The 57500-nt window shown below is 57.5% G+C and carries 51 protein-coding genes, 5 tRNA genes and 2 pseudogenes (1 of these 58 running past the window's edge); 31 read left to right on the top strand and 27 right to left on the bottom strand.

Annotated elements, in window-relative coordinates:
• A protein-coding gene (locus LG371_RS05735; RefSeq protein WP_225747978.1) for a LysR substrate-binding domain-containing protein crosses the window boundary here: on the bottom strand, window positions 1-408 show its 5' end (the start). It extends 498 nt beyond the left edge of the window; the window shows 408 of its 906 coding nt (coding positions 1-408); its start codon is at window positions 406-408; its stop codon lies beyond the left edge, outside the window.
• 171 nt (window positions 409-579) lie between these two features.
• On the opposite strand from LG371_RS05735, the gene LG371_RS05740 reads away from it, so the two are divergent.
• From LG371_RS05740 to LG371_RS05790, 11 genes and pseudogenes are all read left to right on the top strand, one after another.
• A complete protein-coding gene (locus LG371_RS05740; RefSeq protein WP_067590240.1) occupies window positions 580-861 on the top strand; it encodes a hypothetical protein in 282 nt (93 codons plus the stop codon).
• A gap of 276 nt (window positions 862-1137) precedes the next feature.
• Window positions 1138-1479 (top strand): carboxymuconolactone decarboxylase family protein, encoded by a 342-nt coding sequence (locus LG371_RS05745; RefSeq protein WP_067590243.1) that lies wholly within the window; start codon window positions 1138-1140, stop codon window positions 1477-1479.
• Between the two features lie 194 nt (window positions 1480-1673).
• Window positions 1674-2789, top strand: coding sequence for a tRNA guanosine(34) transglycosylase Tgt (tgt, locus tag LG371_RS05750; RefSeq protein ID WP_225747979.1), 1116 nt, complete (start codon window positions 1674-1676; stop codon window positions 2787-2789).
• A gap of 177 nt (window positions 2790-2966) precedes the next feature.
• Window positions 2967-3248, top strand: coding sequence for a hypothetical protein (locus LG371_RS05755; RefSeq protein WP_225747980.1), 282 nt, complete (start codon window positions 2967-2969; stop codon window positions 3246-3248).
• A 70-nt stretch (window positions 3249-3318) separates the two neighbouring features.
• A complete protein-coding gene (locus tag LG371_RS05760) occupies window positions 3319-3447 on the top strand; it encodes an immunity 26/phosphotriesterase HocA family protein (RefSeq protein WP_225747981.1) in 129 nt (42 codons plus the stop codon).
• A complete protein-coding gene (locus tag LG371_RS05765; RefSeq protein WP_225747982.1) occupies window positions 3425-3778 on the top strand; it encodes an immunity 26/phosphotriesterase HocA family protein in 354 nt (117 codons plus the stop codon). Before LG371_RS05760 ends, LG371_RS05765 begins: the two co-directional genes overlap by 23 nt.
• Before the next feature lie 69 nt (window positions 3779-3847).
• Window positions 3848-4243, top strand: coding sequence for a hypothetical protein (locus tag LG371_RS05770; RefSeq protein WP_225747983.1), 396 nt, complete (start codon window positions 3848-3850; stop codon window positions 4241-4243).
• Window position 4244: 1 nt separating this feature from the next.
• Window positions 4245-4829, top strand: a complete 585-nt coding sequence (gene orn / locus LG371_RS05775; protein ID WP_067590256.1) for an oligoribonuclease — start codon at window positions 4245-4247, stop codon at window positions 4827-4829.
• Between the two features lie 276 nt (window positions 4830-5105).
• Window positions 5106-5495, top strand: coding sequence for an energy transducer TonB (locus LG371_RS05780; RefSeq protein WP_067590258.1), 390 nt, complete (start codon window positions 5106-5108; stop codon window positions 5493-5495).
• Window positions 5496-5522: 27 nt separating this feature from the next.
• Window positions 5523-7148, top strand: a pseudogene (gene pgi / locus LG371_RS05785) (glucose-6-phosphate isomerase); the annotation flags it as partial.
• A 130-nt stretch (window positions 7149-7278) separates the two neighbouring features.
• On the top strand, window positions 7279-8508 hold the full coding sequence (locus LG371_RS05790; RefSeq protein ID WP_225747984.1) for a sugar MFS transporter: 1230 nt from the start codon (window positions 7279-7281) through the stop codon (window positions 8506-8508).
• Between the two features lie 79 nt (window positions 8509-8587).
• On the opposite strand, the gene LG371_RS05795 is transcribed toward LG371_RS05790, so the two are convergent.
• Window positions 8588-9394, bottom strand: coding sequence for an inner membrane protein YpjD (locus LG371_RS05795; protein WP_225748057.1), 807 nt, complete (start codon window positions 9392-9394; stop codon window positions 8588-8590).
• Between the two features lie 256 nt (window positions 9395-9650).
• Between LG371_RS05795 and ffh the strand changes: the two genes are divergently transcribed.
• The 10 genes from ffh (at window position 9651) to LG371_RS05845 (ending at window position 17576) form a co-directional block, all read left to right on the top strand.
• A complete protein-coding gene (gene ffh, locus LG371_RS05800; protein ID WP_225747985.1) occupies window positions 9651-11012 on the top strand; it encodes a signal recognition particle protein in 1362 nt (453 codons plus the stop codon).
• 177 nt (window positions 11013-11189) lie between these two features.
• On the top strand, window positions 11190-12008 hold the full coding sequence (locus LG371_RS05805; RefSeq protein WP_225747986.1) for an RsiV family protein: 819 nt from the start codon (window positions 11190-11192) through the stop codon (window positions 12006-12008).
• A complete protein-coding gene (locus tag LG371_RS05810) occupies window positions 11975-12166 on the top strand; it encodes a hypothetical protein (RefSeq protein ID WP_225747987.1) in 192 nt (63 codons plus the stop codon). Before LG371_RS05805 ends, LG371_RS05810 begins: the two co-directional genes overlap by 34 nt.
• A 78-nt stretch (window positions 12167-12244) precedes the next feature.
• Window positions 12245-12937, top strand: coding sequence for a DUF3108 domain-containing protein (locus tag LG371_RS05815; protein WP_067590274.1), 693 nt, complete (start codon window positions 12245-12247; stop codon window positions 12935-12937).
• A 127-nt stretch (window positions 12938-13064) separates the two neighbouring features.
• Window positions 13065-14327, top strand: a complete 1263-nt coding sequence (locus LG371_RS05820; RefSeq protein ID WP_067590277.1) for an RsmB/NOP family class I SAM-dependent RNA methyltransferase — start codon at window positions 13065-13067, stop codon at window positions 14325-14327.
• A gap of 109 nt (window positions 14328-14436) precedes the next feature.
• The gene (gene grxD / locus LG371_RS05825) at window positions 14437-14745 is read left to right on the top strand and encodes a Grx4 family monothiol glutaredoxin (RefSeq protein ID WP_225747988.1); all 309 of its coding nucleotides are present in this window, start codon (window positions 14437-14439) and stop codon (window positions 14743-14745) included.
• A gap of 141 nt (window positions 14746-14886) precedes the next feature.
• A complete protein-coding gene (locus tag LG371_RS05830) occupies window positions 14887-15180 on the top strand; it encodes an H-NS family nucleoid-associated regulatory protein (RefSeq protein WP_067590283.1) in 294 nt (97 codons plus the stop codon).
• Window positions 15181-15283: 103 nt separating this feature from the next.
• Window positions 15284-15517: a hypothetical protein gene (locus LG371_RS05835; RefSeq protein ID WP_225747989.1), complete on the top strand. Its 234-nt coding sequence runs from the start codon at window positions 15284-15286 to the stop codon at window positions 15515-15517.
• Between the two features lie 17 nt (window positions 15518-15534).
• Window positions 15535-15750: a hypothetical protein gene (locus tag LG371_RS05840; protein ID WP_225747990.1), complete on the top strand. Its 216-nt coding sequence runs from the start codon at window positions 15535-15537 to the stop codon at window positions 15748-15750.
• A gap of 92 nt (window positions 15751-15842) precedes the next feature.
• On the top strand, window positions 15843-17576 hold the full coding sequence (locus LG371_RS05845; protein WP_225747991.1) for a potassium/proton antiporter: 1734 nt from the start codon (window positions 15843-15845) through the stop codon (window positions 17574-17576).
• Window positions 17577-17882: 306 nt separating this feature from the next.
• Here the strand turns inward: LG371_RS05845 and LG371_RS05850 are convergent, their stop codons facing one another.
• Window positions 17883-18359, bottom strand: coding sequence for a DciA family protein (locus LG371_RS05850; RefSeq protein ID WP_067590292.1), 477 nt, complete (start codon window positions 18357-18359; stop codon window positions 17883-17885).
• 284 nt (window positions 18360-18643) lie between these two features.
• On the opposite strand from LG371_RS05850, the gene secA reads away from it, so the two are divergent.
• Together secA and LG371_RS05860 are read left to right on the top strand one after the other, a co-directional pair.
• Window positions 18644-21388 carry a preprotein translocase subunit SecA gene (gene secA, locus LG371_RS05855; RefSeq protein ID WP_225747992.1) on the top strand — a complete coding sequence of 915 codons (2745 nt, stop codon included), beginning with the start codon at window positions 18644-18646 and terminating at the stop codon, window positions 21386-21388.
• Window positions 21389-21719: 331 nt separating this feature from the next.
• Window positions 21720-22481, top strand: a complete 762-nt coding sequence (locus LG371_RS05860) for a class I SAM-dependent methyltransferase (protein WP_067590298.1) — start codon at window positions 21720-21722, stop codon at window positions 22479-22481.
• 314 nt (window positions 22482-22795) lie between these two features.
• Here the strand turns inward: LG371_RS05860 and LG371_RS05865 are convergent, their stop codons facing one another.
• The 18 genes and pseudogenes from LG371_RS05865 to LG371_RS05950 form a co-directional block, all read right to left on the bottom strand.
• The gene (locus LG371_RS05865; RefSeq protein ID WP_225747993.1) at window positions 22796-23626 is read right to left on the bottom strand and encodes a transposase; all 831 of its coding nucleotides are present in this window, start codon (window positions 23624-23626) and stop codon (window positions 22796-22798) included.
• An 8-nt stretch (window positions 23627-23634) separates the two neighbouring features.
• A complete protein-coding gene (locus tag LG371_RS05870) occupies window positions 23635-24585 on the bottom strand; it encodes a replication endonuclease (protein ID WP_225747994.1) in 951 nt (316 codons plus the stop codon).
• Window positions 24586-24976: 391 nt separating this feature from the next.
• Window positions 24977-29155, bottom strand: coding sequence for a DNA-directed RNA polymerase subunit beta' (gene rpoC / locus LG371_RS05875; RefSeq protein ID WP_225747995.1), 4179 nt, complete (start codon window positions 29153-29155; stop codon window positions 24977-24979).
• A gap of 186 nt (window positions 29156-29341) precedes the next feature.
• Window positions 29342-33523, bottom strand: coding sequence for a DNA-directed RNA polymerase subunit beta (gene rpoB / locus LG371_RS05880; RefSeq protein ID WP_225747996.1), 4182 nt, complete (start codon window positions 33521-33523; stop codon window positions 29342-29344).
• Between the two features lie 196 nt (window positions 33524-33719).
• Window positions 33720-34091, bottom strand: coding sequence for a 50S ribosomal protein L7/L12 (gene rplL / locus LG371_RS05885; RefSeq protein ID WP_067590307.1), 372 nt, complete (start codon window positions 34089-34091; stop codon window positions 33720-33722).
• 49 nt (window positions 34092-34140) lie between these two features.
• Window positions 34141-34644, bottom strand: coding sequence for a 50S ribosomal protein L10 (gene rplJ / locus LG371_RS05890; RefSeq protein WP_225747997.1), 504 nt, complete (start codon window positions 34642-34644; stop codon window positions 34141-34143).
• Between the two features lie 231 nt (window positions 34645-34875).
• Window positions 34876-35571, bottom strand: a complete 696-nt coding sequence (gene rplA / locus LG371_RS05895) for a 50S ribosomal protein L1 (RefSeq protein ID WP_067590312.1) — start codon at window positions 35569-35571, stop codon at window positions 34876-34878.
• Entirely contained in the window at window positions 35571-36002 is a 432-nt protein-coding gene (gene rplK / locus LG371_RS05900) for a 50S ribosomal protein L11 (RefSeq protein ID WP_064090314.1), read from the bottom strand. The genes rplA and rplK overlap by 1 nt, the downstream gene beginning before the upstream one ends.
• A 100-nt stretch (window positions 36003-36102) precedes the next feature.
• On the bottom strand, window positions 36103-36645 hold the full coding sequence (nusG, locus tag LG371_RS05905) for a transcription termination/antitermination protein NusG (protein ID WP_067590315.1): 543 nt from the start codon (window positions 36643-36645) through the stop codon (window positions 36103-36105).
• Between the two features lie 22 nt (window positions 36646-36667).
• A complete protein-coding gene (gene secE / locus LG371_RS05910) occupies window positions 36668-37123 on the bottom strand; it encodes a preprotein translocase subunit SecE (protein WP_082890678.1) in 456 nt (151 codons plus the stop codon).
• A 75-nt stretch (window positions 37124-37198) separates the two neighbouring features.
• Window positions 37199-37274: transfer RNA gene (locus LG371_RS05915), tRNA-Trp, on the bottom strand.
• Window positions 37275-37281: 7 nt separating this feature from the next.
• Window positions 37282-38466 carry an elongation factor Tu gene (tuf, locus tag LG371_RS05920; protein ID WP_067589334.1) on the bottom strand — a complete coding sequence of 395 codons (1185 nt, stop codon included), beginning with the start codon at window positions 38464-38466 and terminating at the stop codon, window positions 37282-37284.
• Window positions 38467-38517: 51 nt separating this feature from the next.
• A tRNA-Thr gene (locus LG371_RS05925) sits at window positions 38518-38592 on the bottom strand.
• A 13-nt stretch (window positions 38593-38605) separates the two neighbouring features.
• Window positions 38606-38679: transfer RNA gene (locus tag LG371_RS05930), tRNA-Gly, on the bottom strand.
• Window positions 38680-38701: 22 nt separating this feature from the next.
• Window positions 38702-38785, bottom strand: a tRNA-Tyr gene (locus LG371_RS05935).
• A 106-nt stretch (window positions 38786-38891) separates the two neighbouring features.
• Window positions 38892-39149 (bottom strand): YfhL family 4Fe-4S dicluster ferredoxin, encoded by a 258-nt coding sequence (locus tag LG371_RS05940; protein ID WP_067595242.1) that lies wholly within the window; start codon window positions 39147-39149, stop codon window positions 38892-38894.
• Between the two features lie 136 nt (window positions 39150-39285).
• Entirely contained in the window at window positions 39286-39855 is a 570-nt protein-coding gene (gene rsmD, locus LG371_RS05945) for a 16S rRNA (guanine(966)-N(2))-methyltransferase RsmD (RefSeq protein ID WP_225747998.1), read from the bottom strand.
• 19 nt (window positions 39856-39874) lie between these two features.
• A pseudogene (locus LG371_RS05950) lies at window positions 39875-39982 on the bottom strand (IS5/IS1182 family transposase); the annotation flags it as partial.
• A gap of 81 nt (window positions 39983-40063) precedes the next feature.
• Between LG371_RS05950 and LG371_RS05955 the strand changes: the two are divergent.
• On the top strand, window positions 40064-40300 hold the full coding sequence (locus LG371_RS05955) for a GlsB/YeaQ/YmgE family stress response membrane protein (RefSeq protein ID WP_067595236.1): 237 nt from the start codon (window positions 40064-40066) through the stop codon (window positions 40298-40300).
• Between the two features lie 238 nt (window positions 40301-40538).
• Here the strand turns inward: LG371_RS05955 and topA are convergent, their stop codons facing one another.
• From topA to dprA, 3 genes are all read right to left on the bottom strand, one after another.
• Window positions 40539-42839, bottom strand: a complete 2301-nt coding sequence (topA, locus tag LG371_RS05960) for a type I DNA topoisomerase (protein ID WP_225747999.1) — start codon at window positions 42837-42839, stop codon at window positions 40539-40541.
• A 204-nt stretch (window positions 42840-43043) separates the two neighbouring features.
• Window positions 43044-43517, bottom strand: a complete 474-nt coding sequence (locus LG371_RS05965) for a DUF494 family protein (RefSeq protein WP_370632657.1) — start codon at window positions 43515-43517, stop codon at window positions 43044-43046.
• Window positions 43514-44809: a DNA-processing protein DprA gene (gene dprA, locus LG371_RS05970; RefSeq protein WP_225748000.1), complete on the bottom strand. Its 1296-nt coding sequence runs from the start codon at window positions 44807-44809 to the stop codon at window positions 43514-43516. Before dprA ends, LG371_RS05965 begins: the two co-directional genes overlap by 4 nt.
• 333 nt (window positions 44810-45142) lie before the next feature.
• On the opposite strand from dprA, the gene LG371_RS05975 reads away from it, so the two are divergent.
• From LG371_RS05975 to LG371_RS05990, 4 genes are all read left to right on the top strand, one after another.
• Window positions 45143-45580: a type II toxin-antitoxin system RatA family toxin gene (locus LG371_RS05975; RefSeq protein WP_225748001.1), complete on the top strand. Its 438-nt coding sequence runs from the start codon at window positions 45143-45145 to the stop codon at window positions 45578-45580.
• Entirely contained in the window at window positions 45573-45878 is a 306-nt protein-coding gene (locus tag LG371_RS05980; RefSeq protein WP_225748002.1) for an RnfH family protein, read from the top strand. Before LG371_RS05975 ends, LG371_RS05980 begins: the two co-directional genes overlap by 8 nt.
• Window positions 45879-45906: 28 nt before the next feature.
• Window positions 45907-47931, top strand: a complete 2025-nt coding sequence (locus LG371_RS05985; protein WP_225748003.1) for a UvrD-helicase domain-containing protein — start codon at window positions 45907-45909, stop codon at window positions 47929-47931.
• A 371-nt stretch (window positions 47932-48302) separates the two neighbouring features.
• Entirely contained in the window at window positions 48303-49805 is a 1503-nt protein-coding gene (locus LG371_RS05990) for a DASS family sodium-coupled anion symporter (protein WP_225748004.1), read from the top strand.
• A gap of 700 nt (window positions 49806-50505) precedes the next feature.
• On the opposite strand, the gene metE is transcribed toward LG371_RS05990, so the two are convergent.
• Window positions 50506-52800 carry a 5-methyltetrahydropteroyltriglutamate--homocysteine S-methyltransferase gene (gene metE, locus LG371_RS05995; protein WP_225748005.1) on the bottom strand — a complete coding sequence of 765 codons (2295 nt, stop codon included), beginning with the start codon at window positions 52798-52800 and terminating at the stop codon, window positions 50506-50508.
• A gap of 477 nt (window positions 52801-53277) precedes the next feature.
• Here metE and LG371_RS06000 point away from each other — a divergent pair.
• Together LG371_RS06000 and LG371_RS06005 are read left to right on the top strand one after the other, a co-directional pair.
• A tRNA-Ser gene (locus tag LG371_RS06000) sits at window positions 53278-53366 on the top strand.
• A 36-nt stretch (window positions 53367-53402) separates the two neighbouring features.
• Window positions 53403-53804 (top strand): hypothetical protein, encoded by a 402-nt coding sequence (locus LG371_RS06005; protein ID WP_225748006.1) that lies wholly within the window; start codon window positions 53403-53405, stop codon window positions 53802-53804.
• A 96-nt stretch (window positions 53805-53900) separates the two neighbouring features.
• Here LG371_RS06005 and trpE read toward each other — a convergent pair whose 3' ends face one another.
• Window positions 53901-55379, bottom strand: coding sequence for an anthranilate synthase component I (gene trpE / locus LG371_RS06010; RefSeq protein ID WP_225748007.1), 1479 nt, complete (start codon window positions 55377-55379; stop codon window positions 53901-53903).
• A 122-nt stretch (window positions 55380-55501) separates the two neighbouring features.
• Entirely contained in the window at window positions 55502-56587 is a 1086-nt protein-coding gene (gene recA, locus LG371_RS06015) for a recombinase RecA (RefSeq protein ID WP_067595283.1), read from the bottom strand.
• A gap of 145 nt (window positions 56588-56732) precedes the next feature.
• Between recA and trmB the strand changes: the two genes are divergently transcribed.
• Complete coding sequence (trmB, locus tag LG371_RS06020) at window positions 56733-57425, top strand: tRNA (guanosine(46)-N7)-methyltransferase TrmB (protein ID WP_225748008.1); 693 nt, start codon at window positions 56733-56735, stop codon at window positions 57423-57425.
• Window positions 57426-57500 lie beyond the last annotated feature (75 nt).

Here is a 57500-nt window from a genome sequence, read left to right on the forward strand (position 1 = left end):
AAAATCGGTGTGGCGCGGGCTGGTGTTCAGGAACAAATCAATGTCGGGGCAGGCAGCCTGAAAACGCTCCAAGCGCGGCAGCAGCCATTTGGCGGCAAAGGCGGGGCTGGCGGTAACGGCCAGCCTGTGGTTGTGCTGCGCCTGCAATTTCTGCCAGCCCTGCGACAGCCGCCCGAAGCCCGCCTGAATATCGGGCAGCGCGTCCAATGCGCTGTCGGACGGCACCAGCCGCGTGCGCCCGCCGCTCTGCCGCGCAAACAGCGGCCTGCCCAAATAGTCTTCCAAACTTTTCACCAACTGCCCGACGGCGGCGGGGGTTACGTTCAGTTCCTGTGCCGCTGCGGAAAAACTGCGGTGGCGGCAGGCGGCTTCAAAGGCGCGCAGGGCGTTGAGAAAGGCGATTTTCATGGCAAGATTTTCTTTATGTCGGTTAAAGTTTTTATGCGTTGTTTCTGCGGGCAGCAAGTCTATAATACACTTTGTGCAAAGGGAAACGGCCTGCCGCTCATCCGATTGGGATTATAGCAGGAGAAAGTTTTCCTTTGCGTAAACCGTTCAACCCAACCTGAGGAGACCGACATGGTCTATCTGCAAATCACCTTGTTCATCAATCCCGAAAACCGCCCCGCCGCCGCTGCGGTGTACCAAAAATACAAAGCCCCGTTTTTGAAAGACATCGCGGGCGCGCAATCCAAAGAACTGCTGGTGCGCGACGAAGACGTGCAGGTGCTGCACGGTTTCGACACCGCCGCCAACGCCAAGGCGTATCTGGACACCGAGCTGTTTAAACAGGACGTGGTGCGCGAGCTCTCGCCGCTGTTTGCCGCCGCGCCCGACATCCGGATTTACGAAACGGCCTAAGCGCGGGTTTCAGGCAGCCTGAAAGCCGGTACGCACGGATTCGGTGCGGCGGATGCGGAGATCCGCACGGCTAGGGCAGCCTGAAAAACGGAAAAACCGCGTGCGTGCCTTGCAACACCCCACCGATGCGGGCTGCGCTTACTTTTAAAGAAGGCAGGATTTCTGCAAAGCCAAACCGGCGAAAAAACCCGCCACAGATATTTTCAGGTAGCCTCTGCAAGGGCAGGAAAGGCTACCTGAAAACCCGATACCCACCCTAAACAAGGAGAAGCCGCCATGTTCCAAGACTGGAAAACGCACAATGCCGATGTGAAGGCCGCCTTCGCCCAAATGGGCAAAAAGCATCCCAAAATGATTGCCGCCATCGGCGCGCTGGAACAAGCCATCGCCGCCGAAGCCCTCGACGCGAAAACCCGCGAGCTCATCGCCATCGCCGTGGCCGTGGTGAACCACTGCACCAGTTGCATCGCCATCCACGCCGAAGCCGCCGCCAAAGCGGGCGCAACCGAAAGCGAAATCGCCGGCGCGCTCGCCACCGCCGTCTATATGAACGCCGGCGCGGCCTATGCCTACTCGCTGCAAGCCTTGGAAGCCGGCGGCGCGTTCGGCATCGAATAAGTTGCCCACTTTTACTATAGATAAACCGCCTGCGAGGGCGGTTTTTATTTGGGCGGGATTTTTCAGGTAGCCTTTGCCGCAGCAGAGGCTACCTGAAATAATTGCCGCACCCCGTTTTCGCCCTTCCCACCGCAGCGCCCGGCAAATCCTTTATAATCCGCCGCCATTACCGTTTCATTCCCACCACGCTTCCCATGCTCAAATTCACCCTGCACAAAAAAGACGGCCACGCCCGGCGCGGCACGCTCGAACTCAACCACGGCAGCATCGAAACGCCCGTGTTCATGCCCGTGGGCACCTACGGCTCGGTCAAAGCCATGACCCCGCAAAATCTGCACGACATCAATGCCCAAATCATTTTGGGCAATACTTATCACCTGTGGCTGCGTCCCGGATTGGAAGTCATCGAACAATTCGGCGGCCTGCACCAATTTATCGGCTGGAACAAACCGATTCTCACCGACTCCGGCGGTTTCCAAGTATTTTCGCTGTCCGACATGCGCAAGCTCACCGAAGAAGGCTGTACCTTCAAAAGCCCGATTAACGGCGACAAACTCTTCCTCTCGCCCGAAATCTCCATGAAAATCCAAACCGTGCTCAACTCCGACATCGCCATGCAGCTCGACGAATGCACGCCCGGCGAAGCCACGCGCGAGCAAGCCGAAAAATCGCTGCAACTGAGCCTGCGCTGGGCGGAGCGCAGCAAAAAAGCCTTTGAAGATTTGAACAACCCGAATGCCCTGTTCGGCATCGTGCAGGGCGCAATGTACGAAGATCTGCGCGAACAGTCCCTGCGCGGGCTGGAACAGCTCGACTTCCCCGGCCTCGCCATCGGCGGCTTATCGGTGGGTGAACCCAAGCCCGAAATGTACCGTATGCTGCGCGCCGTCGGCCCCATGCTGCCCGAACACAAACCGCATTACCTGATGGGCATCGGCACACCGGAAGACTTGGTGTACGGCGTGGCGCACGGCATCGACATGTTCGACTGCGTCATGCCTACCCGCAACGCCCGCAACGGCTGGCTGTTCACCCGCTTCGGCGACATCAAAATCAAAAACGCCAAGCACAAACACGACACCCGACCGCTCGACGAAGCCTGCACCTGCTACGCCTGTACGCATTTCAGCCGCGCCTACCTGCACCACCTGCACCGCGCCGGCGAAATTTTGGGCGCGCAGTTGAACACCATCCACAACCTGCATTTCTACCAAACCATCATGGCCGAAATGCGCGAAGCCATCGAACAGGGCCAATTCGCCAACTGGCAGGCGCAGTTCCACGAACACCGCGCGCGGGGCACGGATTAAACGGCAAGAGGCTACCTGAAAATCCTTTTCCGCCTCCTGAAAGCATTTGCTTTAAGCTTCACCTCATCTTCAGGTAGCCTCATAAAAATCAGGTAGCCACCTAATCGGATACAGACAAGGCAATGGACAACGAACAAGCATATCTCGCCAAAATCAACGAACTTTGCCGGCTGCCTTATGCCGAACGCAAACAAAAAACACCGCGGCCTGTTTGAGCTGGCGGACGAACTGGAAGCGAACCCATCCTGCGACGAGCGCAACCGCCTGCTGGGCAGGATTTATGCGGAACTGGCTGATTATGAAACCGCTGCCGCCTATTTTTCCGCTATTACGACAAAAGCCGCAAAGACATCAAAAACCTGCTCACACAGCAGGAAGCCGCCAAACGCTTCGGCAGCAGCCATGCGGTGGCACGCAGTGCCGCCAAACGCCAAATTCAAGCCGTGCGGGATGCCATAGAAGAAAAGTTGGCGGCGGCGGTAACCGCTGCGGCAGAGCGGTGGTACAAAGATAAACTCTGAGGAAACCCATGCCCCAACCCCAAAAAATCCAATCCGGCGATATTTTCGCCGTTCCCTTGGCAGACGGACGTTTCGGTATCGCCCAAGTGGTATTTTCCCATTACAGCAGGCTGGTTGATGGGCGTGCTGGCGATTAGGCAAGACCAAACGCTACCTGAAAACACGCACTATTTGCTGCCGATGAATTGGGCGGAAACCATGCGCCAGCGCGTATTGTTCACCGGCAACCACCTGCTCAAAAACGGCACATGGCCGGTTATCGGGCACCGTCCGTTGAGTGATGACGCAAAGCGGAATTTTTATTTCGTCATCGCCAACACCCTGCACCGCTATCCTGACTGTATGCCGCCCCGCCGCAGCGTCCGCAAAATCAGCCACGAAGAACGCGGCAACTGGAACACGCAATACATCTGCTCGGTGTACGGCATTGCCGACTTCTTGGCAACGGGCGGGTATGATGCCGCCTAAGCCCATTCCGCATCCCGTTTACTGCCGCTTCGTTCAATCCCCGATTTTTCAGGTAGCCTCCCGCCCCGTGTGGCAAAATCCCCCCGCCGCCGATACAATGCCCCTCCTCCACTTGCCCACCCGCCCCGCCATGCTCGCACGTTCCGTTTCCCCGCCGCCCTGCTGCTCGCCGCCGCCCTCGCCGGCTGCGCCCCTGCCGACCCAGCCCAGCAATCCGCCGAGCAGGCGCAGCAAATCTCCGCCGCCCTCAAACCCCAGCTCGGCAGCGAACCGCAAGTGCTGGTGAACTCGCGCGACGGCGAAATGTCGCAAGTAATCGTCATCTTCGATCCCGAAGCCGTGCGCGGCAAAAGCGCCGCCCAAGTGCAGGGCATCATCCGCGCCACCGTGCAGCGGCAGCTCGGCCGCGAGCCCGCCGAACTCAACATCCTGCCCAACACCGCCTCACAACCACAAGGAAAATAACATGGCCAAACAGCCCAACCCGCTCAACCTCTGCTGGCTCGACATGGAAATGACCGGCCTCAACCCCGAGCACGACCGCATCATCGAAGCCGCCGTCGTCATCACCGATGCCGATTTAAACATCCTCGCCCAATCCGAATCCTACGCCATCCACCAAAGCGACGAGCTGCTAAACGGCATGGATGCCTGGAACACCGCCACCCACGAGCGCACCGGCCTCACCCAGCGCGTGAAAGCATCCGCCCTCAGCGAAGCCGAAGTGGAGCAGCGCCTGCTCGACTTCATCGCCCCCTGGGTGCCCCAAGGCGCCAGCCCCCTCTGCGGCAATACCGTGCACCAAGACCGCCGCTTCATGCTGCGCTACATGCCCCGCCTTGAAGCCTGGTTCCACTACCGCAACCTCGACGTATCCACCCTCAAAGAGCTCGCCCGCCGCTGGCACCCCGCCGCCTACCGCAGCTTCAGCAAAAAAGGCGCCCACCAAGCGCTCGACGACATCCTCGAAAGCATCGAAGAGCTGCGCCACTACCGCCAAACCTTCCTGCGCCTGCCCGAAGCCAACGAAACCAACCAAGAGGCTACCTGAAAAACACGAGGCTGCTTCAACACAGTTTCTGCGAAATCGAGGCGCCAGCTTCATGCAGCAAACAACCGGCTGAAATGCTGGTAAACCAGGATTCAGCCAACCGTAGCAGCGGATCTCACACCCGCTGCCCGCAACCAAGCCAACGGCAGATATGAAATCCGCCACTACGAAACAACAAAATATTGCCCGGGCTTCAGGCTACCTGAAAACGCAACGCAGCGGAGCTAAATTTTTTCAGGTAGCCTCTCCGCCCAACCAACCCGCCCAAGGAAACCCATGAACCGCAAACCCCTCGCCGCCCTCGCCTGCGCCGCCCTGCTGCTGGCCGGTTGTGCTGCCAAGCCTGCCAACCAACTCCCCACCCTTATTCATTCCGCCAATCCTGTTTACCCGCCGCAGTATGCAGAAGACGGCATCACCGGCAGCGCCACGGTGCAGATGCGTATCGACACCCAAGGCAATGTCCGAACCGTGCGGGTGCTCTCCGCCACCCACCCCTTGTTTGGCCGCTCCGCCGAACGTGCCGCCCGGCAATACAGCTTCACCCCCGCCAAACGCAACGGACAACCGGTGGAGGCCATGATTACCCAAACCATTAGATTTGCCCTTCCGGCAGCCAACACCGGCAATCAGAAAGCCGCCCAGCCCAACCAACCCAAACCCTAAACCCCGCTATGTCCCCACCACCCTCCCGCCTGGCAAGCCCTGGCCGAACACCAGCGCGCCACCGCCCACCTCCACCTGCGCGAGCGTTTCGCCGCCGAGCCCGACCGTTTCGAGCGCATGCACGCCGAGCTAAACGGCCTGCTGCTCGACTACAGCAAAAACCGCATCGGCGAAGACACCCTCGATCTGCTCTGCCGCCTGGCCGACGAATCCGGCGCCGCCGAACTGCGCCGCCAAATGTATGCCGGCGGCAAAATCAACCTCAGCGAACACCGCGCCGTGCTGCATACCGCCCTGAGGCTACCTGAAAACGCCCCGCCCGTATTCGTGGACGACATCAACATCGTGCCCCAAGTGCATGCCGAGCTCAACCGCGCCCTCGACTTTGCCGAGCGCCTGCAAAACGGCACGCACCTAGGCTGCACCGGCGCGCCCATCCGCGACGTAGTCAATATCGGCATCGGCGGCTCAGACTTGGGCCCGCGCATGGTGGCACAAGCCCTCGCGCCCTACCGGCAAAACCTCAACGTGCACTTCGCCGCCAATCTCGACAGCGCCGATTTGGATGCCATCCTGCGCCGCGTAGAGCCCAGCACCACGCTCTTCATCATCGCCAGCAAATCCTTCCGCACCCCCGAAACCCTGCTCAACGCCCAAGCCGCGCGCCGTTGGTTTCTGCAATCCGGGCGCAACGAAGCCGACATCGCGCAGCATTTCGCCGCCGTGTCGGCCAATGTGGAGGCCGCCGCCGCGTTCGGCATTGCCCCGCAAAACGTGTTTGCCATGTTTGACTGGGTGGGCGGGCGCTATTCCGTGTGGTCGGCCATCGGCCTACCCGTGATGTGCGCCGTCGGCCGCGAAAATTTCCACGAGTTTCTGCGCGGCGGCCACGCCATGGACGAACACTTCCTACACGCCCCGTGGCGGCACAACATCCCCGCCCTGCTCGCCCTCATCGGTATCTGGCAGCAAAACTTCTGCGGCAGCAGCAGCCACATCGTCATCCCCTACAGCCACAGCCTGCGCCTCCTTCCCGCCCACCTCCAGCAGCTCGACATGGAAAGCAACGGCAAAAACTGCCGCCGCGACGGCAGCCCCGCCGACTGCGCCACCGGCGCCGCCATCTGGGGCGAAGCCGGCGTCAACTGCCAGCACGCCTTCTTCCAGCTCATCCACCAAGGCACGCAGGTGATTCCCGTGGATTTCATCGTGCCCCTGCTCGGCGAAGGGACAGACGACGGCCGCCACCGCCAACTGGTGGCCAACGCCTTCGCCCAAGCCGAAGCCCTGATGCGCGGCAAAAGAGAGGCCGAAGCCCGCGCCGAGCTGGCACACCAAGGGCTACCTGAAAACCAACAAGCCGCCCTCGCCAGCCAGCGCAGCTTCAGCGGCAACCGCCCCAGCAACACCATCCTCGTGGAGCGCATCACGCCCTACACCCTCGGCATGATTCTCGCCATGTATGAGCACAAAGTATTTATGCAGGGCACCGTGTGGGGCATCAATTCCTTCGACCAATGGGGCGTGGAATACGGCAAAGTGCTGGCGCAAACCATCCTGCCCGAGCTGCAAGGCGCCCCCGCCGCCCGCCACGACGCCTCCACCGCCGCCCTGATCGAGCGCTACCGGCAGGCAGCGGCAAAACAGCCGTAAGCCCGCACGGCCAAATCAGGCTACCTGAAATACCGCCTGTCAAAGCAATCCGCATTTTCAGGTAGCCTTTTTCTCAAAAACCCCTATAATCCCCGCCGTTTGCTTACTCACCCTAATTCAAGAGAACCTTATGACCGCATCCACCCAACCCCGCACCCCCTCCGGCGGCAACACGCTCGCGCTTTCCGTGGTGGGCGCCCTGTTTTTCATGCTGGGCTTCATCACCTGCCTCAACGACGTCCTCATCCCGCACCTCAAAGCCATCTTCCAGCTCAACTACACTCAGGCCATGCTGGTGCAGTTTTGCTTCTTCACCGCCTATGCCGTGATGTCCTTCCCCATGAGCAAGCTGGTGGAAAAAATGGGCTATAAGGCCGGCATCATCGGCGGCTTCCTGATTGCCGCGCTCGGCTGCCTGCTGTTTTACCCCGCCGCCGCCAGCGCGTCTTACCCCATCTTCTTGGGTGCGCTGTTTATCCTCGCTTCCGGCATCGTGCTGCTGCAAGTGGCGGGCAACCCCTACGTTACCCTGCTCGCGCCCCAGGGCAAAGAATCGGTGATGCTCACGCTGATTCAGGCCTTCAATTCGCTGGCCACCACCGTGGCCCCGCCCATCGGTGCCGCGCTGATTTTTGTGGATGCCGCCGCCAGCCAGGCCGAACGCATTTCCTCCGTGCAAATACCCTACTTGGGCTTGGCCGGGTTTATGGTGCTGCTCTCCGTGCTGATCGGGCTGATCAAGCTGCCCGATGCGCGCCAAATCGCCGCCGAGCAAACCGAGGCCGCGCACGACGGCAAAACCAGCGTGTGGCAATACAAACACATGGTGCTGGGCGCCATCGGCATTTTCTGCTACGTGGGCGCCGAAGTGGCCATCGGCTCGCTGATGGTGAACGTGTTAGAACACACCGCCGGCCTCACCCACGACCAGGCCGCAGGCTATCTCTCCATCTATTGGGGCGGCGCCATGGTGGGCCGCTTCATCGGCGCCGGCCTGATGAACAAAATCGCGACCAACCGATACCTCGGCTTCAACGCCGCCATGGCCATCTTGCTGCTGCTGGCGGCGATTGCCGCAGGCGGCGGCGCGCTCACGCAGTGGTCGCTCTTGCTGGTGGGCTTCTTCAACTCCATCATGTTCCCCACCATTTTCTCCTTGGGCACCAAAGGCCTGGGCAAATTCACCGGCACCGCCTCCGGCATCATTTCCACCGCCATCGTGGGCGGCGCGCTGGTGCCCGTGGCGCAGGGCTACATCATCGACCACGTCGGCCTGATGATTTCCTACCTCGTGCCCGCCGCCTGCTATGTGTATATCCTGTTTTTCGCGCTCAAAGGCTATAAGGCAGACGAAGCCTAAGGCTTAGCCCGGCGGCAACGATAAAGGCTACCTGAAAATCCCCAACGGATTTTTCAGGTAGCCTTTTCCACAGCCAAGCTCACACCCGATGCAGCAACACCTGCAACACAAACTTGCTGCCCACATAAGCCAGCATCAGGCACACAAAGCCCACCAAGCTCCACAGCGCCGCCGTGCGCCCGCGCCAGCGGCGGGGGCGGTGCAGCAGCAGGATGGCCGCATACACCAGCCAAGAAAGCGCCCCAAACACACTCTTATGCGTGAGCGAAAGCGGCTTGCCGAAAATCTCCGGCGAAAACAGCAATCCCCCGCCCACCGACACCGTGAGCAGCACAAAACCCGCCAACATGCTCTGAAACATCAGCTTTTCCAAGCTCAGCAGCGGCGGCAGAAACGACACCAGCGGCGAAATACGGTGCGCGCGCAGGCGGCGGTTTAGCAGCAGAATCAGCAGCGAGAGCAATGCCGCCAAGCCAAACAAACTGTAGGAAAGCAGCGCCGAAGCCACATGCAGCGCAAACGCCGGATTGCCCACCGCATAGCCCGCCCCCGGCTGCGGCCACAGCGCCGCCGCCAGCATAGAAAGCGCCGCCGCCGGATAAAGCAGCAGTTGCAGCCCCTTGAGCGAATAGAAAAAACTGCCGCACCAATACAAAAGCAGCGTGAGCCAAGTGAGCAGGCTCAGCGCATAGCCGATGCCGCTGGGAAAACGCCCATCCAGCAGTGGCTGCCACACCGCCACCGCATGCGCCGGCAACGCCGCCGCCAACACCAGCAGCTCCGCCTTCAGCGGGTAATCCCCTCTCCCGCTTCGCCGCCCAAACCACCAGGCAAAGCCGCCCAGCCCGCCATACAGCAGCCCGAGCAACACAAACAATCCGGCCATTTTCATCCCGTCTCACGCGGCGGCGGCATTTGCCCAAACAGCAAAGCGCAAGCCGCGCACATAGTGTAAAATGCCGCGATTTTAGCAAACTTTGCGGCAGATAGCGGCTACCTGAAAAACACCGGCTGCAACGCAACGAAAGCAAGCAAAGCGAGTTTCTGTAAAACCAAACCCTGCCGCATCCCCAACCACCCCTCTTCTATCCGCCGGGCGGGCACACCAGCCAAGGCCGCGCCCGCCTGGCATAAGGAACCCTATGTTAGACAACCTATCCAGCCGCCTCAGCCAGTGGGCCAAGAAAATGCGCGGCCAAGCGCGCCTCTCCGAAGACAACATCAAAGAAGCCCTGCGCGAAGTGCGCATGGCGCTCTTGGAAGCCGACGTGGCGCTGCCCGTGGTGAAAAACTTCATGGCCGGCGTGAAAGAACGCGCCGTCGGCCACGAAGTCATCGGCAGCCTCACCCCCGGCCAGGCTTTTATCGGCGTGGTAAACCAAGCCCTCACCGAGCTGATGGGCACGCAAAACAGCAGCCTGAACCTGGCCGCCGTGCCGCCCGCCGTGGTGCTGATGGCCGGCCTGCAGGGCGCGGGTAAAACCACCACCGTGGGCAAGCTCGCCCGCCTGCTCAAAGAAGAGCAGCGCAAGAAAGTGCTGGTGGTGTCGGCTGACGTATACCGCCCCGCCGCCATCGAGCAGCTGCGCCTCTTGGCCGAACAAGTGGGCGTGGATTTATTCCCCTCCGACACTTCCCAGCAGCCCGTGGCCATCGCCCAGGCCGCGCTCGATTACGCCAAAAAGCATTTCTACGACGTGCTGATGGTCGATACCGCCGGCCGATTGGCGGTAGACGAAGCCATGATGGCCGAAATCCAGGCGCTGCATGAAGCCGTAAACCCGGTGGAAACCCTGTTTGTGGTCGATGCCATGCTCGGCCAAGATGCCGTCAACACCGCTCAGGCCTTCAACGAAGCCCTGCCGCTCACCGGCGTGGTGCTCACCAAAATGGACGGCGACGCGCGCGGCGGCGCGGCACTTTCCGTGCGCCACGTTACCGGCAAGCCGATTAAATTCATCGGCACCGGCGAGAAAGTGGGCGGCATCGAGCCCTTCCACCCCGACCGCATCGCCGGCCGCATCCTCGGCATGGGCGACGTGCTCACCCTGATTGAAGACGTGCAAAAAGGCATCGATCAGGAAGTGGCCGAGCGTATGGCCAAAAAGCTGCACAAAGGCAAAGGCTTCGACCTCAACGACTTCCGCGCCCAAATCCAGCAGATGCGCAATATGGGCGGCATCCAGTCGCTCATGTCCAAGCTGCCCGGCGAAATGGGGCAGCTCTCCGCGCAAATCCCCGAAGGCGAAGCCGAAAAAGCCATGGGCAAAGTGGAAGCCATCATCAATTCCATGACCCCGAAAGAGCGCGCCAACCCCGCCCTGCTCAAAGCCAGCCGCAAACGCCGCATTGCCGCCGGCTCGGGCACCAGCGTGCAGGAAGTGAACAAAATGCTCAAGCAGTTCGAGCAGTCGCAGAAAATGATGAAAATGTTCGGCGGCAAAGGCATGGGCAAACTCATGCGCATGGCGCAGGGCATGAAAGGCATGTTCCCCGGGCGCTAACACCCTTTAAGGAAGCAAAGAAAGGCTACCTGAAAATTTCAGGTAGCCTTTTCACGTCTCATCATCCCAATCAATGAAATATAGCCATAACCCCGCCTGCACCACTTTCAGACAGACTCCCTCCAGCCTATAATCAGGCTACCTGAAACCCTATCCGTTCATACAGAAAGAGCCATCATGCGCACCCGCCTGCTTCCCCTCGCCGTCCTGCTGCTCGCCGCCTGCGGCCAGCCCTCCGGCCAACCCGATGCTGCCTCCGGCGCATCCTCTCCTGCCAGCCTTGCCCAGCCCGCAGCCACCTCTCCCGCGCTTGCCACCACATCCCACGATTTCTTCCGCCAAAAACGCTGCGTGCAAAAAGACGACTACTGCGCCGAAACCAGCCTCACCCTGCCCGACACCGGCCAAGCCTGGCTCGACCAGCTTCTCAAGCAAAAACTATACTTACGCTACTCCACCGAAAACATACTCATCCAAAACGACGAAGAATTGCGCCAAGCCTACCAGCAAATCCAAAACGATTTGTATGAAGGAGTACAATTTTATGCCGAAGAAAAATCCGCGCTCGGCCAATACAACAACCACACCGACCAAGTCCACTTCCTCTACCAGCGCGGCCACACCGCCGTATTCGAGGTTTCCCACGATGATTATACCGGCGGCGCACACAGCCAATACCTCATGGTCGATTTGAGCAAACAACAAGCCCTCAGCCTGCAAGACATCATCCGCCCCGGCCAGCAAAGCAAGCTGCAAGAACGCCTGAAAGAAGCATACGACCAATACCAGCAGCAATGTAACTGCCTCACCGGCAAACCCGAGCTCACCGACAACTTCCTCTTCTCCGCCGACGGCATCGAATTCCGCTACCCGCCCTATGAAATTGCCGGCTTTGCCTACGGCGAAATCAATTTAGTGGTGTCTTGGAACTGGCTCGAAGACATCGTCAAACCCGAATACCTTTGGAAACCACCCCAGCCGTCTTCCAAACTGTAAGCCCGCAGCCGGCCGTTGCCGCCGCGCCGCTGCCGCACAAAGGCTACCTGAAACCAAAGTTTGATTTTTCAGGTAGCCCCCTCCCCGCCACAGGCTACCTGAAAAATCCCGTCAAACCATGTAACCGCCCGCCCCCGCCGCCGCACTTAGGGCTATAATGCCGCCCCAAAGCCGCCGCCGCGCAGCCTAACCGAAACACACCTTCCTTAGCCAACTGACTAACCAAAGGAAAGCCCATGACCACCCTCCGCCTCACCGCCGTAGCCGCCCTCTTCGCTGCCGCCTTCGCCGCCACCCCCGCCGTGGCCGACACCCCCTTCCCGCAAAACGCCGAGCTGCACTACGTCGGCCCCTACGGCGTGCCCGCCGTGATGAACTTCAGCCAAAACGGCGGCCGCTACAGCGTCAGCGCCGACATCAACGTGCCCCTCTACAAAATGCGCTTTTCGTCCAACGGCAGCATCACCGGCAAACGCCTCCAGCCCGCCCGCTACAGCGACACCCGCAAAGGCCGCCCCTACGCCGGCGCCACCTTCAACTACGGCGCCCAAACCATCACCTACGGCAAAACCGGCCAAACCGAAACCCAGCCCATCAGCGGCCCCACCTTCGACCTCTTCACCCTCGCCTGGCAGCTCGCCCTCAACAACGGCCAGCTCCCCGCCAACCTCCACATCACCAACGGCAAACGCGTCTATCCCGTGCGCGGCATGACCCGCCTACCCCCCGCCCGCTACAACATCAACGGCGCCAGCATTCCCGTCAACCGCTTCCGCGTGCAGCGCGGCGACGACACCATCGAATACGCCTTCGCCCCCGATTTTGCCAACATCCCCGCCCGCATCAAATACACCGACGACGGCAAAACCTACGAGCTCAAACTGCGCAGCGGCAAAATCGACGGCCAACCCATCCAGCCGGCCAAATAAAGCCGCACTCAGGCTGCCCAAAATTCAACAGACAAGCTGCACCGCAGCCTGTCTGTTTCTTATCCACAAATTTTCAGGTAGCCTTACCCGCATCCCAAAGGCTACCTGAAATCCCAAACCACACCAAATGACCCCCGCCCAACTCCTCCACACCAGCACCCTGCTCGGCCAAGTCCTCGGCTTCGAGCAGCCCGCCGACGCCCTCGTTTCCGCCTATTTCCGCAACCACAAAAAGCTCGGCCGCCAAGACCGGCACGAAATCGCCGAAACCGTATTCGCCGCCCTGCGCCACCTGCAAAAAATCCAAAGCGCCCTGCCCGAGCCCGTGCGCCAGTCCCGCCGTGCCGCACTTGCCGCCCTTGTGCTCGGCCGCGGCCTCAGCATCTCCGCCCTCGCCGGCTGCACCGATGAAGACGAAGCCCAATTCCTCGGCAGCCTGAAAGCCCGCAAAACCGAGTTTGCCGCGCAGCTCAACACCGCCGCCGAACTGCCCGAATGGCTCATCGCCCAACTGCAAGCTCAAGGCTGGGGCAGCGAACGCATCCTCGCCTTCGGCCGCAGCATCTCCACGCCCGCCCCGCTCGACTTGCGCGTGAACACCCTCAAAGCCAAGCGCGACAAAGTGCTCGCCCAACTGCAAGCCGAAGGCATCCGCTGCGAAGCCACACCTTATTCGCCGTGGGGCATCCGCCTGCACGACAAATCCGCCCTCATGCGCCACCCGCTCTTCCTCGACGGCAGCATCGAAGTGCAAGACGAAGGCAGCCAGCTGCTCGCCCGCCTCACCGGCGCGCGGCGCGGCGAAATCATCGTGGATTTCTGCGCCGGCGCCGGCGGCAAAACCCTCGCCCTGGGCGCCGCCATGAACAACAGCGGCCGCCTCTACGCCTTCGACATCGCCGAAAAACGCCTCGCCAAACTCAAACCGCGCATGGTGCGCGCCGGCCTCACCAACATCAGCCCGCAGCGCATCGGCAGCGAAACCGACCCCCGCCTCGACCGCCTCACCGGCAAAGCCGACCGCGTGCTGGTGGACGCACCCTGCTCCGGGCTGGGCACGCTGCGCCGCAATCCCGATTTGAAATACCGCCAATCGCCCGAGCGCATTGCCGAGCTGGAAAAACAGCAGGCCGCCATCCTCGAAGCCGCCGCCCGCCTGGTGCGCCCCGGCGGCCGCCTGGTGTATGCCACCTGCAGCGTGCTCGCCGCCGAAAACGAAAGGCAGGCCGAACGCTTCGGCGCCGCCCACCCCGATTGGCGCTTGGAAAACGCCGCCGAATTGCTGCCCGACTGCCCCGAACTGTTTTCAGGTAGCCCCTATCTCCAGCTCGATACCGCCGCCCACCGCACCGACGGCTTCTTCGCCGCCGTGTGGGCGCGCCCCGAATAAAGCTGATTAAGCCGCCGCAAATCCGCTATAATGCCCGCCGTTTCAACCGGCCGTTTGCAGTTCGGCATACACATTATTTTTATCCCGATTTAATCCCAAAAGGAAAACCATGAGCATTCAAGAAGAAATCAAACAAATCGTGAGCGGCAACCGCGTGGTGCTGTTTATGAAAGGCACCAAGCAATTCCCGCAATGCGGCTTCTCCTCCCGCGCCGTGCAAATCCTGCAAGCCGCCGGCTGCAACGACTTCCTCACCGTCAACGTATTGGAAAATCCCGAAATCCGCCAAGGCATCAAAGAATATGCCAATTGGCCCACCATTCCGCAGCTGTATGTAAACGGCGAATTCGTGGGCGGCTCCGACATCATGATGGAAATGTACGAAGCCGGCGAGCTGCAAGCCTTGCTGCAAGCCTAAGCGCCGTTTCCCGAAAACAAACCAGCCCGCCGCAGCGCATAAAAAAGCCGTGGCGGGCTGATTATTTTCTTCCATAAAAAAGCCATATTCCGTATAATCGGCCGCACATTTGTTCCAACAACCTTCAGCAAAGGAAAAATCATGGCAAGCCGTGAAACCCTCGACCAACTTTTAGAACAGAAAAAAGCCTTGGAAGACCGCATCCAGCGCCGCCTGGCTTCCGAGAAGAAGAAAAAGGTCAACCAAATCGTTTCCCTGATGCAAACCTTCGATATCAGCCTGAGCGATGTAGAAGCTGGCCTGAAAGAAAAGCAGAGCCGCCCGCAATACCGCAACCCGCAAACCGGCGCCACTTGGGGCGGCGTGGGCAAACGGCCGAAATGGATTGTGGAAGCCCAGGAAAAGGGCATCGACATCAAGAAATTCCTAGTGTAATCCGGAGCATCCTATCCGCAAAAGGCTACCTGAAAAATCAAAGCAATTATTTTCAGGTAGCCTTTTTCCAGCAATCTTCACCTCATCACCCCATCAAACACCTATGCTGAAACACACCATCGATTTCCCCCTTATCGGCCAATTAACCATGCAAGGGCAGCGCAAAATTTGGGAAGGCCGATGGGGGATACCCGAATTGGGGCAAGATGATTTTAATGTGATCATTTATGGCGAATTAAACGGCCCAACGGCAGCCCAGCAAAATGTGTTGCAGAATTTTTACCAAAACCGCAATGAAATGTCGGGCCGGATATGCGATGAATTGGCAGCTATTTGAACAGCGGCGAGTGGGATATGCCCGATTTGCCCGAAATCACTGCCGCAAACATATGGCAATTCCTCAACCCCGAAACCATCATGCTGGACAACCCAAACGATAAACGCAGCTATTACGGCAACGGCACCGATATGCTGCTGTCGATAGGCTGGCTGATCGGCGGCTTAGAAGATTGCGGCATTCAAATTTATTTAAAAAACGGCACCGAATTCGACGGCATCGGCAGCGAATAATTTTCAGGTAGCCTCTTTCCCGCCTGCTTTGGCAACAAAATTGCTGCCATTCGGCATTTCCCCCGCAACGTTTCACCCATAAGGATTCCCGCATGGAACAGTTCAACACCCTGTTTCTGATTATGGCTTCGCTGCTGTTTGTGAGCGTGGTGGCCACACGTATGTCGGCGCGGCTCGGCATGCCGCTGCTGCTGGTGTTCCTCGGCGTGGGCATGCTGGCGGGCGAGGAAGGCATCGGCGGCATCCGTTTCAACAACTACACCGCCGCCGCGCTGGTGGGGCAGCTGGCGCTGGCCATCATCCTGCTCGACGGTGGCCTGCGCACGCAGATGTCCACGGTGCGCATCGCGCTCAAGCCGGCGTCGGTGCTGGCCACAGCGGGCGTGGCGGGCAGCGTGCTGCTGCTGGGCTTGTTTGCCACCTTTTTCCTGGGCATTGATTGGAAGCTGGGCTTTCTGATGGCGGCCATCGTGGGCTCCACCGATGCGGCGGCGGTGTTTTCGCTGCTGCGCAACAGCGGCGTGCGGCTCAATTCGCGCGTGTCGGCCACGCTGGAGCTGGAAAGCGGCCTGAACGACCCGATGGCCATCCTGCTGGTTACGGCGTTTACCGGGCTGATTGCGCAGCCGGAACAGTCGGGGCTGTGGCAGGTGTTGATTATGCTGGTGCAGCAGCTTGGGCTGGGCGTGATATTCGGCCTGGCTGCGGGCAAACTCTTGGCCTTCATCCTCAAGCGCATCCGGCTGGCGGAAGGGCTGTATGCACTGATGATTGCCTCGGGCGGGCTGATGTTGTTTGCGGTGAGCAATATGTTCGGCGGCAGCGGCTTTCTGGCGGTGTATCTGGCCGGGCTGCTTATCGGCAACTCGCGCAACAATGCCACGGAGCACGTACTGAATGTGATGGACGGCCTGGCCTGGCTGGCGCAGGCGGCGCTGTTTTTGGTGTTGGGGCTGCTGGTGTCGCCCTCGCGGCTGCTGGACCACGGCTGGCAGGCGCTGGCCATCGGCGCGTTTCTGATGCTGGTGGCGCGGCCACTGGCAGTGTGGCTTTCCATCCGCTGGTTCCGCTACGCCAAACGCGAGCTGATCTACATCAGCTGGGTGGGGCTGCGCGGGGCGGTGCCGGTAACGCTGGCGCTGATGCCGCTGATGATGGGCGTGCAGGGCTCGATGCTGCTGTTCGACGTTACCTTCGCGGTGGTGATTTTGTCGCTCTTGGTGCAGGGCACCACCATTCCGGTGGCGGCACGTCGGCTGGACGTGGTCATCCCGCCCGCGCCCGAGCCGCAGGCCAGCCGCGAGCTGTGGCTCACACGCACGCTGCCGGTGCTGATGCAGTCGTTTGCCGTGGAAGCCGGTTCCGATGCGGAAAACAGCCACCCCTACGCCATGACGCGCAGTGCGGATTTTTCAGGTAGCCGCTTCTTCGCCCTGGTGCGCGACGGGGAAATGCTGCAAACCAATATGAGCACGCGCATGCAGGCGGGCGATGTGGTGTGGTATGTGCTGCCGGAAGACAAAGGCGAAGAGTTTGCCGAACAATTTGCCGGCAACGTGCCTGGCCGGCAGCAGTTTTACGGCGAATTCGTGGTGCGCCCCGATGCCCGCGCCGACGAGCTGGCGCAGGCCTACGGCTTGCAAACCAAGCCGGAAGAAGCCGGGCTGCAGCTGGTTTCCCTGTTCCGCCAGCGCTTTGGCGACGTGCCCGTGGCTGGCGACCGCATCAACATCGGCGGCATCGAAATCACCGTGAAAGAGCTCGACGAACACAGCCACATCAAATGGCTGGGCCTGAAGATTCCGCGCTCAGCGGAAGCGGGGTAAAACCTTTTTCAGGTAGCCCACCATTTTTCAGGTAGCCTCCAATTCAAAACAGCATGACTCATCATCATGCTGTTTTCTTTTTAGCAACAGGCTACCTGAAACCCCAAAAGGCTACCTGAAAATACAAACCAACTAAAAAAGGCTACCTGAAAAGATATCTTGACGCAGCCAAGGCAGCGCTTATAGTGGATTAACAAAAATCAGGACAAGGCGACGAAGCCGCAGACAGTACAAGTAGTACAGCAAGGCGAGGCAACGCCGTACTGGTTTTTGTTAATCCACAATATCCAAACCTAAGCACCCGCCTCAATCCTCCTCCACATCCTCATCCGCATGCCGCGCCAAACGCCGCAGCGCCTCAGCCAATTCCGGATGCCGCGCCAAGCCCTCCGCCATTTCGCGGCACTTTTCCGCCGCAGCCCGGCTCAAATGCGCCTGTTTCACCGGCTCCCGCTCCTGCTCCCTCGGGCTCACCTTCACCTGCACTTGCCGCGCCTCCGGGCACACCGCCTGCCAAGCCCCCAGCAAACTAGGCGAGAGCATCCGCAGCCGCGCCGCCGCCATATTGTTATCCGCATACCACACCAGCACCCCCTCGCGCACCCGCACCGCCCGGCAACAGCCGCGCAGCTTGGCCGGCAGCCGCGCCTCCAGCGCTTGCGCCGTATGCCGCCAGCTTTCCGCCCGCACAATCAAATCGTGCAGCACCGCATCACCGCGGCTCAAATTATCGCGGCCGTGGCGGCTGTGTCGCTCCAGATTAAGGCGGTCGAGTTCAGACATAAAAGGCTACCTGAAAAAAGAAAACAAACCATCAACGGCTCAACAAAAGCCCGGCCGAAACCAATCGCCAGGCCGTCCGGCCCGCTCCCGGCAAAAAACCCCGCCCGCCGCGCTTGAAATCCCGCCCAAGCAGGCCATATTACCAGCGCGAACGGGTTTGATTATGCTAAAATTGCCCGTTATGTTCATCCAAAATAAAACGGCGTAGCAAGGCTCTTTTTATTTTGTATGCCCACTATTCTACTACCGGCAACGGCAATACCGCTTAAGGGATTAAATATTTTATGATTACTTCACTGGCCAAAAAAGTGTTCGGCAGCCGCAACGACCGGCTTCTGAAACAATACCGCAAATCCGTGGCACGCATCAACGGCATGGAAGGCGCCATCCAAGCGCTCGACGATGCCGCACTGCAAGCCAAAACCGACGAATTCAAACAGCGGCTGGCCCAGGGCGAAACCCTCGACGGCATTTTGGAAGAAGCCTTTGCCGTGTGCCGCGAAGCCTCCCGCCGCACCCTCGGCATGCGCCATTTCGACGTACAGCTCATCGGCGGCATGGTGCTGCACCAAGGCAAAATCGCCGAAATGCGCACCGGCGAAGGCAAAACCCTGGTGGCCACGCTGGCCGTGTATCTCAACGCGCTCTCCGGCAAAGGCGTGCACGTGGTCACGGTAAACGACTACCTCGCCTCGCGCGATGCCGAAATCCTCAGCCCGCTCTACAACTTCCTTGGCATGAAAGTGGGCGTGATCGTGGCCAATATGGATCAAGACGCCAAGCACGAAGCCTACGGCGCCGACATCACCTACGGCACCAACAACGAATTCGGCTTCGACTACCTGCGCGACAACATGGTGCACCAGCTGGGCGACAAAGTGCAGCGCGAGCTGAACTTCGCCGTGGTGGACGAAGTGGACTCCATCCTCATCGACGAAGCCCGCACTCCGCTCATCATCTCCGGCCAGGCCGACGACAACACTGATCTCTATCTGATCATGAACAAAGTGCCCGCCCAGCTCACCCGCCAGGAAAAAGAAGACAGCGAAGGCGACTACTGGGTAGACGAGAAAAACCGCACCGTATTGCTCAGCGAAGCCGGCCACGAACACGCCGAACAAATCCTCACCCGCATGGGCCTGCTCAAAGAAGGCGAATCGCTGTATTCCGCCGCCAACATCGCGCTCATGCACCACCTGATGGCCGCCCTGCGCGCCCACAGCCTGTTTAACTTAGACGAACACTACGTGGTGCAAGACGGCGAAATCGTGATTGTGGACGAATTCACCGGCCGCCTGATGACCGGCCGCCGCTGGTCGGAAGGCCTGCATCAGGCCGTGGAAGCCAAAGAAGGCGTGGAAATCCGCAAAGAAAACCAAACCCTGGCCTCCATCACCTTCCAAAACTACTTCCGCCTCTACAGCAAACTCTCCGGCATGACCGGCACAGCCGACACCGAAGCCTACGAGTTCCAAAGCATCTACGGCCTCGAAACCGTGATCATCCCCACCAACCGGCCGATGATCCGCAAAGACCACAACGACCAAGTGTTCCGCACCGCCGAAGAAAAATACGAAGCCGTGGTGGCCGACATCAAAGAGCGCCATGCCAAAGGCCAGCCCATCCTCGTGGGCACCACCAGCATCGAAAACTCCGAGCTGGTGTCCAACCTGCTCTCCCGCGCCGGCTTGGCGCACAACGTGCTGAACGCCAAAGAACACGCCCGCGAAGCCGACATCGTGGCGCAGGCCGGCAAAACCGGCATGATTACCGTGGCCACCAATATGGCCGGCCGCGGCACCGACATCGTGCTCGGCGGCAACGTGAAACACCTCAGCCACATCATCCGCAACAACCCCGATTTGAGCGAAGAAGAAAAAGAACAGCGCATCAAAGCGCTGGAAGACGGCTGGCAGGAAGAGCACGACCGCGTGATTGCCGCCGGCGGCCTGCACATCGTCGGCACCGAGCGGCACGAAAGCCGCCGTATCGACAACCAGCTGCGCGGTCGCGCCGGCCGCCAGGGCGACATCGGCTCCAGCCGCTTCTACCTCTCGTTTGAAGACCCGCTGCTGCGCCTGTTCGCCCTCGACCGCCACGCTGCCCTGCTGGACAAGCTCGCCCCCGAACGCGGCATCCCGATCGAAGCCAACCTGCTCACCCGCCAGATTGAAAGCGCCCAGCGTAAAGTGGAAGGCCGCAACTTCGACATCCGCAAACAAGTGCTGGAATACGACGACGTGGCCAACGACCAGCGCAAAGTCATCTACAGCCGCCGCAACGAAGTGCTGGAAACCGAAGACAACTCCGAGCTGATGACCGAAATCCGCCGCGAAGCCGTAGACAACCTGGTCGATCTCTACATGCCCGCCGACAGCATCGAAGAACAATGGGACTTGCCCGCGCTGGAAAAACAATTGCGCGCCGAATTTCTCATCGACGCCCCCGTGTCCGAATGGCTCAAGCAAGACCCCACGCTCGACAACCAAGACGTAAAAGAGCGCGCCTGGCAGCTGGCCGACCTCGCCTACACCGCCAAAACCAACCTCGTTGGCCCCGAACTGATGCATCAATTCGAGCGCAACATCTTCCTGCAAGTGATGGACAGCCAATGGCGCGAACACCTCTCCGCCATGGATTATCTGCGCCAAGGCATCCACCTGCGCGGCTATGCCCAGAAAAATCCGAAACAGGAATACAAAATCGAATCCTTCGAAATGTTCCAAAACCTGTGGCAGAGCATCCGCGGCGAAACCGCCAAGCTCCTGTCGCAAGTGCGTTTCGAGCTGAACGAGCCCGCGGCGGAAGAAAGCGCCCCCATCCCGGTGGACTACCAGGAAACCCACGCCCCCGCGCCCGACGTTACCTTCCTAGCCGCCAACGGCAGCCCCGAAGCCGCCGCCGAATTTGCCAGCGACGACTTCAGCCCCGCCGCCCTTGCCGCCCGCGGCCAACTGGTACACCGCAACGACCCCTGCCCCTGCGGCAGCGGCCTGCGCTACAAACAATGCCACGGCAAGCTGGACTAAACTGCCCGGCCTAAGCTGAGCATCAAAGGCTACCTGAAAACCAAAACTCCGTTTTCAGGTAGCCTTTCCCTTACCCCAAACCAACGCGTATAGGCTACCTGAAAATATCCTCCTCCCAAAGCCACCTTTTTTCAGGTAGCCTCCAGCACCCGCTTGCCGCCCCCGCCCTTTTCCAGTATAAACGCCCATCAGCGCCGCCCTTTCGCACACTAATAATCATCCGGCGCTTCAAACCACTCTCCAAGCCTTCCCCGCTGCCGCAGCAAGCCGCCTGCGCCTATTTTCAGGTAGCCTCTCCGGCAACCCCGTCCACACCACACAGGAGAGCATCATGTCCAAAGACCAAACCGGCCACCACTTCCTCGCCCGCCTCGGCAAAACCCGCTTGCGCCCCGGCGGCCGCCGCGCCACCGACTGGCTCATCAGCCAAGCCCGCTTCACCCCCGACAGCCGCGTGCTCGAAGTAGCCTGCAACATGGGCACCACCACCGTCGGCCTCGCCCAACGCTTCGGCTGCCATATCACCGGCGTCGATTTAGACGAAAACGCCCTGGCCAAAGCCCGGCAGAACATCGCCGCCGCCGGCCTGGAGCAGCTCGTGCAAGTGCAGCACGCCAACGCCACCGCTCTGCCCTTCCCCGACAACAGCTTCGACATCGTCATCAACGAAGCCATGCTCACCATGCTCCCGCTCGCCAACAAACAAATGGCCGTGGCCGAATACTTCCGCGTGCTCAAACCCGGCGGCGTGCTGCTCACCCACGACGTCGTCGTCAGCACGCACGACACCGAAGCCGCCGTCCAGCGCCTGCGCGACACCATCCAAGTTAAAGTTACCCCGCTCACCGAAAGCGCCTGGACGGAGCTGTTCCGCCAAGGCGGCTTTGCCGACATCACCACCCTCAGCGGCGGCATGACCCTGCTCTCCCCCGCCGGCCTACTGCACGACGAAGGCTGGCGCCGCACCCTGCACATCCTCAAAAACGCACTCAAAGCCGAAAACCGCGCCACCTTCAAGTGCATGTACTGCACCTTCAACGACCCCGCGCAAAGCCTGGGCTTTATCGCCGTGTGCAGCCGCAAGCCCGCCTAAACGCCTGCCGGATTCCAAACAAAAGATACTGTTACATATCTTGTCAAATTTTCACTGTGTAAATGTTAGTTAAATAACCGCATCTCTATTGATTTTTCGGCGTATTTTACCCCTTGCGAAGCGACAACCATTTAGCTGCCGCGCTTCGCTTGGCGGCAACCTGCCTGCCTTTACCTCCTGCGGAGCTAAAGCCATTCAGGCTGCTTGTATTTGCGGGTCGTAGGGTCTGCCGCTCTTCAACACGGTAAAACAGTACACCAACAGCTTCCGCATTATTGCGCAAACAATCTGCTTGCCCGTCTTGCCGGAAGCCTTCAAACGATTAACAAACGGCTGCCATTCGGGCAAACTGAATGCGCGGACTGCCGGCAATATAACGCCGTTCGAATAGTCTTATCCCCTTGTTTCGAGATAGAGATAAACCTTGTTTTTCTTTCGCCGCTTTGTTTGATAATGGGGTTTAATCCAACGTACTTAATCGCAGCCTTTGCCGTGCTAAACGTCTTGAACCCGAACAGCGTTATCAGGTGGGGTATCGTCGCTGCACCGATGCCCCGAACCGACTTTAGCAGGTCGGCCTTGTCTTTGAGGTCTGGACTTTGCTTGATGTGCGTTTGAATTTGCTGCTCGACTTGCGCAATCTGCTGCCGAAGATGCGCTATTGTGTCGGCAATGATGGGAGTAGTGATGTCTTGGGCTACCTGAAAGCGGTTTTGATTGGCCACTACTATTTCTTTTAAATATTCAACTTGACGGGTTAGCGCCTTTAACTGCCGTTCAGATTTCGGCGGCGGTGCGTACAGCGTGGGTTGTGTCATCTGGCAATACTTGGCGATGGTCTTGGCATCTTGCTTGTCTGTTTTGACTGCCAGCAATTGCATCTCTGCAAATTTCTTAATACTTAACGGGTTGACGAGCGCTACGCTATGACCTTCATCATGCAGCCAATCGGCGATGTGTTCGCTATAAATGCCTGTCGCTTCCAAACAGGCGTAAACGGGTTTGTCCGTGTACTTCTTGAGCCAATCCCGCAGCTTCTCAAATCCGCTTTGGTCGTTCTTCAATACGCGATGTAGGTACTTATCCTCTACGATTAGGCAGCAATCTATTTTTTTCTTGCTTACATCTATTCCTAAATAGTTCATGGTGTATTTCACACAGGCGACAGGGTAGGGCATCGTAGAAATGGCTGTGTTTTGCGGTGCGTAGGCTGGGGCTGTCCACGGTTTGCCGTCCATGCTGGGGCGGAAATCTTCGGGTTTATCGATATGTAGTTTTGCGGTTCGCCCCGTGTTTTGCTTTCCTTCAGGGTTTTGTAGAAAAAGTAGCTGTCCCATTCTTGCGCCCACTTGGCGAGTTTCTGCCGCCATTGCTTCGACCCTTCGCTTACGAATTGAAAGCCACTTGTCGCAATCTTCCAGCGAAAGCCTTTGTCTTGGCTGGTTTGGCATAAGCGAACGCCTTTGTCTGCGCTTATCCGTGCGTTTATGTGCTTGCCTATGTATTTGGCAATGTAGTTTGCCAAGCCTTTGCTGTTGGTTTTGACGGGCATTAGTTCGCTTCTGCCGAAGCCGTATTTGCCCATTGCTTCGCGCAGGCGTGCCCAGTGACCGCGTATCGCGGCATTCGCGCTTTTGTAATTACGGGCGGCGATTTGGCGGAAGTTCAGACCGCGGCGGATGTTTTCCTTGCAGGCTACTAGCAGGTGGTAATGTATGCGGCCTGTTTTGGTGCGTTCGACTACGCGGATGTATTGGGGGTAATGTTTTTTGAGAAAGTGGGTTCGTAGGCTGTTGAAGCGACGCTGTGCTTCTTTCGGACATTTGACTTCGTCGGCAAAAGTCAGCGTTAAAAATCCAACGCGGTCGATGCCGTGGCGGTCTATAAAAGACTTGACGTTGAGTTGCAGCACATAGGCTGATTTGCGGTGGGCGGTCGTGAACTCATTCAGCCGAACCTGTGCAGCTTCGGCATTATCGGCCTGACTGCACCATTTCGAAGGTGCCGTCTTGGCTTCGGTTGAGTTGTTTCTATTCAGACAAGGAAGGCTTCGGCTCGCTATGCTTGCCTTGCCCTGCTTCATCATCTGTTGCTTGAGTTTCATAAAAAATCGCCCTTGGTCTATGACACAAGGGCAATCTTTGCTTACTCGAATGCAGGCTGGCTGTCAAGCAACCGCCTAAGATACTGTTCAGATTGGTTTTTACTGCTTGCCCCTGTTGTCGGGGCGTAATATAAGGCTACCTGAAAATACGGCTTCAACCTTATTGAAAACAAGCATGTATCGTTTTCAGGTAGCCTCAACTCAAGAAAAGGCTACCTGAAAACTTTGGCGCTGCAGAAATTTTGCCGCGCCACGCTTTCAGGCAGCCTTTAGCCCGCTACACACCACCTGCCGTGTGCCACCCATCCCGCCAGCCATGCGGCTACCTGAAAACAAAAGGCCGAAACCTGCCATGCGGTTTCAGCCTTTTATTTTCAGGTAGCCTCAAGCCTTATTCGGCGGCTTCGTCCACCTTTTCGTTTACCTGCGCCTCGTGGTGCGCCTGCCACTGCGCGCGGCGGCTGCGGTGGTAGGTCAAGCCGGTGCCGGCGGGAATCAGTCGGCCCACAATCACGTTTTCCTTCAGGCCGCGCAGGTCGTCTTTCTTGCCCATGATGGCGGCTTCGGTGAGCACGCGGGTGGTTTCCTGGAAGGAAGCGGCGGAAATGAAGCTGTCGGTAGAGAGCGAGGCTTTGGTGATGCCCAGCAGGATGTTGTCGAAGCGTGCTGGCTCTTTGCCTTCGGCAGCCGCGCGTTCGTTGGCCTGCATCACGTCGCCGCGTTCCACTTGCTCGCCGGTGATGAAGCCGGTTTCGCCGGGGTCGGCAATGTTCACGCGGCGCAGCATCTGGCGGATGATCACTTCGATGTGCTTGTCGGAAATGCGCACGCCTTGCAAGCGGTACACTTCCTGCACTTCCTGCACGATGTAGCGCGCCAGGGCTTCAATGCCTTGCAGGCGCAGGATGTCGTGCGGATCCACCGAGCCGTCCACGATAATCTCGCCGCGGTTCACCACTTGGCCGTCGTGCACCAAAATCTGTTTCTCTTTGGAAATCAGGGTTTCGTGTGCCGCACCTTCCAAATCGGTGATCACCAGGCGCTGTTTGCCCTTGGTTTCTTTACCGAAGGAGACGGTGCCGGTTACTTCGGCCAGCATGCCGGCGTCTTTGGGCACGCGGGCTTCAAACAGCTCGGCCACGCGCGGCAGACCGCCGGTGATGTCGCGGGTTTTGGAAGAAGCCTGCGGGATACGCGCCAGCACGTCGCCCTTGCCCACTTCCTGATCTTCGCGCACGGTAATCACCGCGCCCACGGGGAAGGCCATGGATACTGGCGTTTCGGTGCCGGGCACGGTGACTTCTTCGCCGTTTTCGTCCAGCAGTTTCACGGTCGGGCGCAGCAGTTTGCTGCTGCTGGAGCGGCGTTTGCCGTCGATCACCACCAAAGTGGAAAGGCCGGTGATTTCGTCGGTTTGACGGGTAACGGTTACGCCTTCTTCCACGTTTTCAAAGCGCACGCGGCCGGCGTATTCGGTAATCATCGGGCGGGTGTGCGGATCCCAGGTGGCCAGGGTTTGGCCGGCTTTCACCGCAGAGCCATCCTGCACCAGCAAGGTGGCGCCGTAGGGCACTTTGTGGCGCTCGCGTTCGCGGCCCACTTCGTCGTGAATCACCAATTCGCAGGAGCGGCCAATCACCACCAGCTCGCCTTTATTGTTGGCCACATAACGCATCTGGCTGCTGAAGCGGGCGGTACCATTGGATTTGGCTTCCACCTGGCTGGCAGCGGCGGCACGCGAGGCGGCACCACCGATGTGGAAGGTACGCATGGTCAGCTGGGTACCCGGTTCGCCGATGGATTGTGCGGCAATCACACCCACGGCTTCGCCGGTGTTCACCAGTTTGCCGCGTGCCAAATCGCGGCCGTAGCACTTGGCGCACAGGCCGTAGCGGGTTTTACAGGTAATCGGAGTGCGGACTTTCACTTCGTCCACGCCGGAGCGGTCGATCAAATCCACCAGCTGCTCGTTGAGCAGGGTACCGGCTTCCACCAAGGTGGCGCCGCTGGAAGGATCCACCACGTCTTGCGCGGTAACTCGGCCCAAAATGCGGTCGCGCAGGGCTTCAATCACGTCGCCGCCCTGTACCACAGCCTTCATCACGAAGCCGTCGCTGGTGCCGCAATCGTCTTCCACCACCACCAAATCTTGGGTAACGTCTACCAAACGGCGGGTCAGGTAGCCTGAGTTGGCGGTTTTCAGCGCGGTATCGGCCAAACCTTTGCGCGCACCGTGGGTGGCGATAAAGTATTGCAATACGGTGAGGCCTTCGCGGAAGTTGGAGGTAATCGGCGTTTCGATAATCGAGCCGTCCGGCTTGGCCATCAGGCCGCGCATACCGGAAAGCTGCTTAATTTGGGCGGCGGAACCGCGGGCGCCGGAGTCGGCCATCATGTAGATGGAGTTGAACGACTCCTGATCCACTTCCTTGCCTTCGCAGTCGATCACCTTCTGTTTGGAAAGATTGTCCATCATCGCTTTGGCAATCTTATCGCCGGCACGACCCCAAATATCCACCACTTTGTTGTAGCGCTCGCCGTTGGTCACCAAACCTTGGCGGTATTGGTCTTCGATTTCCTTCACTTCTTTCTGTGCTTCAGACAAGAGCTTGGCTTTTTCTTTCGGCACTTCCATGTCGTCCACGCAGATGGAGATGCCGCCTTTGGCCGCGAAGCTGAAGCCGGTGTACATCAGGTGGTCGGCGAAAATCACCGTGTCGCGCAGGCCGCACAGGTGGAACGAGGCGTTAATCAGGCGGGAAATTTCTTTTTTCTTCAGCGCCTTGTTGATGTATTCAAACGGCAGGCCTTTGGGCAGGATTTCGGAGAGCAACGCACGGCCGACGGTGGTTTCGTAGCGCTTGGTTACCGGCTCAAACTCGTCTTGGTCGTTTTTCTCCCATTCTTGCAGGCGCACGGTAATCTTGGTGCCGAGCTCCACCTGTTTGGTGTAATAAGCGCGGTGCACTTCTTTTACGTCGGAGAACAGGCTGCCTTCGCCTTTGCCGTTGATTTTGTCGCGGGTCATGTAGTACAGACCCAATACGATGTCCTGCGAGGGCACGATAATCGGCTCGCCGTTGGCAGGCGAGAGCACGTTGTTGGAGGCCAGCATCAGGGTGCGGGCTTCCATCTGCGCTTCCAGGCTCAACGGCACGTGCACGGCCATTTGGTCACCGTCGAAGTCGGCGTTAAACGCAGCGCACACCAAAGGATGCAGCTGGATGGCCTTGCCTTCGATCAGAATCGGCTCGAAGGCTTGGATACCCAAGCGGTGCAGCGTCGGCGCACGGTTGAGCATGATCGGATGTTCGCGGATCACTTCTTCCAAGATGTCCCACACTTCCGGCACTTCCTGCTCCACCAGTTTCTTGGCGGCTTTGATGGTAGCAGCCAAACCGCGCACTTCCAGCTTGTGGAAAATAAACGGTTTGAACAGCTCCAGCGCCATTTTCTTCGGCAGGCCGCACTGGTGCAAGCGCAGGTAGGGGCCAACGGTAATCACGGAACGGCCGGAGTAGTCCACGCGTTTGCCCAGCAGGTTTTGGCGGAAACGGCCGCCTTTGCCTTTAATCATGTCGGCCAAGGATTTCAGCGGGCGTTTGTTGGCGCCGGTCATCGCTTTGCCGCGGCGGCCGTTGTCCAACAGACTGTCCACGGCTTCTTGCAGCATGCGTTTCTCATTGCGCACGATGATGTCGGGCGCATGCAGCTCCAGCAGGCGTTTCAGGCGGTTGTTGCGGTTGATGACGCGGCGGTACAGGTCGTTCAAATCGGAAGTGGCGAAGCGGCCACCGTCCAGAGGCACCAGCGGACGCAAATCGGGCGGCAACACGGGCAGCACATCCATAATCATCCACTCCAGCTTCATGCCGGAACGGTGGAAGGCTTCCAATACTTTCAAACGCTTGGCCAACTTTTTGATTTTAGTTTCGGAGCCGGTACTTTCCAACTCTTGGCGCAAAATCTCGATTTCGGCAGGCACGTCCAGCGAACGCAGCAGCTCGCGGATGCCTTCGGCACCCATTTTGGCGTCGAAATCTTCACCGTATTCATCCAGCTTGGCGTAGTAGTCTTCTTCGGTGAGCAGCTGGCGACGTTGCAGCGGGGTCATGCCGGGGTCGGTTACCACGAAGGCTTCGAAATACAATACGCGCTCGATGTCGCGCAGGGTCATGTCCAGCACCATGCCGAGGCGGGAGGGCAGTGATTTCAAGAACCAGATGTGGGCCACGGGCGCGGCCAGCTCGATGTGCCCCATGCGCTCGCGGCGCACTTTGGACAGGGTAACTTCCACACCGCATTTTTCGCAGGTCACGCCTTTAAACTTCAAGCGCTTATACTTGCCGCACAAGCATTCGTAGTCTTTCACCGGGCCGAAAATTTTGGCGCAGAAGAGGCCGTCGCGCTCAGGTTTGAAGGTACGGTAGTTGATGGTTTCCGGCTTTTTCACTTCGCCGTAAGACCAAGAGCGGATGGTGTCCGGCGAGGCGATGCCGATCTTGATGGCATCGAATTCTTCTTCCATGCCTGCGGCTTGCAGGGGGTTAAACAAGTTCGACAAATTCATTTTTGCTCCTAATCAGGATTTTATATTTTGCTCACTCTGTTTCAGGTAGCCTCAGGCTACCTGAAAAATATGGAATAGCAGTTTGGCGGGAAGATTGCCGGGCTGCTTCGGCGGATGAAATATCGCGTGCCCAAACCAGCCTCGGCCATTTTCAGGTAGCCTCAGAGGCTACCTGAAAACTTCCGCCTAATACCGCTCCATATCGATATCCAAGCCCAGCGAACGGATTTCTTTCACCAGCACGTTGAAGGACTCCGGCATGCCGGCTTCGATTTTGTGTTCGCCCTTCACGATGTTTTCATACATTTTGGTACGACCGGTCACGTCATCCGATTTCACGGTTAGCATTTCCTGCAGCGTGTAGGCGGCGCCGTAAGCCTCCAGTGCCCACACCTCCATCTCACCAAAACGCTGGCCGCCGAACTGCGCCTTACCACCCAGCGGCTGCTGGGTAACCAGTGAGTACGGGCCGGTGGAGCGGGCGTGCATTTTTTCGTCTACCAAGTGGTGCAGCTTCAGATAATGCATCACGCCCACGGTTACCTTGCGGTCGAACGGTTCGCCGGAGCGGCCGTCGTAGAGGGTGATCTGAGTTTTGGTGTCATTGAAGCCGAGCTTCTGCACTTCGGGGTCGTCGCTGGGGTAGGCCAGCTCGAGCATTTCGTAGATTTCCTGCTCTTTGGCACCGTCGAACACGGGCGAAGCGAAGGTGGCACCGCTCTTCAGGTTTTCGGCCAATTCGAGGATTTCCGCATCGCTGAGCGATTTGAGGTCTTCCTTCTTACCGCTGCCGTTGTACAGTTTTTCCAGGAAGGCGCGGATGTCTTTCACCTTGCGCTCTTCAGCCAACATTTTTTCAATGCGCTGGCCGATGCCTTTTGCCGCCCAGCCCAAGTGCACTTCCAGAATCTGGCCGATGTTCATGCGGCTCGGTACGCCCAAGGGGTTGAGCACGATGTCTACGGTGCGGCCGTCGGCCATGTAGGGCATGTCTTCCACCGGCAGAATGCGCGATACCACGCCTTTGTTACCGTGGCGGCCGGCCATTTTGTCGCCCGCCTGCAAGCGGCGTTTGATGGCGATGAACACTTTCACCATTTTCTGTACGCCCGGGGGCAGTTCGTCGCCCTGGGTCATTTTCTTTTTCTTGATTTCGTACAGTTCGTCGGCTTCTTCGCGTTTTTGTTGCAGCGAAAGCTTGATCAGCTCCATCTGTTTGGCGATGTCTTCATCGGCCACGCGGATATCGAACCAGTCGTGTTTGGTGGGCAGGGAAGCCAGATATTCGGCGGTGATTTCTTTGCCTTTGCCCAGCTTCAGCGGGCCGCCGTTGGCTTTCTGGCCAACAATCATGCGCTCGACACGATCGAAAGCATCGTTGTCGAAAATACGCAACTGGTCGCCCAAATCTTGACGGTAGCGTTTCAATTCGCCGTCGATAATCGACTGGGCGCGTTTGTCGCGCTGGATGCCTTCACGGGTGAACACCTGCACGTCGATAACCGTGCCGCTCATGCCGGTGGGCATGCGCAGGGAAGTGTCTTTCACATCGGAAGCTTTTTCGCCGAAGATGGCGCGCAGCAATTTTTCTTCCGGCGTAAGCTGGGTTTCGCCTTTGGGCGTCACCTTGCCCACCAATACGTCGCCGGCTTCCACTTCGGCGCCGATGTACACAATGCCGCTTTCATCCAGGCGGTTTTGCATGCGCTCGGACAGGTTGGGAATATCGCGGGTGATTTCTTCCGCACCCAGCTTGGTATCGCGCGCCACCACATTCAACTCTTCAATGTGGATGGAGGTGTAGCGGTCGGCAGCGGCCACTTTCTCGGAAATCAGAATCGAGTCTTCATAGTTGTAGCCGTTCCAAGGCATGAAGGCGATGGTCATATTCTGACCGAGCGCCAGTTCGCCCAAATCGGTGGAAGCGCCGTCGGCAATCAGGTCGCCGCGCTGCAACACGTCGCCGGCTTTCACCGCCGGGCGTTGGTTGATATTGGTGGACTGGTTGGAACGGGTGAATTTCACCAAGTTGTAAATGTCCACACCCACTTCACCGGCCACAGTCTCTTCGTCGTGCACGCGCACCACAATGCGGTTGGCATCCACATATTCCACCACGCCGCCGCGACGAGCCACGATGGCGGTGGCCGAGTCCACGGCCACGGACCGCTCGATACCGGTGCCGACCAGCGGTTTTTCGGCACGCAGGCAGGGCACGGCCTGACGCTGCATGTTGGCACCCATCAAGGCACGGTTGGCGTCGTCGTGCTCCAGGAAGGGAATCAGCGAGGCTGCCACAGACACCACCTGGCCGGTGGCCACGTCCATGTATTGCACGCGGTCGGCGCTGGCCATGATGGTTTCGCCTTTTTCGCGGCAGGTAATCAAATCGCCTTTCAGGTAGCCTTTCTTATCCACTTCGGCATTGGCCTGCGCAATCACATAACGGCCTTCTTCGATGGCAGACAAGTAATCGATTTCGTCGGTGACTTTGCCGTCCACCACACGACGGTACGGCGTTTCCAAGAAGCCGTAATCATTGGTGCGCGCATAAACCGACAGCGAGTTGATCAAACCGATGTTCGGGCCTTCCGGCGTTTCGATCGGGCACACGCGGCCATAGTGGGTCGGGTGTACGTCGCGCACCTCGAAGCCGGCACGTTCACGGGTCAAGCCGCCCGGGCCGAGCGCAGACACACGGCGCTTATGAGTCACTTCCGACAGCGGATTGGTTTGATCCATAAACTGCGAAAGCTGGCTGGAGCCGAAGAATTCTTTGATGGCGGCGGATACCGGTTTGGCGTTAATCAAATCGGTCGGCATCAGATTGTCGGCCTCGGCCTGATTCAGGCGCTCTTTCACGGCACGCTCAACACGAGCCAAACCTGAGCGGAATTGGTTCTCGGTCAGTTCACCCACGGAACGCACGCGGCGGTTGCCCAAGTGGTCGATATCATCCACTTCGCCATGGCCGTTACGCAGCTCAACCAGGGTGGCGATGGAAGCCACGATGTCTTCTGTACTGAGGATGAAACCGCCTTTTTCGGCTCCACCGGCCAGCGTTTCGTTCAACAAACGGCCGAACCAAGAATGTTTCTGGTCTTCGGTCAGTTTCTGCTCGTAGGTGCGGGTGTTGAACTTCATGCGGCCAACACGCGATAGGTCGTAGCTGGCTTCGTTGAAGAACAGGCGGTCAAACAGCATTTCCACCGCTTCTTCGGTCGGCGGCTCACCGGGGCGCATCATGCGGTAAATCGCAATTCGGGCAGCCGCCTGATCGGCAGTTTCATCAACGCGCAGCGTGGCGGAGATATAGCCACCATGCCCCAACTCGTTGATGTACAAAGTTTGGATTTCGTTTACACCTTGGATTTCCAGCTGAGCCAATAGTTCTTCGGTAATCTCGCTGTTGGCTTCTGCCAGCACTTCGCCGGTATCGGGAACAATTACATCTTTGGCCAACACTTTGCCAATCAAAGCTTCCGCTTCCACGTGCAGGCGTTTTAAGCCGGCTTTCTCGATGTCGCGCAGTGCCTTAGCCGTTACACGCTTGCCGGCAGCCACCAATACTTTACCTTCTTGATCGCAAATATCGGTTTTGGCCGTTTCGCCTTTCAAGCGAGACAACACCAAATCGGTTTCTACGCCTTCTCTGGTTAGATAGAAGGTTTCTTTATCATAAAAAGTATCGAGAATTTGCTCTGTCGTGTAGCCCAAGGCTTTCAGCAAGATGGTTACCGGCATCTTGCGGCGGCGGTCGATACGGAAGTACAGCAGGTCTTTCGGATCAAACTCCAAATCTAACCAAGAGCCACGATATGGAATAATTCTGGCAGAAAACAGAAGCTTACCGGACGAGTGCGTTTTACCGCGGTCGTGTTCAAAAAACACACCAGGAGAACGGTGCAGCTGAGACACAATCACGCGCTCCGTACCATTGATAATGAATGAACCATAGGGTGTCATCAGCGGAATTTCGCCCATATACACTTCATTCTCACGAACCTCTTTCACCACATTTGGTTTGGAAGATTCTTTATCCAAAATAACCAAGCGGATACGGGCACGCAGCGGCGCCGCATAAGTGATACCGCGCAATTGGCACTCTGCAATATCAAACAGCGGCTCACCCAAGATGTAATGGGCGAACTCTAGGCGGGCATAGCCATTGTGGCTGACAATTGGGAAAATCGAATTAAACGCTGCTTGCAAGCCCTCATCTTGGCGCTTGTCAAAAGCACAATCTTGCTGGAGGAACTTATGATAAGACTCCAACTGCGTTGCCAGCAGATAGGGCACTTCCAGCACACTATCCCGCTTAGCAAAGCTCTTTCTGATGCGTTTTTTCTCGGTAAACGAATAACTCATTACTAAACACTCCAAAGAATAAGAGATATGGATTCCATCTTTATCAAGGCGCAGCAAACACACCACTGCCTAAATTTACATATATTTGCTGTTAAACACAGGCCAAATAGCAAATATATGTAAATTACTGGCAATTTATATTTTCCAAGCGAAACAAGGCTGGCAGAAAACTGCCAGCCCGTTTGCAATAAACAGCTTATTTGATTTCGACTTTAGCGCCAGCTTCTTCCAGCTGTTTCTTAATTTCCTCGGCTTCAGCCGGAGTAACACCTTCTTTGATGGTTTTCGGAGCGCCGTCAACCATGTCTTTAGCTTCTTTCAAGCCCAAGCCGGTAATGGCACGTACCACCTTAATCACGCCAACTTTCTGATCACCAGCAGCAGCCAAAATTACATCTACTTCAGATTTGGCTTCAGCTTCACCAGCAGCACCAGCAGGACCAGCAGCAACTGCAACTGCAGCAGCAGAAACACCGAATTTGGTTTCAAATTCTTTAACCAAATCGTTCAGCTCCATTACGGTCAGGCTGCCGATTGCTTCCAAAATGTCTTCTTTAGAAATAGCCATGCTATAAAACTCCTAATTAAATAAATAACAAAGATCAAATAAATTTCGATTAAGCAGCTGCTTCTTCACCAGCTTTTTTCTCAGCCAAAGCAGCCATGCCGCGAGCTATGCCAGACAACGGAGCCTGCATGAGGAACAGCAATTTAGACAGCAACTCTTCACGACTCGGAATAGCTGCCAGTGCACCCACTTGAGCGGCATCCAATACTTTGCCGTCATATGAGCCTGCTTTAACGATCAGCTTCTCATCTTTTTTAGAGAATTGGTGCAATACTTTTGCTGCAGCAACCGCATCTTCAGAAGCGGCATAAATCAGCTGGCCAACCATATGCTCAGCCAGCTCAGCAAAAGAGGTACCTTCCACCGCACGTCGCGCCAAAGTGTTTTTCAACACTCGCAGATACACACCTTCCTTACGTGCATTAGCACGCAATTCGGTCATACTGGCAACACTGATTCCGCGGTATTCGGCAAGCACCATGGTCTGAGCATTGCCAATACCGGCAACAATCTCTTCCACCACTGCTTTTTTAGTTTCGATACTAAGACTCAAGGTCTACCTCCTACTGTTTATCAAAGAATACCCACAGGTATTCCACCAGTTCGGCAACCTGAAAAGACATTTTGCAAACAACCAATTGCATACACTTCAGGACCACCGTCTGCGTAGGGTAATTATTAAATCTTGCGATCCCTACGGTCTTGGACTCTACTTATAACAAGTATAAGTAGTCCGTTTTCAGGTAGCCTCTCAATCCAACCAAAGGCTACCTGAAAATTTCACTTAACCATTGATGCTGGCAACATCTACGCGCACGCCCGGCCCCATAGTGCTGGACAGAGCCACCTTCTTCAGATATTGCCCTTTAGTCGCCGCTGGTTTAGCTTTAATTACCGCATCCAGCAAGGCATCAAAGTTTTCGCGCAAGGCAGCCGGATCGAATGAAGCACGGCCGATAGCAGCATGAACCACACCTGCCTTATCAGTACGATACTGAACCTGACCAGCCTTGGCATTGCGCACCGCCTCTGCCACATTAGGGGTAACCGTACCCACTTTCGGATTCGGCATCAAACCGCGCGGACCCAAAATAGTACCCAATTGACCCACAACGCGCATTGCATCCGGAGAAGCAATGACCACATCAAAATCCAAATTGCCTTGCTTCACTTCAGCAGCCAAATCGTCAAAACCTACAATATCAGCACCAGCTTCCTTGGCGGCCTCAACATTGGCACCTTGAGTAAACACAGCAACACGAACAGTTTTGCCGGTACCCTTAGGCAAGACTACAGAGCCACGAATAACCTGATCAGATTTGCGTGAATCCACACCCAGATTGATAGCAACATCAATAGACTCATCAAATTTGGCTGTAGCGGTTTTTTTCACCAAGCCAATTGCCTCATCAATTGAATAGTGCACATTTGAATCGATAGCCGAACGAATCTCTTGGAAGCGTTTAGATGATTTAGCCATTACACACCCTCCACATCCAAGCCCATTGAGCGGGCAGAACCTGCAATCGTACGTACCGCAGCATCCAAATCAGCTGCAGTCAAATCCGGCTCCTTAGTTTTAGCAATTTCCTCAAGCTGAGCTCGAGTAACCTTACCCACTTTATTAGTGAGCGGGTTTGAACTACCCTTCTGCAATCCTGCTGCTTTTTTCAGCAAAATGCTTGCCGGCGGAGTCTTCATTACAAAAGTAAAAGACTTATCTGCAAAAGCAGTAATCACCACCGGAATCGGCAAACCTGGTTCCACATTCTGTGTTGCCGCATTAAATGCCTTACAAAACTCCATAATATTCAAACCACGCTGGCCCAGCGCCGGACCAACTGGCGGAGAAGGGTTTGCCTTCCCTGCAGGAATCTGCAGTTTGATGTAACCTACAATTTTCTTTGCCACAATTAGCTCCTAAACGGGTAAATACGCAGAACCTTCTGCTCCCCAAAAATCGAACTTTGCATTATAATGGAATTTCTAGCTTATTGCCAAGCGCACGATATTAAATTTTTTCAACCTGGCTAAAATCCAACTCAACCGGCGTCTCTCGCCCAAAAATCTGAACCAAAACCCGCAGCTTATTCCTCTCATAATCCACATCATCCACGAGACCATTGAAATCAGAAAAAGGCCCTTCCCCTACACGAACCTGCTGACCAACCTCAAACTCTACTCTCGGTTTCGGTTTCTTCTCGCCACCGGAAGCATCGGCAACCTGAGACATAATGGCATCAACCTCTCTCTGTGAGATAGGCAAAGGCCGATTAGCCGTACCGCCAACAAACCCATTTACTCGAGGCGTACTCTTGACTAAATGCCACGACTCATCAGTCATTTCCATCTCAATCAAAACATAACCTGGAAAAAATTTACGCTCACTAACCGTTTTCCGCCCATTCTTGATACCAACAACTTCTTCAACCGGCACCAAAATCTGGCCAAAAAACTCATCCATTCCCTCTCTAGCAATCCGTTCTTTGAGGGTTTTTTGAACATTCTTCTCAAATCCGGAATAAGCCTGAATGACATACCACATCTTAGCCATCGCTCTAACCACCTTTTAAAATTTATTTGCCACCACTCAGCGTAAGTAGCAGCCACACCAAGAATGTATCTACTAACCACAGAAACACAGTCATGACCGCTGTAAACATCAGCACAAAAAATGTATTACGCCATGCCTCATTCTTAGCAGGCCACACTACTTTCTTAATCTCGGTAATCGAATCTTTAATATACCGAATCAGATTTACCCCAATATCACACCATACAAAAACAATCAGTGCTGCCAATGAAATCCCACCACCCAACAATAGCCAGCGAATATAAAGCGGTTGATTAGCCAAAAGAGAAAATCCTATAGCACTCCCAAAAACCAGCACTACAGCTAAAAATATTTTGACCGCATCTCCTGACCGACTTTTCTTTTGACCACCCTGCGCACGATTACGCAGCTCTTGGCGAGATGGCTTTGCAGACACCGCATCAAGCATCTCCTTTACTTTTTGTTTACGATCTCTCATTATAGCAACCACCCTAAATCTACATAATGAATTTATAAAATTAAAGACTAACCGGCGAGCCGGTTAGTCTTTTTTTGGCAGGCCAGGAGGGTCTCGAACCCCCAACCCTCGGTTTTGGAGACCGATACTCTACCAATTGAGCTACTGGCCTCTAAACCTTAAGCAATCACAGAAGCAACCACACCGGCACCTACCGTGCGGCCACCTTCGCGAATCGCAAAGCGCAGACCTTCTTCCATCGCAATCGGGGCAATCAGTTCTACGGTAATGGTTACGTTCTCACCAGGCATTACCATCTCTACGCCGGGTTCGAGCTCTACGGCACCAGTTACGTCGGTGGTGCGGAAGTAGAACTGCGGGCGGTAGTTAGCAAAGAACGGTGTGTGACGGCCGCCTTCTTCTTTGCTCAATACATACACTTCGGCTTTGAACTTGGTGTGCGGGGTGATGCTGCCGGGTTTGGCCAATACTTGGCCGCGCTCTACTTCTTCGCGTTTGGTGCCGCGCAACAGTACGCCTACGTTGTCGCCTGCCTGGCCTTCATCGAGCAGTTTGCGGAACATTTCGACGCCGGTGCAGGTAGTTTTCTGGGTGGGTTTCAAACCGACGATTTCGATTTCGTCGCCAACGTGGATGACGCCGCGTTCTACACGGCCGGTTACCACGGTGCCACGGCCGGAGATGGAGAATACGTCTTCAATCGGCAGCAGGAAGGGTTTGTCAATGGCGCGCTCGGGGGTGGGGATGTAACTGTCGAGGGCGGCGGCCAGTTCGAAGATTTTTTCTTTGTAGCCGGCATCGCCTTCGAGGGCTTTGAGGGCGGAACCTTGTATGATGGGGCAGTCATCGCCGGGGAAGTCGTAGCTGGAGAGCAGGTCGCGGATTTCCATTTCTACGAGTTCGAGCAGCTCGGCGTCATCTACCATGTCGCATTTGTTCATGAATACGAGGATGTAGGGTACGCCTACCTGACGGGCGAGCAGGATGTGTTCGCGGGTCTGGGGCATGGGGCCGTCGGCGGCGGATACAACGAGGATGGCACCGTCCATCTGGGCGGCACCGGTAATCATGTTTTTCACGTAGTCGGCGTGTCCGGGGCAGTCTACGTGAGCGTAGTGCCGGGTCTCGGTTTCGTATTCTACGTGGGCGGTGTTGATGGTGATGCCGCGGGCTTTTTCTTCCGGGGCGTTGTCAATCTGGTCGTAGGCTTTAGCCTGTCCGCCAAATTTCTCGGCCAAAATGGTGGTCAGCGCTGCGGTCAGCGTGGTCTTACCATGGTCAACGTGACCAATGGTGCCAACGTTTACGTGCGGCTTGCTACGTTCGAATTTTTCCTTAGCCATGGCAATTTCCTATATAGCTTAAAATTAAGAGTGAAAAGGGATAAAATCAGATGGTGCCCATGGGCAGATTTGAACTGCCGACCTCTCCCTTACCAAGGGAGTGCTCTACCCCTGAGCTACATGGGCCTAAAAAGTTTATTGGAGCGGGTGAAGGGAATCGAACCCTCACCGTAAGCTTGGAAGGCTTCTGCTCTACCATTGAGCTACACCCGCACTTATGCCCCAAACATCAATGTGGTGGTGGGAGAAGGATTCGAACCTTCGAAGCTCTCGCAACAGATTTACAGTCTGCCCCCTTTGACCGCTCGGGAATCCCACCAAAAGAGAACACGAATATAGCCGCTTTCGCAAATGCTCGTCAAGCAAAATTTTCAGGCCATTTTCTCGATTTCTGGCAACACAATATTTTTACAACAAATTCTGTATTACGCTTTTTTCAGCAAAATGATTTTTTCGTATTTTGCGCGCAACTGTTCTTCGCTTTCCGGGTTTTCCTCGTCAATCAGGATACAATCCACCGGGCACACCTGCTGGCATTGCGGTTCGTCGTAGTGGCCAACACACTGCGTGCACAGGTTTGGATCAATCTCATAGATTTCCTCTCCTTGCGAGATGGCATCATTGGGGCATTCCGGCTCGCACACGTCGCAGTTGATGCATTCGTCAGTAATAAAAAGAGACATTTTTTTCCTCTTCAGTGCTTTTCTAATTATCCAAAACCGAAGGCGCGGGATTATAGCACAAGCCGCTTTTCAGGTAGCCTGTTTTCAGTGCGGCAAATAGAAAATTTATCCTTTGAGAACAATTATTAAATGCAACTCACTCCGGCTCGTAGGCCAGCAGGGCATAGCGGCTCAAACCCGATCGGCCTTCCTTCCGCACGGCCAAATACTCCGGCAGTGGAGGAAATTCCCCCGCCTCTATATATACCCGCGCGCCGGCCTGCAAACGCGGCTGCAAACGCGTAAACAGCTGCGCCCATTCCTGCCAGGCAAAAGGCGGATCGAGAAACACCACGCTGAACTTCTCCTGCGCCGCAGCCAGATAATCCAACGCACCGCCCGTATGCACGCTCACTTTTTCAGGTAGCCCGAACTCGCGCACCTGCTGTTGCAAACTTGCCGCAGTACGGCGGTTGTGTTCCACCAGCACCACTTTGGCCGCATGGCGCGAAGCGGCTTCCAAGCCAAGCGCGCCGCTGCCGGCAAACAGATCGAGCACGGTTTGCCCCGCCAAATCCTGGCCGAGCCAGTTGAACAGGCGTTCGCGCACGCTGTCAGCAGTGGGGCGCAGGCCTTCCGCCGAGGCGAATTTGATTTTGCGCCCGCGGTGTTCGCCGCCGATGATGCGGACTTGGTTGCTGTGTTTGCTATTGTTTGGTGTTTTCATTTTGTTAGTTGCCGCTCTATAGTGAATTAAATTTAAACCAGTACAGCGTTGCCTCGCCTTGCCGTACTACCTGTACTGTCTGCGGCTTCGTCGCCTTCTCCTGATTTAAATTTAATCCACTATATTTTCAGGTAGCCTGTTGCTTGAAATGCCCGTGGCGCCCCTAATATGTATGCCACCTATCCACACCACAAGAGGAAAACCCAATATGATCAGCACCATCATTATCGGCTTCATCATCGGCGTGTTGGCCAAATTCCTGTATCCCGGCGCGCAACGGCTGGGCATCATCATGACCACGCTGCTGGGCATCGGCGGCTCGGTGGTGGCCAGCTGGGTCGGGCAGACGATGGGCTGGTATGCCATCGGCCAACCGGCAGGCTGGATTGCTTCCACGCTGGGCGCGATTGCCATTTTGGCAATTTTTGCCGGCCTGCGGAAATAAAGCCGCGTTGCTGGCAACCAAAAGCAGCCTCCACCAATCGGTTGGCAGGCTGCTTTTTATGTGCGCTTGTTTGCCAGCCTGACGAGACTACCTGAAAAACGGCCACGGCTGCCGACCATCCGCAACCCTTGTCTGAAGTTTTCAGGTAGCCTGATGGTGCAAACTTGGCTATCCGGTCAAAAGGCTACCTGAAAAATGTTTTGCCGTTTTCAGGTAGCCTTTCTGTTTCACCAACGGCTCATCCCTTCGGTGCAGGCGGCTCAATCTGCTCTTTCCAGCCGCATTCTTTCTGCGGGCACACTTTTTCCACACCCCAGCGTTTGGTGGTTTTGATGGTGAGCACCGGCCAGTGGCATTTCGGGCATTCTTCTGCGACGGGCGGGTTCCAGGTGGCGTAGTCGCAATCGGGGTAGGTGTTGCAGCTGTAAAACAGCTTGCCGTAGCGCGATTTGCGCTCTATCAGATGGCCTTTGCCGCATTTGGGGCAGCCCACGCCGGTGTCTTTCGGCTTTTCCAAGGGCTCGATGTGTTTGCACTTGGGATAGTTGGCGCAGCCGATGAATTTGCCGAAACGGCCTTTTTTATACACCAGCTGGCCGCCGCATTTGGGGCATTCGCGCCCTTCCACGATAGTGGGCTCTTCGGCGGCTTTGGCGGCTTCTTCGGCGGTTTCGTTGATATTGCGCGTGTAGTCGCAATCGGGGTAGCCGGAGCAGGCGATGAAGCGGCCGCGTTTGCCGAATTTGATTTGCAGCTTGTGTTGGCCGCATTTGGGGCAGGTTTCGTCCAGCTCTTCGGTGGTGATTTTGGCGCGCTCGATGCCGGCTTTCTCTTCAATCTGCTTGTGGAAGCCTTTCCAGAATTTGTCCATCACCGGAATCCACTGCCGCTTGCCGCTGGCGATGTCGTCAAGCTGGTCTTCCAGCTTGGCGGTGAAATCGTAATCCACATATTGGGTGAAGTGTTCGGTGAGGAATTTGTTGACGATTTCGCCGGTGTCGGTGGGCAGGAAGCGGCGCTGGTCCACGGTTACGTATTCGCGGTCTTTCAGCGTTTTGATGATGCTGGCGTAGGTGGAGGGGCGGCCGATGCCGAATTCTTCCAGCGCTTTCACCAGCGTGGCTTCGTTGAAGCGGGGCGGCGGCTGGGTGAAGTGCTGCTCGCCGTAGAGCTTGTCCACCGGCAGGGTTTCGCCGGATTCCAATTCGGGCAGCTTTTTGTTGTCTTCATCCTCGTCGTCTTCGTCGTGCCCTTCCTGATACACGCTCAAGAAGCCGGCAAACACCAGCACTTGGCCGGTGGCGCGGAACACGCCTTCGCCCACGCCGATGTCCACGGTGGTGGCATCAAACTTGGCTTCGGCCATCTGGCAGGCCATGGTGCGCTGCCAAATCATCTGGTAGAGCTTGAATTGGTCGGCGCTCAGGAAAGGCTTCACGCTTTCGGGCGTGCGATACACCGAGGTGGGGCGGATGGCTTCGTGCGCTTCCTGCGCGTTTTTCGATTTGGTGCGGTACATGCGCGGCGACTTGGGCAGGAAATCGGCGCCGATTTTGTTGTCGATATAGTGGCGGATTTCGGCCAGCGCGTCTTGCGACAGAGTAACGCTGTCGGTACGCATATAGGTGATCAAGCCCACCGAGCCTTGGCCTACGTCCACGCCTTCAAACAGCTGCTGCGCCGTGCGCATGGTGCGGTCGGTGGTGAAGCCGAGCTTGCGCACGGCATCTTGCTGCATGGTGGAGGTGGTATAGGGCGCGGCGGGCTTGCGGGTGGCCTTTTTCTTGGCCACTTCCAGCACCTGCGCCGGCTTGCCCTGCATGGCGGCCAACACTTCCGCTTGCGCGGCTTCGTTGCCTAAGGAGAATTGCTCCAGCTTATTGCCCTGCCAATGCGTGAGCTTGGCGCCGAATTTCTGGCGGCCTTTGTGGCTGTCTAAGTGCACGCTCCAGTATTCCTGCGTTTCAAAGGCGCGGATTTCGTTTTCGCGCTCGCAAATCAGGCGCAGGGCGGGGCTTTGCACGCGGCCGGCGCTCAGGCCGCGGCGGATTTTCTTCCACAGCAGCGGCGAGAGGTTGAAACCCACCAAATAATCCAGCGCGCGCCTGGCCTGCTGTGCGTCCACCAAATCCATATCCAGCTTGCGCGGCTGCTTCAGCGCTTCCTGCACGCCTTTTTTGGTCACTTCGTGGAACACCACGCGCTGGGTGCGCTCTTCCAGGTTTTTGATGCCGCGTTTGGATTTGAGGATTTCGTAAATATGCCAGGAAATGGCTTCGCCTTCGCGGTCCGGGTCGGTGGCCAGGTAGAGGGTGTCGGCTTCTTTGGCGGCGGCCACAATGGCGTCGATGTGTTTCTTGCTCTTGGCCGGCACTTCGTATTTCATGGCGAAATCGTGCTCGGGATCCACCGCGCCATTTTTCGGCACCAAATCGCGCACGTGGCCGAAGGAAGCCAACACTTCAAAATCGCTGCCCAAATATTTTTTAATCGATTTAATCTTGTTGGGAGACTCAACAATCAGCAGGTTTTTCGACATTATTTCCTCGCAAAAGACAGTTGTGGCAGCCGGCGGGCGGCCGAATTCCGTTGGCACCGCATCGAGCTTCGCAGCAGCTCACGTTTTCAGGTAGCCTTTATTCGTTCACGGCGTGCGGCAAACGTGCCGTACTCAATCAAAGGCTACCTGAAAAAGCCTTGAAGTTTTCAGGTAGCCTTATAGATGGTGTCGGCATGGCGTTTCTCAATTCATCACCGCCTGGCCGCGCAGCACGGCATTGGCCAAATCGTCACCGATGAGCATGGGCAGCTCGGATTTGTCTGCCCACAGCACCAACAGCGCCAGCACTTTCACATGCGCCTCGGTGAGCGGCTCTTCCGATTTGGCCGAGAGGTGCATCAGCGCCAGCAGCACAAATTCGCGCTGCTCGGCGGAAAGCGCGCCGTTCTGCATCAAAAAGTGCAGCAAACCCAAAGCCTGCGGCGGCACGGCTTCCAATTCCTCGGGCAGATACACGCGCATGGATTGCTCGCCCGCGCCGTGATGGCGCACCGCGCGGCTGCGCTCTTGCAGCACGTTCATAAATAATAGCGTATCACGAATTTCCTCATCCTGGAAACCCACCTCTTCGAGCAGGCTGCCGAGCACGTCGTTGGCGGGGCAGGCGTCGAAATCTTGGAAGTTCTCCAATAAAAAGGTAATTACGTCGATCATCATTTTCTTGTCCTATTCGGGGAAATGCGCTGGTAGCGGCCGCCGGCCAGCGGCGCCACTTCGCCGTGGATTTCCAGCAGGGTGAGCTCGGCATACACATCGGCGGCGGGGATGCCCAGGGCTTGCGCCAGGGTGTCGGGGTGGATGGCGTCGTAGCCCATGGCGCGCAGCAGCGGGGGTTCGGCTTGCGGCTCGTTTTCCAGCAGCCCGCTGCGTTCGTTCGGGCTACCTGAAAATTCGTTTTGCCCGTTTGGGCTGTGCGGGAAGCCGCTGCTTTCGTTTTTGCTGCGCGGAAACTCGCGTTGCTCGTTTTTGCTTCTCAGAAACTCACTCTGTTCGTTTTGGCGAAACTCGCTGCGCTCGTTTTCAGGTAGCCTTTGGGCGGCGGGTTTTGCTTTTGTCGGCGCGGCTTCTTGCAGCAGCGGGCACTCTTCCAAAATGTCGGCCAGGGTTTCGGTGAGCTTGGCGCCCTGCTTGATGAGCGCGTGGCAGCCTTTGCTGTGCGGGTTGTCGATGGAGCCGGGCACGGCGAACACGTCGCGCCCCATCTCCACTGCCAGCCGCGCGGTAATCAGCGAGCCGGATTCCAGCGCGGCCTCCACCACCAGCACGGCGGAGGAAAGCGCGGCAATCAGCCGGTTGCGGCGCGGGAAGTTGCCGGCCAGCGGGCGCGTGCCCAAGGGGAATTCCGACAAGATGCAGCCCGCTTCGGCAATGCGGTGCGCCAAACTTTTGTTGGCCACGGGATACACGCGGTCAATGCCCGTGCCCCACACCGCCACCGTGCCGCCGCTTTTGCGCAGCGCGCCTTCGTGGGCGGCGCTATCGATGCCGGCAGCCATGCCGGATACGGTAACGATGCCGGCCTCGGCCAGCGCTTCGCCAAACTCGCCGGCAATCCGCATGGCCTGCGGGGTGGCGTGGCGGCTGCCCACGATGGCCACCGCCGGCCGGTGCAGCCATTCGGTGCTGCCGCGCGCAAACAGCACGGGCGGCGGGGTGATGCCTTCGCCCAGCTGCGCGGGAAAATCTTTGTCGCAAGCGAACAATAAACGGCAGTTTTCCTGCTCCGCCCATTCCAGCGCGGCTTCGGCGGCGGCTTCCGCTTCGTGGCGGCGGTTGCGCCAGGCTTCCTGCGCCGGACGGGTGGGCAGGACGGCGGCTACTTCCTCTTCGGCTGCCCACACGGCGGCGGCCGAGCCGTAGTGGCGGCAGAGTTCGTAAAACGTTTCCGCACCGATGTGCGGCATCAGCGCGAGCCGGAGCCAGGCGGAACGTTCTGCGGTATTTTCCATGGGCGTTTTGCGTGTGTTTGAATGATTTTGGAAAGGGCGGTTTGGCGGCTGCCGACGGGTATCAAGCATTTTCCAAGCCAAGAATCGGGAAAGGCACGCAATGGATTGTGTTGAATGGATAATCTGCCATTTTTGCACCTATTCCGCCTGCGGTTCGGCAGGGCAGTTTGGCGAGGCAGTCTGGCGTTTCGCCATTTGGCTGAAGCCGTTCTTCCTTCCCGCAAGGCGGCAAGCCGCAGGCGGCCAAACAATATGGCAAAGCGGGGCAGCGCGGTAGGAAGGAAGAAGGGCTTTGGCTATAATGCGGCTTTTGCATTGCCAAGGCTGTGTGCTATGTCGCTCAAAACCGTGAAGAAATCCCTGCTGGTGCCGCATTCGGCCGAGCAGATGTTCGAGCTGGTGGACAAGGCGGAGGATTATCCGCAGTTTCTGCCGTGGTACAGCCGCACCGAAATCATCGAGCGCAGCGGCAACGAACTGAAAGCGCGGCTGTTTATGGACTATATGGGCGTGCGCCAATCCTTCGCCACGCACAACCGCAACATCCCTGGCCGCGAAATCCGCATGACGCTCTTGGAAGGCCCCTTCAAAAGCCTGAACGGAACTTGGCACTTCCTGCCGCTGGGCGACGATGCCTGCAAGGTGGAATTCGAGCTGCACTACGAATTTTCCAGCCGCATGCTTTCCGCGCTCATCAGCCCCGTGTTCAGCCACATCAGCGGTACGCTGGTGGACGCTTTCGTGAAAGAGGCAGGCCGCCGCTATGCCTAGCGATACCCCGCTCCATATCGAAGTGGCCTATGCCGAGCCGGGCAAACAATGCCTGTTGGCTTTTCAGGTAGCCTGCGGCACCACCGCGCGGCAGGCCGTGCTGCAATCTGCCTTGCCAACCGAATTTCCACACGTTGATTTTGCCGCCGCGCCCATCGGCATCTTCGGCAAAAAAGTGAAAGACAACACCCCGCTGCGCGAAGGTGACCGCGTGGAAGTGTACCGCGCCCTGCTCATCGACCCGAAAGAAAACCGCCGCCGCAAAGCCGCCGCCAAACAGAAAAAAGAGGCTACCTGAAAGCCCTGGCAGCCTTATCCACTTTCCCATGTCCACATCCCCCTTCCACCTCAACCCCCAGCAGCTCGAAGCCGTGCATTATCTCGGCGGCCCCCTGTTTGTGCTGGCCGGGGCAGGCAGCGGCAAAACCCGCGTGATTACTGAAAAAATCGCCCACCTCATCCGCGAAGTGGGCTACGCCCCGCACAACATCGCCGCCATCACCTTCACCAATAAAGCCGCCGCCGAAATGCAGGAGCGCACCGCCGCCATGCTCGGCAGCCGCCAAACCCGCGGGCTTACCGTCTGCACCTTCCACTCGCTGGGCATGCGCCTCTTGCGCGAAGAAGCCCAATACATCGGCTACAAACAAAACTTCTCCGTGTTCGACGGCTCCGACAGCGGCAAAATCATCGCCGAGCTGCTCGGCAGCAGTGGCCGCGACGCCGTCTTCCGTGCCCAGCACAAAATTTCCCTGTGGAAAAACGACCTGCTCACCCCCGAGCAAGCCTTTCAGGTAGCCTCCAACGAATGGGAACGCCAAACCGCCCGGCTCTACGCAGGCTATCAGGAAACCCTGCACAGCTACCAAGCCGTCGATTTCGACGACCTCATCCTCCTGCCCACCCGCCTGCTGCAAAACGAAGCCGGCATCCGAATCAAATGGCAGATGCGCCTGCTGCACCTTTTGGTGGACGAATGCCAGGACACCAACACCTGCCAATACACCCTCATGAAGCTGCTCACCGGTGCCGAAGGCCGCTTCACCGCCGTGGGCGACGACGACCAAAGCATCTACGCCTGGCGCGGCGCCAACATGGAAAACCTCCGCCTGCTCCAGCAAGACTACCCCGCCCTCAAAATCATCAAGCTCGAGCAAAACTACCGCTCCTCCGCCCGCATCCTGCGCGTGGCCAACCAAGTTATCGCCAACAACCCCAAACTCTTCCCCAAAACCCTCTGGAGCCAATACGGCGAAGGCGAGCCCGTGCGCATCATCGCCTGCCAAAACGAACAACACGAAGCCGAATACGCCGCCGGCAGCATCATCCGCCGGCGCAACCAAAGCGGCGGCAGCCTCAACTACGCCGACTTCGCCATCCTCTACCGCAGCAACCACCAAGCCCGCCTGTTTGAAGAAGCCCTGCGCAGCGCCCACATCCCCTACCGAATCTCCGGCGGCCAAAGCTTCTTCGAAAAAGCCGAAATCAAAGATATCCTCGCCTACCTGCGCCTCCTGGCCAACCCCGACGACGACCCCGCCTTCCTGCGCGCCGCCACCACGCCCAAACGCGGCATCGGCGACGCCACCCTCAGCAGCCTCAACCGCTACGCTGCCGAAGCCTCCTGCAGCCTCTACGCCGCCGCCAACACCGCCGAAGCCCTAGCCCGGCTTCCCGCCGCCGGCCGCGAAGCCCTGCGCCAGTTCACTGCCCTCATGCAAAGCTACCAAAGCCGCGCCCAAAGCGAGCCCGCCGGCAGCCTCATCCAAGAGCTCCTGGCCGACATCCGCTACGAAACCTACCTGCTCGAACACGAAGAAGGCAAAAGCGGCGAAATCAAATGGCGCAACGTGCAAGATTTATGCGCCTGGCTGGCCAGAAAAGGCGAACAAGACGGCAAAACCCTGATCGAACTCTCCCAAACCATCGCCCTGATGAACCTGCTCGACAGCCGCAGCAAAGAAGAAACCGACACCGTAACCCTCTCCACCCTGCACGCCTCCAAAGGCCTCGAATACCCCCACGTTATCCTCGCCGGCTGCGAAGAAGGCCTCTTCCCCCACGCCGACAGCGTAGAAGAAGGCAACCTCGACGAAGAACGCCGCCTCATGTATGTCGGCATCACCCGCGCCAAACACAGCCTCACCCTCACCCACTGCGTCAAACGCCGCCGCCAAGGCGGCTGGCAATTCCCCGAGCCCAGCCGCTTTATCGGCGAAATGCCCCCGGCCGACCTCAAAATCCTCGGGCGCAAAGGCGGCGAGCCCATCGTGAGCCACGAAGAAGGCAAAGCCAACCTGCGCAGCATGCTCGACATGCTCAACGCCAAAATCGGGCAGGACAAAAGCTGAAAGGCTACCTGAAAAATCAGCCAGCGAATGAACGCAAGCATTGCCTAAGCCTGAACCAACCCTCTCCCACGGGAGAGGGAATGTTTTTTCAGGTAGCCCTCCCTCCCCCATCATTCACCAGTAAACAAGCACCCCTATCCCGTCCATTTTTCCCCATTCCTCCCCGCCAGCCCGCCCTCTCCGGCGCGGCAGGCATACCTTGGCCGGCCCCTCCCCGCCCGCCTTATCATTCAATTTCAACAACCCTTTATTTCCACTTAAAATTTTCCCAAGGCAAAATCCGTATCCTTGCGTAAAAAACTGCTAGAATGCGCAAGCAACATTAGTTGTTATGCCATGCTTTCATTAACCTAGAATTGAAGGAGTAGCAAATGGAAAACAAACTCGGCTTCAAACCAATACCGATGGCGGTGGCCGTGGCGCTTACGCTGTTGATTTGGTTTGTCATTCCCGTGCCGCAGGGCGTTACCCCCAACGCTTGGCACCTGCTGGCGCTGTTTGTGGGCGTGATTGCCGCCATCATCGGCAAAGCCATGCCCATCGGCGCGCTGTCCATCATCGCCATCATGCTGGTGGCCATCACCAAAGTCACCGTGCCCGAGCTTGATCCCGAAGGCAACCCGGTGAAAAACCCGGCCACCGTGGCCATTAAAGACGCCTTGAGCTCGTTTGGCGACCCGCTGATTTGGCTCATCGGTATCTCCATTATGATTTCGCGCGGCATCCTGAAAACCGGGCTGGGCGCACGCATCGGCTACTACTTTATCTCCTTGTTCGGTAAGAAAACGCTGGGTATCGGCTACAGCTTGGCCATTTCCGAGCTGATTCTCGCTCCGGTAACGCCCAGTAATACTGCGCGCGGCGGCGGCATCATCCACCCGATTATGAAATCCATTGCGGGCAGCTTCGATTCCGACCCGGAAAAAGGCACGCAGGGCCGCATCGGTAAATACCTGGCCTTGGTAAACTACCACAGCAACCCGATTACCTCTGCCATGTTCATCACCGCCACCGCGCCCAACCCACTGATCGTGGATCTGATTGCCAAAGCCACCAACTCCGATATCCATCTGAGCTGGGCCACTTGGGCCATTGCCATGTTTGTGCCCGGCTTGGCGGCCATGTTCCTGATGCCCCTGGTGCTGTATTTCTTCTTCCCGCCCGAAATCAAGGAAACCCCGAACGCCTCCCAGTTTGCCAAAGACAAACTGCAAGAGCTGGGCCCGATGAACCGCGGCGAAAAAATCATGCTCGCCATTTTTGCCGTGCTGCTGCTGCTGTGGGCAGGCATTCCGGCCATGATTTTCGGCAAAGCCTACGCCGTGAACGCCACCACCACCGCCTTCCTCGGCCTCTCCCTGCTGCTGCTCACTGGCGTGCTCACCTGGCAGGACATCCTGACTGAAAAAGGCGCGTGGGACACCGTTACCTGGTTCTCCGCCTTGGTGATGATGGCCTCCTTCCTCAACAAGCTCGGCCTGATTGCCTGGCTCTCCAAAATGCTCGAAACCGGCATTGGCGGCATGGGCATGGGCTGGGTAGGCGCCGTTACCCTGCTGCTCTTGGCCTACATGTATGCGCACTACATCTTCGCCAGCACCACCGCGCACATCACCGCCATGCTTGCCGCCTTCTACGCCGCCGGCCTGGCCCTGGGCGCGCCGCCCATACTGTACGCCCTGCTCCTGGCCTGCTCTTCCAGCATCATGATGACCCTCACCCACTACGCCACCGGCACTTCGCCCGTGATCTTCGGCTCCGGCTACACCACCCTGGGCGAATGGTGGAAAGCCGGCTTCATCATGAGCGTGGTGAACCTCGCCGTGTTTGTGGTAATCGGCGGCATCTGGTGGAAAGTGATGGGCTACTGGTAAACCCCAGGCTGAATGCCATTGCTGCTTAGGCAGATAAAAGGCTACCTGAAAACGCAGCGCAGTGAAGTTTCTGCGAAGCTAAAATTTTCAGGTAGCCTTTCTGTATTCCATATCCGGCTTTGCGGCACGGAACCCATCACCAAGCACAGCTTCGGCCTGCCGCCCTCCCGCAGAGGGGAAAATATAGTGGATTAACAAAAATCGGGACAAGGCGGCGAGCCAAGCCGTACCGGTTTTTGTTCATCCACTCTGCGTTTCAGGTAGCCCGAAACCTTAGCACCCTGCTTCATTTCATATCGGCGGGTTTCCTCTCTGCCATTCGCTTGGTTTGATGAACGGATATAGCGAATCAAATTGGCTTTCGATACAAGGCAGCGAGCCGCAGACAGTACAGGGGTACGGCAAGGTGAGCTAACGCCGTAGCGAAAGTTAAGTTGGTTCGCTATAGCGTTTGCGACACAAGATGTTGCCCAAGCTTGAAGGCGCAACCAAGGCTACCTGAAAACGGATTAGCCCAACCCGTTTGCATCAACACATCACTTTTCAGGTAGCCTCATCCTTCCTACATCCATACTGTTTGCACACGCCGCAAAAGCAAAAAAGGCTGCCTGAAAACGAGCTTCGCAAGTTTCTGCGCAGCTAAAAATATTTCAGGTAGCCTTTTCTTTGCGGCCGGGTTACAGCCAAACTGCCCTATCGCTTAGCGGACCACATTCTTGGCCGCCAGCTCGGCGCGCAGTTTTTTGGTTACTGCCATCATCACTTCGAGCTGTTCCAGCGTTTCTTTCCAGCCGCGTGTTTTCAGGCCGCAGTCGGGGTTCACCCACAGGCGTTCCACCGGCACCACTTCCATCGCTTTGCGCAGCAGGCGTTCCACTTCAGCTTCGGTGGGCACGCGCGGGCTGTGGATGTCATACACGCCCGGACCGATGTCGTTCGGGTATTTGAAATCGCCGAACGCGGTCAGCAATTCCATGTCGGAACGCGAAGTTTCGATGGTAATCACGTCGGCATCCATGCTGGCAATGGCGGGCAGGATGTCGTTGAACTCGGAGTAGCACATATGGGTGTGGATTTGGGTGCTGTCGGCCGCGCCAGTGCTTGCAAGGCGGAAGGCTTCGCAGGCCCAGGCCAGGTATTCGTCCCATTGCGCACGTTTCAACGGCATGGCTTCGCGGATGGCGGGCTCGTCGATCTGAATCACTTTGATGCCGGCTTTTTCCAAATCCAGCACTTCATCGTTCAGCGCCAGCGCAATCTGCTTGGCCACCACGCTCAGCGGCACATCGTCGCGCACAAACGACCATTTGAACATGGTTACCGGGCCGGTGAGCATGCCTTTCATCGGGCGCTTGGTGAGGCTTTGCGCGTAGGTGGACCAATACACGGTCATCGGGTTGGGGCGGGACACGTCGCCGAAAATAATCGGCGGTTTCACGCAGCGGCTGCCGTAGCTCTGCACCCAGCCGAACTGGCTGAAGCAGTAGCCGGCGAGCTGCTCGCCGAAGTATTCCACCATGTCGTTGCGCTCGGCTTCGCCGTGCACGGGCACATCCAGCTCCAGTTTCTCTTGGATTTCCACGCAGTAGGCGATTTCTTTCTTCATCGCGGCATCGTAATCGGCAGCGGAGAGCTCGCCTTTTTTAAACGCGGCGCGCGCCTGGCGGATTTCGGTGGTTTGCGGGAAAGAGCCGATGGTGGTGGTGGGCAGCACGGGCAGCTTCATCCATTCCTGCTGCGCCTTGATGCGCACGGCAAACGGCGATTTGCGCTGGTCGGCGCCTTTGGGCAGCTCGGCCACGCGCTTCTGCACGGCGGCATTGTGGATTTTCTTGTTGGTGGCGCGGTCGGCGGCGGCGGCATCGGATTCGGCCAAGGCTGCCTGCACGGCGGCTTTGCCGTGTGCCAGCGCCTGTTTCACCACGCCCAGTTCCACCAGTTTCTGCGCGGCAAAAGCCATCCACGATTTGATTTCGGCATCCAGCTTTTCTTCCACGGCCAAATCCTGCGGGCTGTGCAAGAGCGAGCAGCTCGGGGCAATCCACAAATTGTTGCCAAACTTGGCTTTCACCGGCTCGAGCGTGTCGATGACCTTGCTCAGGTTGGCGCGCCACACGTTGCGGCCGTCAATCAGGCCCACAGACAGCACGCGGTTGTCCGGCCAGCCTTCGGCAAACACGGCCAGCTGCTCGGGCGCACGCACGCAGTCGATGTGCACACCGTGCACGGGCAGGGATTTGAGCAGGTTCAAATGTTCGGCCACAGAAGCGAAATACGTGCCGATCACAATGCGCACGCCGGTGTTGGCCAGCTCTTTATACACAGGCTCAAACGCGCCCAGCCAATGTTGGTCGGCTTCAGCGGCCAAAATCGGCTCGTCGATCTGAATCCAATCCACGCCTTCAGCAGCCAGCTCGCGCAACAGCTGCGCATAAGCGGGCAGCAGCTTGGGCAGCAGCAGGTCTTTGATGCGGCAGGAAATGCCTTCTTTTTTCTTGCCCAACCAAGCCAAGGTAACCGGGCCCACCAGCGTGGGCTTGATGTCGTAGCCCTGCGCTTTGGCTTCTTTGATTTGTGCAATCAGGTTTTTGGCGTTTACCTTAAATTCGGTGTCGGCCGACCATTCGGGCACGATGAAGTGGTAGTTGGTGTCGAACCACTTGGTCATTTCCATAGCAAACTGGGTGGCATTGCCGCGCGCCAGTTGGAAATATTCGGGCAGGGTCAGATTGGCTGCGTCGAAGCCGAAGCGCGTGGGGATACCGCCCAAAGTGCAGAGCAGATCCAGCACGTGGTCGTAGAAAGAAAAATCGCCCACCGGCAGCAAATCGGCGCCGGCGGCTTTCTGTGCGGCCCAGTTGGCACGGCGGATGTCGGCAGCCACTTGTTGTAGCTCGGCCTCGGATTTCGCGCCTTTCCAAAAGGCTTCAACGGCAAATTTCAGCTCGCGCTTGGCGCCGATGCGCGGGTAGCCGGAAAGATGTACGGTGTTCATCACAACTCCTTCTAATGGTTTGCAAAACGGAAAATGTTTAGGAAACGAGTAAAATTTCTCAGGGGGCGAGTTTGCGGCAGGGCGCGGCAAGATGCAAGCGATAAATTTGCCGGACTGCATGAATAAATTTCATATAACCTGCATTTCCAGCCGCTTAGCCACTATTGAAAATTTTAGATTACCCATTATGCATCAAAGCACTAAATTACACAAAGCCATTTTCGTTTAGCACATGCCGTTGCCGCCCAATCGGTTTTATAAATATTTTTTTAATAGATAGAAGGAAAAAATCTAAGACAGCAGAGCGGCGGATTGATTTTTCAGGTAGCCTCTTCGCCTGTTTGAGGCTACCTGAAAAAATACGGCGAGCCCGTTTGCCCGCTCCACGCAAGGAAAGCGCTGCAACAGCCCGCCCGCGCCGGCAAAATAATGCTGGCAAAAACGTCGGAAATCCAGTATAGTTCGCACTCTTGAACCGGAAGCGTGGCAGAGCGGTTTAATGCAGCGGTCTTGAAAACCGTCGTGGGTTAGGCCCACCGTGAGTTCGAATCTCACCGCTTCCGCCAAATTGAAAAAACCCTTCGTTTCGAAACGAAGGGTTTTTGTTTGCCCACCCTATTTTAAGGCTACCTGAAAACTATTTTTCAGGTAGCCTTTTCACATTCTCAAGCAACATAGAACCCTCCTGTGAAACCAAGCATGGCGTATTTGGCGCAGATGGTTGGGTTGCGCCTTTCTCTGCTGGCGCAGCCGAACGGAGCGCGGTTTTTCGGGGAACAAGGGCTTGCATGTTCGAAGCGGCGCAGCCACAAGTTGCGAGCCCGCCCGAAAAATTGCGCGGAGTGAGGGAAGTTTGGCGAAGCCAACCCTGTGCCCGCAGTCGTCTTTCTTTTGCCTACTTTTCTTTGACGAAGCAAAGAAAAGTAGGTGCCCGCGCCGGCATGAGGCGCAAGGGTGAACAAAGCAAAACCGATAACGGCTACCTGAAATTGATATCAGCCTGAAACTCAACTTAATCCTGCGTGAGCAGAAAGCATTCGCCCAGTTTTGTAGGCAATTCTGTTTTCGGCAGACCTATTTTTCAGGTAGCCTTTCTGCCTCTATCCGTCCAGCCCCTGTTGTACCATCTCGGCGGCGCGCAATACGGCGCGGGCTTTGTTTTGCGTTTCCTGCCACTCGGCTTCTTCTTCGGAATCGGCCACGATGCCGCCGCCACTTTGCACGTAGAGCGTGCCGTTTTTAATCACGGCGGTGCGGATGGCGATGGCTAAATCCATGTCTTGATTGAAGCTCCAGTTGCCCACGGCGCCGCCGTAGATGCAGCGTTTGGCGGGCTCGAGCTCTTCGATGATTTCCAGCGCGCGCATTTTGGGGGCGCCGGAAAGCGTACCTGCAGGGAAGGTGGCGACGAGGATTTCCATATTGCCCACGCCGGGCTTGAGCTCGCCTTCCACGTTGGACACGATGTGCATCACGTGCGAATAGCGCTCGATCACCATTTTATCGGTTACTTTCACGCTGCCGGTTTGGCTGATGCGCCCCACGTCGTTGCGGCCGAGGTCGATGAGCATAACGTGTTCGGCGGTTTCTTTTTCGTCGGCCAAAAGCTCGGCGGCGTGGGCGGCGTCTTCGGCGGGGGTGGCGCCGCGCAGGCGGGTGCCGGCGATGGGGCGCACGGTAACGCTGTTTTGCTCGCGCCGCACGAGGATTTCAGGCGAGGAGCCGACCACGTGGAAATCGCCGAAGTCGTAGTAAAACAGATAGGGCGAGGGGTTGAGCGTGCGCAGGGCGCGGTAGAGGCTGAGGGGCTTGTCGGCGAAGGGCAGGCTCATGCGCTGGCTGGGCACCACCTGCATGCAGTCGCCGTCTAAAATATATTGGCGGATGCGGCGCACGTATTCTTTATAGCGCGCTTCGCCGGTTTCGTGCTGCGGCCGGGTGGGCGAGCTGCCGAGGGAGAGCGGCAGGGCCACGCTTTGGCGCAGCTGCTCGCGCAACTCTTCCAGGCGCGCGCGGGCTTTCAGGTAGCCTGCTTCGTCTTCGGCGGGGTCCGCATACACGATGAGGTGGATTTTGCCGCTGAGGTTGTCTACCACGGCGAGCTCTTCGGAGAGCATGAGCAGGATGTCGGGCGTGCCGACGGGGTCGGCTTTCGCAGGCTGTTTGAGGCGGTGGGCGATGTGCTCGAAGTGGTAGATGGTTTCGTAGCCGAAGTAGCCCACCAGGCCGCCGATAAAACGCGGCAGGCCGGGGATTTCGGGCACTTGGTAGCGGGCGTGGAACTGCTCGATGAAGGGCAGCGGGTTGCCGTCGTGTTGTTCGACAATCCGGCCGTTTTCATACACATCCACATGGCGGCCGCTGGCTTGCAGATAGGTGCGGCAGGGCAGGCCGATAAAGGAATAGCGGCCGAAACGCTCGCCGCCCACCACGGATTCGAGCAGGTAGCTGAAGGGGCGGTTGGCAAGCTTGAGGTAGATCGAGAGCGGGGTGTCCAAATCGGCCAGCAGCTCTTGCACCAGCGGGATGCGGTTGTAGCCGGCGGCGGCTTGTTTGCGGAATTGTTGCAGGGTGATCATGGTGTTTGGGAATTGGGATAGGTGGAAGGCTACCTGAAAAATTGAAGGCTACCTGAAAAATCACACAAAAGGCTACCTGAAAACCTTGTGCCAAGCATTTTCAGGTAGCCTTTATCACGCGCTTACTCTTCGGGCTGTTCGCCGTCGGTTTCGTCGCGCTGGCCTTCGGTGATCTCGATATTGATGCCGACTTCCTGGCGGATTTTCGCTTCGATTTCGGCGGCCACTTCGGGGTTTTCTTTCAGCCACACGCGCACGTTGTCTTTGCCTTGGCCGATTTTGTCGCCGTTGTAGCTATACCATGCGCCGGATTTTTTGATGATGCCGATTTTGTCACCCCAGTCGATCAGCTCACCTTCGCGGCTCACGCCTTCGCCGTAGAGAATATCGAACTCGGCTTGGCGGAACGGCGGGGCAACCTTGTTTTTAATCACTTTCACGCGGGTTTCGTTGCCCAGGATGTCGTCACCCTTTTTAATCTGGCCGATGCGGCGGATGTCGAGGCGCACGGAAGCGTAGAACTTGAGCGCGTTGCCGCCGGTGGTGGTTTCCGGGCTGCCGAACATCACGCCGATCTTCATGCGGATTTGGTTGATGAACACCACCAAGGTGTTGGTTTTCTTAATGTGGCCGGTGAGCTTGCGCAAGGCCTGGCTCATCAGGCGGGCTTGCAGGCCCACGTGGCTATCGCCCATCTCGCCTTCGATTTCCGCCTTGGGCACCAGCGCCGCCACGGAATCGATCACCACCATGTCCACGCCGCCGGAGCGCACCAGCATATCGCAGATTTCCAGCGCCTGCTCGCCCGTGTCCGGCTGCGACACCATCAGCTCTTCCACCTTCACGCCCAGCTTGCGCGCGTAAATCGGGTCGAAGGCGTTTTCCGCGTCGATAAAGGCGCACACGCCGCCGTTTTTCTGGCACTGTGCGATGGTTTCCAAACACAGCGTGGTTTTGCCGGAAGACTCGGGGCCGAAGATTTCCACAATGCGCCCGCGCGGCAAACCGCCCACGCCCAGCGCCAAATCCACGCCCAGCGAACCGGTGGACACCACTTCCAAGTTTTCATCCTGGTGGCTGCCATCCATCTTCATGATGGCGCCTTTGCCGAAATTCTTTTCAATCTGCGCCAGCGCCGCAGCCAGCGCCTTGGCCTTGGATTCTGCCGGCGACAGGTCTTTATCTGCCTTGCTCTTTGCTTCTGCCATAATCATTCCCTAATATCTGAAGTGTGAATAAATCGGGCGGATTATCGCACAAAGCACCGCCGCTGTGTTCGCCTTGCCGCCGCCGAAACTTGAGCGCCCCGCCCGATGCTGGCAATATAGCGCTATTTTCACACCCGCACCGAATATGAGCACCTCCAATCCCCAACAAGCACACCCGCGCAGCATCAAATCCTTCGTGCTGCGCCAAGGCCACATGACCCCCGCCCAACAGCGCGCCATCGACGAAAACTGGCCGCGCTTCGGCCTCGACTTCCAAAACGCGCCCCTCGATTTAAACGCCGCCTTCGGCCGCGCAGCCCCCAAAATCCTCGAAATCGGCTTCGGCATGGGCACCGCCACCGCCGAAATCGCCCAAAGGCTACCTGAAAAAGACTTCCTCGCCATCGACGTGCACGGCCCCGGCGTGGGCAATTTGTGCAAACTCATTGCCGAGCAGGGCATCGCCAACATCGGCGTGATGCGGCACGACGCCGTGGAAGTGGTGGAAACCATGCTGGCCGAAGGCAGCCTGGCCGGCATCCACATCTTCTTCCCCGACCCCTGGCACAAAAAACGCCACCACAAACGCCGCCTCATCCAGCCCCCCTTCGTGGCCAAACTGCTGCCCAAGCTCCAAAGCGGCGGCTATCTGCACCTGGCAACCGATTGGGAAGAATACGCCGCCCAAATGCTCGAAGTGCTCGGCAGCTTCCCCGAGCTGCAAAACACTGCCGAAACCTACGCCCCCACCCCCGCCTACCGCCCCGAAACCAAATTCGAAGCCCGTGGCAAACGCCTCGGCCACGGCGTGTGGGACCTGGTGTTCACCAAACGCTGACAAACCGACACGCACACATCCAACGATTACCCCCGGACAAACCCAAAGCTTGCCCGGGCTTCAAACCGTGTTTTT

It is taken from the genome of Eikenella sp. Marseille-P7795, from assembly GCF_916618725.1.
Classification (GTDB): domain Bacteria; phylum Pseudomonadota; class Gammaproteobacteria; order Burkholderiales; family Neisseriaceae; genus Eikenella; species Eikenella longinqua.

Coding starts and splice junctions, on each gene's coding strand:
- LG371_RS05740 (WP_067590240.1), top strand. CDS start 580: ATGGTCTATCTGCAAATCACCTTGTTCATCAATCCCGAAAACCGCCCC.
- LG371_RS05745 (WP_067590243.1), top strand. CDS start 1,138: ATGTTCCAAGACTGGAAAACGCACAATGCCGATGTGAAGGCCGCCTTC.
- tgt (WP_225747979.1), top strand. CDS start 1,674: ATGCTCAAATTCACCCTGCACAAAAAAGACGGCCACGCCCGGCGCGGC.
- LG371_RS05755 (WP_225747980.1), top strand. CDS start 2,967: ATGCCGAACGCAAACAAAAAACACCGCGGCCTGTTTGAGCTGGCGGAC.
- LG371_RS05760 (WP_225747981.1), top strand. CDS start 3,319: ATGCCCCAACCCCAAAAAATCCAATCCGGCGATATTTTCGCCGTTCCC.
- orn (WP_067590256.1), top strand. CDS start 4,245: ATGGCCAAACAGCCCAACCCGCTCAACCTCTGCTGGCTCGACATGGAA.
- LG371_RS05780 (WP_067590258.1), top strand. CDS start 5,106: ATGAACCGCAAACCCCTCGCCGCCCTCGCCTGCGCCGCCCTGCTGCTG.
- LG371_RS05790 (WP_225747984.1), top strand. CDS start 7,279: ATGACCGCATCCACCCAACCCCGCACCCCCTCCGGCGGCAACACGCTC.
- LG371_RS05795 (WP_225748057.1), bottom strand. CDS start 9,394: ATGGCCGGATTGTTTGTGTTGCTCGGGCTGCTGTATGGCGGGCTGGGC.
- ffh (WP_225747985.1), top strand. CDS start 9,651: ATGTTAGACAACCTATCCAGCCGCCTCAGCCAGTGGGCCAAGAAAATG.
- LG371_RS05805 (WP_225747986.1), top strand. CDS start 11,190: ATGCGCACCCGCCTGCTTCCCCTCGCCGTCCTGCTGCTCGCCGCCTGC.
- LG371_RS05815 (WP_067590274.1), top strand. CDS start 12,245: ATGACCACCCTCCGCCTCACCGCCGTAGCCGCCCTCTTCGCTGCCGCC.
- LG371_RS05820 (WP_067590277.1), top strand. CDS start 13,065: ATGACCCCCGCCCAACTCCTCCACACCAGCACCCTGCTCGGCCAAGTC.
- grxD (WP_225747988.1), top strand. CDS start 14,437: ATGAGCATTCAAGAAGAAATCAAACAAATCGTGAGCGGCAACCGCGTG.
- LG371_RS05830 (WP_067590283.1), top strand. CDS start 14,887: ATGGCAAGCCGTGAAACCCTCGACCAACTTTTAGAACAGAAAAAAGCC.
- LG371_RS05835 (WP_225747989.1), top strand. CDS start 15,284: ATGCTGAAACACACCATCGATTTCCCCCTTATCGGCCAATTAACCATG.
- LG371_RS05840 (WP_225747990.1), top strand. CDS start 15,535: ATGCCCGATTTGCCCGAAATCACTGCCGCAAACATATGGCAATTCCTC.
- LG371_RS05845 (WP_225747991.1), top strand. CDS start 15,843: ATGGAACAGTTCAACACCCTGTTTCTGATTATGGCTTCGCTGCTGTTT.
- LG371_RS05850 (WP_067590292.1), bottom strand. CDS start 18,359: ATGTCTGAACTCGACCGCCTTAATCTGGAGCGACACAGCCGCCACGGC.
- secA (WP_225747992.1), top strand. CDS start 18,644: ATGATTACTTCACTGGCCAAAAAAGTGTTCGGCAGCCGCAACGACCGG.
- LG371_RS05860 (WP_067590298.1), top strand. CDS start 21,720: ATGTCCAAAGACCAAACCGGCCACCACTTCCTCGCCCGCCTCGGCAAA.
- LG371_RS05865 (WP_225747993.1), bottom strand. CDS start 23,626: ATGAACTATTTAGGAATAGATGTAAGCAAGAAAAAAATAGATTGCTGC.
- LG371_RS05870 (WP_225747994.1), bottom strand. CDS start 24,585: ATGAAACTCAAGCAACAGATGATGAAGCAGGGCAAGGCAAGCATAGCG.
- rpoC (WP_225747995.1), bottom strand. CDS start 29,155: ATGAATTTGTCGAACTTGTTTAACCCCCTGCAAGCCGCAGGCATGGAA.
- rpoB (WP_225747996.1), bottom strand. CDS start 33,523: ATGAGTTATTCGTTTACCGAGAAAAAACGCATCAGAAAGAGCTTTGCT.
- rplL (WP_067590307.1), bottom strand. CDS start 34,091: ATGGCTATTTCTAAAGAAGACATTTTGGAAGCAATCGGCAGCCTGACC.
- rplA (WP_067590312.1), bottom strand. CDS start 35,571: ATGGCTAAATCATCTAAACGCTTCCAAGAGATTCGTTCGGCTATCGAT.
- nusG (WP_067590315.1), bottom strand. CDS start 36,645: ATGGCTAAGATGTGGTATGTCATTCAGGCTTATTCCGGATTTGAGAAG.
- secE (WP_082890678.1), bottom strand. CDS start 37,123: ATGAGAGATCGTAAACAAAAAGTAAAGGAGATGCTTGATGCGGTGTCT.
- tuf (WP_067589334.1), bottom strand. CDS start 38,466: ATGGCTAAGGAAAAATTCGAACGTAGCAAGCCGCACGTAAACGTTGGC.
- LG371_RS05940 (WP_067595242.1), bottom strand. CDS start 39,149: ATGTCTCTTTTTATTACTGACGAATGCATCAACTGCGACGTGTGCGAG.
- rsmD (WP_225747998.1), bottom strand. CDS start 39,855: ATGAAAACACCAAACAATAGCAAACACAGCAACCAAGTCCGCATCATC.
- LG371_RS05955 (WP_067595236.1), top strand. CDS start 40,064: ATGATCAGCACCATCATTATCGGCTTCATCATCGGCGTGTTGGCCAAA.
- topA (WP_225747999.1), bottom strand. CDS start 42,839: ATGTCGAAAAACCTGCTGATTGTTGAGTCTCCCAACAAGATTAAATCG.
- LG371_RS05965 (WP_370632657.1), bottom strand. CDS start 43,517: ATGATGATCGACGTAATTACCTTTTTATTGGAGAACTTCCAAGATTTC.
- dprA (WP_225748000.1), bottom strand. CDS start 44,809: ATGGAAAATACCGCAGAACGTTCCGCCTGGCTCCGGCTCGCGCTGATG.
- LG371_RS05975 (WP_225748001.1), top strand. CDS start 45,143: ATGTCGCTCAAAACCGTGAAGAAATCCCTGCTGGTGCCGCATTCGGCC.
- LG371_RS05980 (WP_225748002.1), top strand. CDS start 45,573: ATGCCTAGCGATACCCCGCTCCATATCGAAGTGGCCTATGCCGAGCCG.
- LG371_RS05985 (WP_225748003.1), top strand. CDS start 45,907: ATGTCCACATCCCCCTTCCACCTCAACCCCCAGCAGCTCGAAGCCGTG.
- LG371_RS05990 (WP_225748004.1), top strand. CDS start 48,303: ATGGAAAACAAACTCGGCTTCAAACCAATACCGATGGCGGTGGCCGTG.
- metE (WP_225748005.1), bottom strand. CDS start 52,800: ATGAACACCGTACATCTTTCCGGCTACCCGCGCATCGGCGCCAAGCGC.
- trpE (WP_225748007.1), bottom strand. CDS start 55,379: ATGATCACCCTGCAACAATTCCGCAAACAAGCCGCCGCCGGCTACAAC.
- recA (WP_067595283.1), bottom strand. CDS start 56,587: ATGGCAGAAGCAAAGAGCAAGGCAGATAAAGACCTGTCGCCGGCAGAA.
- trmB (WP_225748008.1), top strand. CDS start 56,733: ATGAGCACCTCCAATCCCCAACAAGCACACCCGCGCAGCATCAAATCC.